Origin of the sequence: Haemophilus sp. HMSC066A11 (assembly GCF_001811665.1) — a bacterium.
Classification (GTDB): Bacteria; Pseudomonadota; Gammaproteobacteria; order Enterobacterales; family Pasteurellaceae; genus Haemophilus; species Haemophilus influenzae.
The window spans coordinates 433,229-488,955 of record NZ_KV805866.1; the positions used below are offsets into that span (position 1 = coordinate 433,229).

At 37.8% G+C, this 55,727-nt stretch carries 69 protein-coding genes and 2 pseudogenes (1 of these 71 cut by a window edge); 25 read left to right on the forward strand and 46 right to left on the reverse strand.

The features are described 5' to 3' along the window. Positions 1–246 (forward strand): annotated as a pseudogene (locus HMPREF2813_RS05060) (molybdenum cofactor guanylyltransferase MobA); the annotation flags it as partial. A gap of 138 nt (positions 247–384) precedes the next feature. Here HMPREF2813_RS05060 and HMPREF2813_RS05065 read toward each other — a convergent pair. The 3 genes from HMPREF2813_RS05065 to HMPREF2813_RS05075 form a co-directional block, all read right to left on the reverse strand. Beyond that, positions 385–1,377 (reverse strand): amidohydrolase family protein, encoded by a 993-nt coding sequence (locus HMPREF2813_RS05065; RefSeq protein ID WP_005631292.1) that lies wholly within the window; start codon positions 1,375–1,377, stop codon positions 385–387. A gap of 197 nt (positions 1,378–1,574) precedes the next feature. Then, positions 1,575–3,323: a DUF3413 domain-containing protein gene (locus HMPREF2813_RS05070; protein ID WP_014551049.1), complete on the reverse strand. Its 1,749-nt coding sequence runs from the start codon at positions 3,321–3,323 to the stop codon at positions 1,575–1,577. A gap of 1 nt (position 3,324) precedes the next feature. After that, positions 3,325–3,543, reverse strand: coding sequence for a YejL family protein (locus HMPREF2813_RS05075; RefSeq protein WP_005625990.1), 219 nt, complete (start codon positions 3,541–3,543; stop codon positions 3,325–3,327). 125 nt (positions 3,544–3,668) lie between these two features. Here HMPREF2813_RS05075 and yejK point away from each other — a divergent pair, with 125 nt between their 5' ends. From yejK to HMPREF2813_RS09570, 4 genes and pseudogenes are all read left to right on the forward strand, one after another. Then, a complete protein-coding gene (gene yejK, locus HMPREF2813_RS05080; RefSeq protein ID WP_014551050.1) occupies positions 3,669–4,685 on the forward strand; it encodes a nucleoid-associated protein YejK in 1,017 nt (338 codons plus the stop codon). Between the two features lie 65 nt (positions 4,686–4,750). Then, complete coding sequence (bamE, locus tag HMPREF2813_RS05085) at positions 4,751–5,164, forward strand: outer membrane protein assembly factor BamE (RefSeq protein ID WP_005655664.1); 414 nt, start codon at positions 4,751–4,753, stop codon at positions 5,162–5,164. A gap of 53 nt (positions 5,165–5,217) precedes the next feature. Continuing rightward, entirely contained in the window at positions 5,218–5,901 is a 684-nt protein-coding gene (locus tag HMPREF2813_RS05090) for a response regulator (RefSeq protein WP_005652455.1), read from the forward strand. 151 nt (positions 5,902–6,052) lie between these two features. Then, positions 6,053–6,341 (forward strand): annotated as a pseudogene (locus tag HMPREF2813_RS09570) (ATP-binding protein); the annotation flags it as partial. 36 nt (positions 6,342–6,377) lie between these two features. On the opposite strand, the gene epmA reads toward HMPREF2813_RS09570, so the two are convergent. Beyond that, a complete protein-coding gene (epmA, locus tag HMPREF2813_RS05095; protein ID WP_032826703.1) occupies positions 6,378–7,349 on the reverse strand; it encodes an elongation factor P--(R)-beta-lysine ligase in 972 nt (323 codons plus the stop codon). 210 nt (positions 7,350–7,559) lie between these two features. Here epmA and frdA point away from each other — a divergent pair, with 210 nt between their 5' ends. The 4 genes from frdA to frdD are packed head-to-tail and all read left to right on the forward strand — an operon-like array spanning position 7,560 to position 10,900. Then, positions 7,560–9,359 carry a fumarate reductase (quinol) flavoprotein subunit gene (gene frdA / locus HMPREF2813_RS05100; protein WP_005663061.1) on the forward strand — a complete coding sequence of 600 codons (1,800 nt, stop codon included), beginning with the start codon at positions 7,560–7,562 and terminating at the stop codon, positions 9,357–9,359. Further along, positions 9,352–10,122, forward strand: a complete 771-nt coding sequence (locus HMPREF2813_RS05105; RefSeq protein WP_014551051.1) for a succinate dehydrogenase/fumarate reductase iron-sulfur subunit — start codon at positions 9,352–9,354, stop codon at positions 10,120–10,122. Before frdA ends, HMPREF2813_RS05105 begins: the two co-directional genes overlap by 8 nt. Positions 10,123–10,132: 10 nt before the next feature. Beyond that, complete coding sequence (gene frdC, locus HMPREF2813_RS05110) at positions 10,133–10,543, forward strand: fumarate reductase subunit FrdC (protein ID WP_014551052.1); 411 nt, start codon at positions 10,133–10,135, stop codon at positions 10,541–10,543. A gap of 12 nt (positions 10,544–10,555) precedes the next feature. After that, positions 10,556–10,900, forward strand: a complete 345-nt coding sequence (gene frdD / locus HMPREF2813_RS05115) for a fumarate reductase subunit FrdD (RefSeq protein WP_005690445.1) — start codon at positions 10,556–10,558, stop codon at positions 10,898–10,900. A gap of 104 nt (positions 10,901–11,004) precedes the next feature. Here the strand turns inward: frdD and mtgA are convergent, their stop codons facing one another. The 11 genes from mtgA to HMPREF2813_RS05170 form a co-directional block, all read right to left on the reverse strand. Further along, the gene (gene mtgA, locus HMPREF2813_RS05120) at positions 11,005–11,754 is read right to left on the reverse strand and encodes a monofunctional biosynthetic peptidoglycan transglycosylase (RefSeq protein WP_370684012.1); all 750 of its coding nucleotides are present in this window, start codon (positions 11,752–11,754) and stop codon (positions 11,005–11,007) included. Beyond that, positions 11,732–12,037 carry a trp operon repressor gene (trpR, locus tag HMPREF2813_RS05125; RefSeq protein ID WP_005629736.1) on the reverse strand — a complete coding sequence of 102 codons (306 nt, stop codon included), beginning with the start codon at positions 12,035–12,037 and terminating at the stop codon, positions 11,732–11,734. Before trpR ends, mtgA begins: the two co-directional genes overlap by 23 nt. A 37-nt stretch (positions 12,038–12,074) precedes the next feature. After that, positions 12,075–13,856, reverse strand: coding sequence for a transglycosylase SLT domain-containing protein (locus HMPREF2813_RS05130; RefSeq protein WP_070646995.1), 1,782 nt, complete (start codon positions 13,854–13,856; stop codon positions 12,075–12,077). A gap of 15 nt (positions 13,857–13,871) precedes the next feature. After that, complete coding sequence (locus HMPREF2813_RS05135) at positions 13,872–14,168, reverse strand: YciI family protein (RefSeq protein WP_014551055.1); 297 nt, start codon at positions 14,166–14,168, stop codon at positions 13,872–13,874. A gap of 16 nt (positions 14,169–14,184) precedes the next feature. Beyond that, positions 14,185–14,649 (reverse strand): acyl-CoA thioester hydrolase YciA, encoded by a 465-nt coding sequence (gene yciA, locus HMPREF2813_RS05140; RefSeq protein ID WP_005686035.1) that lies wholly within the window; start codon positions 14,647–14,649, stop codon positions 14,185–14,187. Further along, entirely contained in the window at positions 14,649–15,206 is a 558-nt protein-coding gene (locus HMPREF2813_RS05145) for a septation protein A (protein ID WP_005690438.1), read from the reverse strand. Before HMPREF2813_RS05145 ends, yciA begins: the two co-directional genes overlap by 1 nt. 5 nt (positions 15,207–15,211) lie before the next feature. Continuing rightward, complete coding sequence (locus HMPREF2813_RS05150) at positions 15,212–15,946, reverse strand: hypothetical protein (protein ID WP_014551056.1); 735 nt, start codon at positions 15,944–15,946, stop codon at positions 15,212–15,214. A 145-nt stretch (positions 15,947–16,091) separates the two neighbouring features. Next, positions 16,092–17,102, reverse strand: a complete 1,011-nt coding sequence (gene mglC / locus HMPREF2813_RS05155; RefSeq protein WP_005686030.1) for a galactose/methyl galactoside ABC transporter permease MglC — start codon at positions 17,100–17,102, stop codon at positions 16,092–16,094. A gap of 16 nt (positions 17,103–17,118) precedes the next feature. Beyond that, entirely contained in the window at positions 17,119–18,639 is a 1,521-nt protein-coding gene (mglA, locus tag HMPREF2813_RS05160) for a galactose/methyl galactoside ABC transporter ATP-binding protein MglA (protein ID WP_005652432.1), read from the reverse strand. Positions 18,640–18,704: 65 nt separating this feature from the next. Then, a complete protein-coding gene (gene mglB, locus HMPREF2813_RS05165; RefSeq protein WP_010869062.1) occupies positions 18,705–19,700 on the reverse strand; it encodes a galactose/glucose ABC transporter substrate-binding protein MglB in 996 nt (331 codons plus the stop codon). Between the two features lie 144 nt (positions 19,701–19,844). Continuing rightward, positions 19,845–20,843 carry a substrate-binding domain-containing protein gene (locus HMPREF2813_RS05170; RefSeq protein WP_005652428.1) on the reverse strand — a complete coding sequence of 333 codons (999 nt, stop codon included), beginning with the start codon at positions 20,841–20,843 and terminating at the stop codon, positions 19,845–19,847. A gap of 207 nt (positions 20,844–21,050) precedes the next feature. On the opposite strand from HMPREF2813_RS05170, the gene galT reads away from it, so the two are divergent. The 14 genes from galT (at position 21,051) to ispC (ending at position 37,250) form a co-directional block, all read left to right on the forward strand. Further along, positions 21,051–22,100: a galactose-1-phosphate uridylyltransferase gene (gene galT / locus HMPREF2813_RS05175; protein WP_005666161.1), complete on the forward strand. Its 1,050-nt coding sequence runs from the start codon at positions 21,051–21,053 to the stop codon at positions 22,098–22,100. A gap of 76 nt (positions 22,101–22,176) precedes the next feature. Continuing rightward, complete coding sequence (gene galK, locus HMPREF2813_RS05180; protein ID WP_005686025.1) at positions 22,177–23,331, forward strand: galactokinase; 1,155 nt, start codon at positions 22,177–22,179, stop codon at positions 23,329–23,331. 9 nt (positions 23,332–23,340) lie between these two features. Beyond that, a complete protein-coding gene (gene galM, locus HMPREF2813_RS05185) occupies positions 23,341–24,363 on the forward strand; it encodes a galactose-1-epimerase (RefSeq protein ID WP_005686023.1) in 1,023 nt (340 codons plus the stop codon). A 170-nt stretch (positions 24,364–24,533) separates the two neighbouring features. Continuing rightward, on the forward strand, positions 24,534–25,082 hold the full coding sequence (locus HMPREF2813_RS05190; protein ID WP_005686021.1) for a YecA/YgfB family protein: 549 nt from the start codon (positions 24,534–24,536) through the stop codon (positions 25,080–25,082). A gap of 11 nt (positions 25,083–25,093) precedes the next feature. Further along, positions 25,094–26,386: a Xaa-Pro aminopeptidase gene (pepP, locus tag HMPREF2813_RS05195; protein ID WP_070646997.1), complete on the forward strand. Its 1,293-nt coding sequence runs from the start codon at positions 25,094–25,096 to the stop codon at positions 26,384–26,386. A 101-nt stretch (positions 26,387–26,487) separates the two neighbouring features. Continuing rightward, positions 26,488–26,913 carry a universal stress protein UspA gene (uspA, locus tag HMPREF2813_RS05200; RefSeq protein ID WP_005648375.1) on the forward strand — a complete coding sequence of 142 codons (426 nt, stop codon included), beginning with the start codon at positions 26,488–26,490 and terminating at the stop codon, positions 26,911–26,913. A 199-nt stretch (positions 26,914–27,112) separates the two neighbouring features. Further along, positions 27,113–29,737 carry an alanine--tRNA ligase gene (alaS, locus tag HMPREF2813_RS05205; RefSeq protein WP_014551064.1) on the forward strand — a complete coding sequence of 875 codons (2,625 nt, stop codon included), beginning with the start codon at positions 27,113–27,115 and terminating at the stop codon, positions 29,735–29,737. Between the two features lie 77 nt (positions 29,738–29,814). Continuing rightward, positions 29,815–30,006, forward strand: coding sequence for a carbon storage regulator CsrA (gene csrA, locus HMPREF2813_RS05210; protein WP_005632782.1), 192 nt, complete (start codon positions 29,815–29,817; stop codon positions 30,004–30,006). A gap of 21 nt (positions 30,007–30,027) precedes the next feature. Beyond that, positions 30,028–30,915, forward strand: coding sequence for a UTP--glucose-1-phosphate uridylyltransferase GalU (galU, locus tag HMPREF2813_RS05215; RefSeq protein ID WP_014551065.1), 888 nt, complete (start codon positions 30,028–30,030; stop codon positions 30,913–30,915). Positions 30,916–31,049: 134 nt separating this feature from the next. Further along, positions 31,050–32,423 carry an argininosuccinate lyase gene (gene argH / locus HMPREF2813_RS05220; RefSeq protein ID WP_014551066.1) on the forward strand — a complete coding sequence of 458 codons (1,374 nt, stop codon included), beginning with the start codon at positions 31,050–31,052 and terminating at the stop codon, positions 32,421–32,423. Between the two features lie 144 nt (positions 32,424–32,567). Beyond that, the gene (gene hslO, locus HMPREF2813_RS05225) at positions 32,568–33,449 is read left to right on the forward strand and encodes an Hsp33 family molecular chaperone HslO (protein ID WP_014551067.1); all 882 of its coding nucleotides are present in this window, start codon (positions 32,568–32,570) and stop codon (positions 33,447–33,449) included. Positions 33,450–33,622: 173 nt separating this feature from the next. Next, a complete protein-coding gene (pckA, locus tag HMPREF2813_RS05230) occupies positions 33,623–35,239 on the forward strand; it encodes a phosphoenolpyruvate carboxykinase (ATP) (protein ID WP_005648384.1) in 1,617 nt (538 codons plus the stop codon). 151 nt (positions 35,240–35,390) lie between these two features. After that, complete coding sequence (frr, locus tag HMPREF2813_RS05235; RefSeq protein ID WP_005652401.1) at positions 35,391–35,948, forward strand: ribosome recycling factor; 558 nt, start codon at positions 35,391–35,393, stop codon at positions 35,946–35,948. A 108-nt stretch (positions 35,949–36,056) separates the two neighbouring features. Continuing rightward, positions 36,057–37,250: a 1-deoxy-D-xylulose-5-phosphate reductoisomerase gene (gene ispC / locus HMPREF2813_RS05240; protein WP_048946820.1), complete on the forward strand. Its 1,194-nt coding sequence runs from the start codon at positions 36,057–36,059 to the stop codon at positions 37,248–37,250. A gap of 31 nt (positions 37,251–37,281) precedes the next feature. Here the strand turns inward: ispC and HMPREF2813_RS05245 are convergent, their stop codons facing one another. Continuing rightward, positions 37,282–38,091, reverse strand: coding sequence for a sulfite exporter TauE/SafE family protein (locus tag HMPREF2813_RS05245; protein WP_005685998.1), 810 nt, complete (start codon positions 38,089–38,091; stop codon positions 37,282–37,284). A gap of 133 nt (positions 38,092–38,224) precedes the next feature. On the opposite strand from HMPREF2813_RS05245, the gene HMPREF2813_RS05250 reads away from it, so the two are divergent. Next, on the forward strand, positions 38,225–39,286 hold the full coding sequence (locus HMPREF2813_RS05250) for an anaerobic sulfatase maturase (RefSeq protein WP_048946819.1): 1,062 nt from the start codon (positions 38,225–38,227) through the stop codon (positions 39,284–39,286). A 123-nt stretch (positions 39,287–39,409) separates the two neighbouring features. Then, the gene (locus HMPREF2813_RS05255) at positions 39,410–40,006 is read left to right on the forward strand and encodes a Crp/Fnr family transcriptional regulator (RefSeq protein ID WP_005670086.1); all 597 of its coding nucleotides are present in this window, start codon (positions 39,410–39,412) and stop codon (positions 40,004–40,006) included. Between the two features lie 127 nt (positions 40,007–40,133). Here HMPREF2813_RS05255 and rplQ read toward each other — a convergent pair whose 3' ends face one another. The 30 genes from rplQ to ftsX all read right to left on the reverse strand — a co-directional run. Further along, positions 40,134–40,520, reverse strand: coding sequence for a 50S ribosomal protein L17 (gene rplQ / locus HMPREF2813_RS05260; protein ID WP_005648400.1), 387 nt, complete (start codon positions 40,518–40,520; stop codon positions 40,134–40,136). A gap of 40 nt (positions 40,521–40,560) precedes the next feature. After that, positions 40,561–41,547: a DNA-directed RNA polymerase subunit alpha gene (locus HMPREF2813_RS05265; protein WP_005655595.1), complete on the reverse strand. Its 987-nt coding sequence runs from the start codon at positions 41,545–41,547 to the stop codon at positions 40,561–40,563. Positions 41,548–41,578: 31 nt separating this feature from the next. Continuing rightward, positions 41,579–42,199, reverse strand: a complete 621-nt coding sequence (rpsD, locus tag HMPREF2813_RS05270) for a 30S ribosomal protein S4 (RefSeq protein WP_005648404.1) — start codon at positions 42,197–42,199, stop codon at positions 41,579–41,581. Between the two features lie 27 nt (positions 42,200–42,226). Next, positions 42,227–42,616 (reverse strand): 30S ribosomal protein S11, encoded by a 390-nt coding sequence (gene rpsK / locus HMPREF2813_RS05275; RefSeq protein ID WP_005543603.1) that lies wholly within the window; start codon positions 42,614–42,616, stop codon positions 42,227–42,229. A gap of 15 nt (positions 42,617–42,631) precedes the next feature. Further along, positions 42,632–42,988 carry a 30S ribosomal protein S13 gene (gene rpsM / locus HMPREF2813_RS05280; RefSeq protein ID WP_005648406.1) on the reverse strand — a complete coding sequence of 119 codons (357 nt, stop codon included), beginning with the start codon at positions 42,986–42,988 and terminating at the stop codon, positions 42,632–42,634. Between the two features lie 139 nt (positions 42,989–43,127). After that, positions 43,128–43,241 (reverse strand): 50S ribosomal protein L36, encoded by a 114-nt coding sequence (gene rpmJ / locus HMPREF2813_RS05285; protein ID WP_005625868.1) that lies wholly within the window; start codon positions 43,239–43,241, stop codon positions 43,128–43,130. Between the two features lie 28 nt (positions 43,242–43,269). Continuing rightward, the gene (gene secY / locus HMPREF2813_RS05290; protein ID WP_005652382.1) at positions 43,270–44,595 is read right to left on the reverse strand and encodes a preprotein translocase subunit SecY; all 1,326 of its coding nucleotides are present in this window, start codon (positions 44,593–44,595) and stop codon (positions 43,270–43,272) included. 7 nt (positions 44,596–44,602) lie between these two features. Next, entirely contained in the window at positions 44,603–45,037 is a 435-nt protein-coding gene (rplO, locus tag HMPREF2813_RS05295; protein WP_005648410.1) for a 50S ribosomal protein L15, read from the reverse strand. Between the two features lie 3 nt (positions 45,038–45,040). Continuing rightward, positions 45,041–45,220 (reverse strand): 50S ribosomal protein L30, encoded by a 180-nt coding sequence (gene rpmD / locus HMPREF2813_RS05300; RefSeq protein WP_005543631.1) that lies wholly within the window; start codon positions 45,218–45,220, stop codon positions 45,041–45,043. Between the two features lie 6 nt (positions 45,221–45,226). Further along, positions 45,227–45,727 carry a 30S ribosomal protein S5 gene (gene rpsE, locus HMPREF2813_RS05305; RefSeq protein ID WP_005625871.1) on the reverse strand — a complete coding sequence of 167 codons (501 nt, stop codon included), beginning with the start codon at positions 45,725–45,727 and terminating at the stop codon, positions 45,227–45,229. Between the two features lie 14 nt (positions 45,728–45,741). Then, complete coding sequence (rplR, locus tag HMPREF2813_RS05310; protein WP_005625873.1) at positions 45,742–46,095, reverse strand: 50S ribosomal protein L18; 354 nt, start codon at positions 46,093–46,095, stop codon at positions 45,742–45,744. A gap of 13 nt (positions 46,096–46,108) precedes the next feature. After that, on the reverse strand, positions 46,109–46,642 hold the full coding sequence (gene rplF, locus HMPREF2813_RS05315) for a 50S ribosomal protein L6 (RefSeq protein WP_005655593.1): 534 nt from the start codon (positions 46,640–46,642) through the stop codon (positions 46,109–46,111). A 15-nt stretch (positions 46,643–46,657) separates the two neighbouring features. Next, on the reverse strand, positions 46,658–47,050 hold the full coding sequence (rpsH, locus tag HMPREF2813_RS05320) for a 30S ribosomal protein S8 (protein ID WP_005625877.1): 393 nt from the start codon (positions 47,048–47,050) through the stop codon (positions 46,658–46,660). 36 nt (positions 47,051–47,086) lie between these two features. After that, positions 47,087–47,392: a 30S ribosomal protein S14 gene (rpsN, locus tag HMPREF2813_RS05325; protein ID WP_005625879.1), complete on the reverse strand. Its 306-nt coding sequence runs from the start codon at positions 47,390–47,392 to the stop codon at positions 47,087–47,089. Positions 47,393–47,403: 11 nt separating this feature from the next. After that, on the reverse strand, positions 47,404–47,943 hold the full coding sequence (gene rplE, locus HMPREF2813_RS05330; protein WP_005625881.1) for a 50S ribosomal protein L5: 540 nt from the start codon (positions 47,941–47,943) through the stop codon (positions 47,404–47,406). 17 nt (positions 47,944–47,960) lie between these two features. Next, complete coding sequence (rplX, locus tag HMPREF2813_RS05335) at positions 47,961–48,272, reverse strand: 50S ribosomal protein L24 (protein ID WP_005635734.1); 312 nt, start codon at positions 48,270–48,272, stop codon at positions 47,961–47,963. 10 nt (positions 48,273–48,282) lie between these two features. Next, positions 48,283–48,654 carry a 50S ribosomal protein L14 gene (gene rplN, locus HMPREF2813_RS05340; RefSeq protein ID WP_005548786.1) on the reverse strand — a complete coding sequence of 124 codons (372 nt, stop codon included), beginning with the start codon at positions 48,652–48,654 and terminating at the stop codon, positions 48,283–48,285. Positions 48,655–48,935: 281 nt separating this feature from the next. Further along, positions 48,936–49,559, reverse strand: coding sequence for a hypothetical protein (locus HMPREF2813_RS05345; RefSeq protein WP_014551070.1), 624 nt, complete (start codon positions 49,557–49,559; stop codon positions 48,936–48,938). Between the two features lie 389 nt (positions 49,560–49,948). Further along, positions 49,949–50,206: a 30S ribosomal protein S17 gene (gene rpsQ, locus HMPREF2813_RS05350; RefSeq protein ID WP_005625886.1), complete on the reverse strand. Its 258-nt coding sequence runs from the start codon at positions 50,204–50,206 to the stop codon at positions 49,949–49,951. Then, a complete protein-coding gene (gene rpmC / locus HMPREF2813_RS05355) occupies positions 50,206–50,397 on the reverse strand; it encodes a 50S ribosomal protein L29 (RefSeq protein WP_005625888.1) in 192 nt (63 codons plus the stop codon). Before rpmC ends, rpsQ begins: the two co-directional genes overlap by 1 nt. Further along, complete coding sequence (gene rplP / locus HMPREF2813_RS05360; RefSeq protein WP_005648425.1) at positions 50,397–50,807, reverse strand: 50S ribosomal protein L16; 411 nt, start codon at positions 50,805–50,807, stop codon at positions 50,397–50,399. Before rplP ends, rpmC begins: the two co-directional genes overlap by 1 nt. 13 nt (positions 50,808–50,820) lie before the next feature. After that, positions 50,821–51,528, reverse strand: coding sequence for a 30S ribosomal protein S3 (rpsC, locus tag HMPREF2813_RS05365; protein WP_005625894.1), 708 nt, complete (start codon positions 51,526–51,528; stop codon positions 50,821–50,823). A gap of 17 nt (positions 51,529–51,545) precedes the next feature. Continuing rightward, entirely contained in the window at positions 51,546–51,878 is a 333-nt protein-coding gene (rplV, locus tag HMPREF2813_RS05370; RefSeq protein ID WP_005625897.1) for a 50S ribosomal protein L22, read from the reverse strand. A gap of 11 nt (positions 51,879–51,889) precedes the next feature. Then, positions 51,890–52,165: a 30S ribosomal protein S19 gene (gene rpsS / locus HMPREF2813_RS05375; protein ID WP_005539416.1), complete on the reverse strand. Its 276-nt coding sequence runs from the start codon at positions 52,163–52,165 to the stop codon at positions 51,890–51,892. Between the two features lie 25 nt (positions 52,166–52,190). After that, positions 52,191–53,012: a 50S ribosomal protein L2 gene (gene rplB / locus HMPREF2813_RS05380; RefSeq protein WP_005652371.1), complete on the reverse strand. Its 822-nt coding sequence runs from the start codon at positions 53,010–53,012 to the stop codon at positions 52,191–52,193. A gap of 17 nt (positions 53,013–53,029) precedes the next feature. Continuing rightward, the gene (gene rplW, locus HMPREF2813_RS05385) at positions 53,030–53,329 is read right to left on the reverse strand and encodes a 50S ribosomal protein L23 (RefSeq protein WP_005632756.1); all 300 of its coding nucleotides are present in this window, start codon (positions 53,327–53,329) and stop codon (positions 53,030–53,032) included. Beyond that, on the reverse strand, positions 53,326–53,928 hold the full coding sequence (rplD, locus tag HMPREF2813_RS05390; protein WP_014551071.1) for a 50S ribosomal protein L4: 603 nt from the start codon (positions 53,926–53,928) through the stop codon (positions 53,326–53,328). The genes rplW and rplD overlap by 4 nt, the downstream gene beginning before the upstream one ends. 15 nt (positions 53,929–53,943) lie before the next feature. Next, positions 53,944–54,570 (reverse strand): 50S ribosomal protein L3, encoded by a 627-nt coding sequence (rplC, locus tag HMPREF2813_RS05395; protein ID WP_005632753.1) that lies wholly within the window; start codon positions 54,568–54,570, stop codon positions 53,944–53,946. A 16-nt stretch (positions 54,571–54,586) separates the two neighbouring features. Continuing rightward, positions 54,587–54,898, reverse strand: coding sequence for a 30S ribosomal protein S10 (gene rpsJ, locus HMPREF2813_RS05400; RefSeq protein ID WP_001181005.1), 312 nt, complete (start codon positions 54,896–54,898; stop codon positions 54,587–54,589). A gap of 319 nt (positions 54,899–55,217) precedes the next feature. Further along, a protein-coding gene (ftsX, locus tag HMPREF2813_RS05405; protein WP_014551072.1) for a permease-like cell division protein FtsX crosses the window boundary here: on the reverse strand, positions 55,218–55,727 show its 3' portion. Its footprint extends 423 nt past the window's final position; the window shows 510 of its 933 coding nt (coding positions 424–933); its start codon lies beyond the right edge, outside the window — the gene reads right to left on this strand; the stop codon is at positions 55,218–55,220.

Below are 55,727 nucleotides of genomic sequence, written 5' to 3' on the forward strand. Positions count from 1 at the left end.
AAAAGTGCGGTTAAAAATGACCGCACTTTAATTGCGTATGCTTGCGATGAAGAACGTGAACATCCCGTTTTTTGTTTAATGTCCGTTCAGCTAAAGGAAAAATTGCGACACTATTTAGCATCGGGTGAACGACGCCTTTTACAATTTATGAAAGAAAATGGCGGGATTTCAGTAAAATTCACGCAAGAAGAAGGCAACTTCGAGAATTTTAATACGCTGGATGATTTAAAGAAAACAGTCATCTAACCGAACACTAACAAAAGTGCGGTTTATTTTTATTATTTACGAGCACCAAATATCGCAATCAATTCTTTCACTTTTACGCGTTTTTCTGGGTTTTAAAATAGTTATGGTAACTAGCTGGCTTAAACCCACCATACGCAACTAAATTGGCTCTAGTCCTAACACTTTACGGCCGTTAATACTTGCGATATTGACCATTTCATCTAAGTGAGGGAAACGGCAACCCGCAGCTAATAGGCTTAATTCTTGCCATAAATCGCCTTCACATAGAGGAACCATGTAATCACAAATATTATCTGTGCCTAGGGCAACAGTGATACCTTCGGGGATCATTTCATCTGCTGGCGTGAGCGCATTATGGAATGGCATAAGATCTTCTTTGCGATTACTGTCAATCCATGCCATCGGACAGGCTATCATCATCATTTTGGCTTTACGCATTTTTTCGTAAAGTTTGTAGCGATATTCTTTTGAATGTGAGCCAATGGAAATACCATGGATACCTACAACTCGCCCCTCCATTCCGTGTTCAATGGTTTTGTCGCAAAGTTGCTCGGTTTCTTTTTCACTTGGATTGTTGAATTGGTCTACATGTACATGACACATAATTCCAAGAGATTTGGCCTTATCTAACAAGATATCCATCGCCTCTAGGCCACGTCCATAATCCAATTCATCACGATATGGTAAGCCGCCAATCATATCTACCATTTCTGCACCAATATCAAACCATTTACGCGCAGTGGGTTCGATTACCCCTTTTAAAGTTTGATTGGCAAATTTCAAAATAATGTCATGTTTATACACTTCGCGGGCTTTGTGTGCGGCAATAATTGCACGATCTTCACAAATTGGGTCTATATCGACAAAAGTACCAAATGCGGTTACACCTTGGGATATCATTAATTCAATAGATTGGCAAAAACGTGCGTAATAATCATCAACACTGGAAGTGCGTTTTACTTCATCCACTAAATCCCATTTTTGTTGCAAATTACTACTATGATAAATCCCAATTTTCTCTGGCGTCATCGTAAAAGCGCGGTCAGCATGAGCATGGGCATTTACCCACCCGCCTTTTTTGATAATTTCATCGCGAATATAGGTTTTAAAACTACGAACATGGCTTTTCATACAAACTCCGTAAAAAAGAAAGGATAAAAAGACGAGAATGTATATTAATTGAAAGGTACAGTAAGTACGGCGAGAAGCATTATGATAATGTTATGAAAAACTCACGGATTTTCATTAATAACATTTTTCAGTCTTAAACTGAGGCGTAAGTATAAAGACTTAAGGGCAAAAAATCCATTCTTTTATGCCCTTATAGATTATTTTTCAAAGAAGAAATTTTGTAATTGGAAGGCTTCTAAGAAGATTCCAAGTGGCGGTCTGTCTGAAGATTGCTCGATATAATCTTTATCGAATTTTTTGTAATTACCTTTGCGATCAATGTGATATTGTGTTCCATCAGGTTGAATCACCACATTCCAGTGGAAATTAGAGGCAAGTACCCAGTCATCTCCTTTAAGATCAAAGAGATTGCGTCCCTGACTATAATCCATCAACGGGTTTTCTACACGGAATACTGTCTGCATTAATGCAGAGAAAATATCCGCATGATTACTTAATCCATTTTGTTTACCCACTGGTAAATCTTTCCAATATACAAGCAATGGCACTTGAATTTCATCACGCCCAAAGTAGTTTTCTCGCTCTTTTTCATTAAAGGTTAAACCATGCTCTGACGTGATGATGACTAATGTATTTTCAAGCGGTGTACTTTCTAACGCTTTTGCTAAAAGAGAATCAATGTCTTGCAAAGTGCGGTCATAATCTGATGGATTTTTAGCCTTCAAGGCTAAATCCAAATAAGCAAACCAAGGTGAGTCAGTTTTTTGTGCTTTAATAAAATCATTGAGATTTTTTACCGCACTTTCATTATTTGGTTTGTTGGTTTTATTCGATGAAAGTTTTATTTCACGAAATAATGCTTGGCGGAAGATGCTATCTTTGAAATTCGTAGCAGAAAATAAACCCAATTGATAATTTTCAGCACGTAATTTTTCGATTAAAACAGATTGGGTATGATTGCTTAAAATGCTATCGGTGTAATTTGCATTTAGCCCGTAAAATAACCCAATTAAGCCTGCGTTATTACTATTGCCTGTGCTGTAATGATTAGTAAATTCCGTTGAGCTTGTTGCAAATTTAGCAAGTTTTGGCATCTTTTCATTAGAAATCGCATCATGGCGTAAACCCGAAACCGTTACGAGCAGAATATTAGGTTTGTGCGTAATTGGTGCGTAAGTGAGTTCTTTTTTCGGATAATCAATTTTTAAAGCATCTAAACGACCTTCTTGCGCCAATTTTTGCGTATATTCTTCCCCATCCAAGAAACCGTGTTTTTCTAAAAAAGAACGAGCTGTCATTGGATAAGATAAAGGGAAATTAGAGCGTTGCATAGTGATCGGACGATACAAATAAGCATCTGCCCAAGCATAAATTAAATGTGTCGCAATGAACGTTGTGGTTAAGAATATACCAGTGCCTTTTAGCCATTTTTGGCGTTCAAGACTACGTAACTTTTCCCAACTCCAGCGAGAAAATAACATTTGTGCCAGTAAAATTATTGGCATAGGTGCAAAGAAAATTTGCCAATCGCGCGACATTTCACCATTTTCTGGATTGACCAGCAAATTCCATACAACAGAGGATAAATGCAGATTAAAACGATTGAAAACGGCGGTATCAAATAATAATAAGGTTGTACAAATTGTGGAAAAAATCACGGTTAATCCGCGAAAAGTGCGGTGATTTTTAACAATGAAACTCAGAGGAAAGACCACGAGTAAGTACAACGCAAAAACGTTGAAACTGAAATGCCCGAGCAAACTCACAAAGAAATAAAGTTTTCCTGCGAGAGTATCTGGCCAGTCAATGATAAAGGCATAACGTGCGCCAATAAAAATAGCAACAATAATATTAAAAAAGGCAAACCAATGGCCCCACGAAATTTTTCGTGAAACGTCATCGCGGTATTGTTTGCCGCTGAAGGTGCCTTTTTTAATCCATTTCATATTAACGTGTTTTTACCGCATTAATTAAGGAATTCGAAAACGCTTGAGCTAATGCCTCACGTTGAGTTTGTGGAACGCTGGTGGTTAATAAATTACTTGCCATGTTCCCCAGTGCGATTAACGAAAGATCTACAGGGGCTTTATGCTTTTCTAACACTGCTATCATATCGTTTACAATCGCACTTAATTGAGCATCAGAATATTTAGAATGTTGAGCCATAATGTTAAAAATAAAAAAAATTTGGCTTATGATACCCGATTATTTGGTAGAACCTAAATAATTTCTTTTTTCTTGCTGAAAAAGTGCGGTTATAATTTGCGGCAAATTTTTCAAAGGTGACAAAAATGAGTATTACCGTTAATCAAATTGTTTTGCATCAGTTAGTCAAAAATGTGGATGGCGACAGTATAAAAATGGAAAGCGTATTACGCGACGAGTTGCTGTCCATTACACCAGAAATAGAACAAATGATGTTGCAATTGCATCAAGGCTATCAAAATAAAGCGAAGGCTTTTGGCGTGTTTCAGGAAAAGTCTATATTTGCACAACATTTAAATCGTTTATTAGAGCAAGAAATTGAGTTTTTGGGTTTTAGTCAATATTCAACAAAATTGCTTGCAGATGAGCTAGGTAAATATAACTTTGCGGAAAGTGGCACCTTAATTTTATGTCAATATAATTTCTTAGCGACAGATTATTTGTTTATTGCATTGCTTGATAGTCGTCATAGTATGCTGGTCGATGAGCATTTAGATATTCGCCGTACAGAATATTTGGATATTACTCAGTTTGATATTGCGGCACGGATAAATTTGACGGATTTGCAAGTAAACGCGAACTCTAATCGTTATTTAACCTTTATAAAAGGCCGTGTTGGTCGCAAAATTAGTGATTTTTTTATGGATTTTTTAGGTGCCGAAGAAGGATTAAATCCACAAGTTCAAAATCAATGTTTATTGCAAGCTGTGAGTGATTACTGCGATCAAGGCGAACTCAACAAAGAGCAAACTCAAGCGGTAAAAAAACAAGTGTTTGAATATTGTAAAGGTCAGCTTTCAAATGGTAACAATATTGAATTAAGGGAACTTTCTGATTCATTACCCACTCTAAACGAACAGCCTTTTGTCGTCTTTACGGAAGAACAGAATTATGGTTTGGAAGAGAGTATTCCACCAATACGTTCAACATTGAAATCGCTAACAAAATTCTCTGGGTCAGGAAAGGGCGTTACCCTAAGTTTTGATGCGGAATTATTGAATACACGTATTCAATGGGATCCTATGACAGATACCCTAACCATCAAAGGCTTACCACCAAATTTAAAAGATCAATTACAAAAGGCTTTAAAATCAGAGAATTAATTTGGAAATACACCCAATTTTGGATATTATTTGACAGAACTTTTGCACAAATTAAGGTAAAGAAAATGCAAGTTAAAACACTTTTAGGCGCAACCTTTTTAGCATTAAGCCTCGCTTCTTGTTCCACCGTTGAAAAAGTTGTATATCGAATTGATGTACCGCAAGGCAATTATTTAGAGGCGACTACCGTTGCACAAGTTAAAGAAGGCATGACTGCTCAACAAGTACAATATTTGTTGGGTACGCCAGTATTAGTCGATCCTTATAATAGTCAGACTTGGTACTATGTGTTCTTACAACAACGTGCCTATGAAACGCCAGTTCAACATACGCTAACCGTAAAATTCGATCCGCACGGTATCGTGACAGAAACCCATCTTGATAAACCTTTACCACAGGTTTCACAACAAGGCGAAAATAACACCATTATTGAAACAGGTGAGAAACCAAAATCAAGCTGGTGGAAATTCTGGAAATAATCTTTTTATTTTCACCGCACTACAATAAGAATAATTGGTAAAAGGAATCTCCAATGTCAAAACTCTTACTCGTTGATGATGATATTGAATTAACTGAACTACTTTCTACACTTTTAGAACTTGAGGGTTTTGACGTTGAAACTGCAAATAATGGATTAGAAGCATTACAAAAACTCAATGAAAGCTATAAACTGGTTTTACTTGATGTAATGATGCCAAAGTTAAATGGTATCGAAACATTAAAAGAAATTCGTAAAGTCTCTAACGTGCCAGTGATGATGCTAACAGCAAGAGGCGAAGACATTGATCGCGTATTAGGCTTAGAATTGGGAGCGGATGATTGTTTACCCAAGCCTTTTAACGATCGTGAGCTTATTGCAAGAATTAAGGCGATTTTGCGTCGTAGTGCATCTCCTTCAAATAATATATCAAATGTAGAAATCCTTTCTTTTGACGGAATTACTCTCCACTTTTCTCACGGAATTGCAACCTATAATGAAGAAAATCTAAATTTAACTGATTATGAATTTAAGATTCTTTGTTTATTGCTTAAATCTAAGGGAAATGTGGTAAGTCGAGAAGAATTAAGTTTAGAAGTAATGGAAAAACCGCTCACTCCATTTGACCGTTCTCTTGATATGCACATCTCTAATTTAAGACGCAAATTACCAGAACGAAAAAACAAGCCCTCTTGGTTTAAAACTTTACGCGGAAAAGGATACGCTTTAGTTACCTAATTTTTATGAAATTAGGTTATTTTTTCAATTTAAATCAACTCACTATCCAAACATTTCTTATGTTTTGGTTTTCTTTTTTTCATAATGATGAGCCTTGTGATCACTGTACCTAATTTCGATCTCAGAATTTATTCCCCCATTAAAAGAAGCGAATATTGTTAATTATCAAAAAGAAATTCTTCATATTTTTATCCAAAAAGAAGAAAAAGAAGAATTCCTCAGGATCTGCATCAATGACAACGGATCTGGGGTAAATTCGAATGAATTTGAAAAAATTTTCACTCCGTTTTATCGCGTAGATGAAGCGCGAACTAGAGCGACTGGAGGCACAGGATTAGGGCTTGCAATTGTTTCTCATGTAATAAAGTGTTTGGGCTGAAAAAAGCCCATTAGGCGGGCTATCAATGAATATAAAATTGCCATTATGGATCACCCATTAAATAAAAATGATGACAATTTTTACCGCACTTTTACCTTTAAGCATTGTCCACAGCAAAAGAAATAACGTCATTAATTTTTTCACAATCTAAAGCGATCATCATTAAACGATCTATTCCTAATGCGACACCTGAAGCATCTGGCATACCCGCTTCTAAGGCCGCAAGAAAGCGTTCATCAATTTCTCGAGTAGGCAATTCACATTTTTGTCTTTGTTGATTATCTAATTCAAAGCGATGACGTTGTTCTTGCGCATCGGCAAGTTCGTGAAAACCATTGGCTAATTCTAAACCTTTATAATAGAACTCAAAGCGTTCTGCTACCCGCTGATCTTCTGGGCTTACTTGTGCTAGAGCTGCTTGTGTTGAAGGGAAATGATACACGGCAATAGGTCGTTCTTTTCCAATTTGAGGCTCAACGACTTCACTAAATAAAAACTGTAATAACGTATCGCGATCTTCATTATCTTCAGCCATAAAATTATGTTTACGTGCTGCTTCAATTAATTCTGAACGTTCTGCTGACAAGGGATCTAAGCCTACATATTCTTGGAAAACAAATTGGTAGCTTAAACTTTCTGCTGGTGGGCAATCTAAAATTTGTTGGAGTAAATCATCCACTTCATTAATTAAACGATGCATATGAAAGTGTGGTCGATACCATTCCAGCATAGTAAATTCTGGATTATGACGATTTCCAGCCTCTTCATTGCGAAACACTTTGCTGATTTGGAAAATAGGCCCACTGCCAGCAGCAAGCAAGCGTTTCATATGATATTCAGGGCTTGTAGAAAGCCAAAGTGTTTTGGATTGATTATCAAAAGGCGCAAGAAATTCTGTGCTAAAGGTGGAGAGATGCAAATCAGTGACGCCAAATTCACTTAGAACAGGGGTCTCAACTTCAAGCAAGCCTCGTTCGGTAAAAAATTGACGAATTTCAGCAATAATTTTTGCCCGTTTAAGAAGATTTTTTATATCAGCAGAAGGTTGCCAATGATTAAGTGCGGTCATTTTTAATCCTGTTTTAAAAATTTTGCACATTGTAAACGAGAGCTACTCTCAACTCAATCTTAGCTTTTTTGAGGTAGATCACAAAATACGATCTTTTCCATCTTTAGACATAAAAAACGTTATTAATTTGTAACAAAAAATGGCACAATGCCCACGCAATATTACCCTTTTAGGGGATTTATTTTTACTTTCTATTGATTGGAGGATATCGTGCAAACAGTTAATGTCGATATTGCGATTGTTGGTGCTGGTGGCGGTGGTTTACGTGCAGCGATTGCCGCAGCAGAAGCAAATCCTAACTTAAAAATTGCATTAGTTTCTAAAGTATACCCGATGCGTAGCCATACCGTGGCAGCAGAAGGTGGCGCAGCGGCAGTTATCAAAGAAGAAGATTCTTACGATAAACACTTTCAAGATACTGTTGCTGGTGGGGACTGGCTTTGTGAGCAAGATGTAGTGGAATATTTCGTGCAACATTCCCCTGTAGAAATGACTCAATTAGAACGTTGGGGATGTCCTTGGAGCCGTAAAGCAGATGGCGATGTAAACGTACGTCGTTTTGGTGGAATGAAAATTGAACGTACTTGGTTCGCTGCAGATAAAACAGGTTTCCATTTACTACACACACTTTTCCAAACTTCTATTCAATATCCACAAATTCAACGTTTTGATGAACATTTCGTATTAGATATTCTTGTTGATGATGGCCATGCTCGTGGTATGGTTGCCATGAATATGATGGAAGGCTCACTTGTTCAAATTAATGCAAATGCGGTTGTGATCGCAACTGGTGGCGGTTGTCGTGCATTTAAATTCAATACCAACGGCGGTATTGTAACGGGTGACGGCTTGTCTATGGCGTATCGTCACGGTGTACCACTTCGTGATATGGAGTTTGTTCAATATCATCCAACAGGCTTACCTAATACGGGTATTTTAATGACCGAAGGTTGTCGTGGCGAAGGCGGTATCTTAGTAAATAAAGATGGCTATCGCTATCTTCAAGATTACGGTCTAGGACCTGAAACGCCAATTGGTAAACCTCAAAATAAATATATGGAACTTGGTCCTCGCGATAAAGTTTCTCAAGCATTCTGGCAAGAATGGAAAAAAGGTAATACCTTAAAAACCGCGAAAGGCGTAGATGTGGTGCATTTAGATTTACGTCATCTTGGCGAAAAATATCTACACGAACGTCTGCCATTCATTTGTGAATTAGCAAGTGCTTATGAAGGTGTAAATCCAGTCAATGAGCCAATCCCTGTTCGTCCAGTTGTTCACTATACAATGGGCGGTATTGAGGTTGATTTTAACAGCGAAACTCGTATCAAAGGTTTATTTGCTGTAGGAGAATGTGCATCTTCAGGTCTACATGGTGCAAATCGTTTAGGATCTAACTCTTTAGCTGAACTTGTTGTGTTAGGTCGTGTTGCTGGGGAATATGCAGCACAACGTGCTGTTGAGGCTCAATCGGTAAATCAAAGTGCGGTTGATGCTCAAGCAAAAGATGTTGTTGCTCGCCTAGAAGCACTTCATAAACAAGAAGGTAATGAATCTTGGTCTGAAATCCGTGATGAAATGGGTACCGTGATGGAAGAAGGTTGTGGTATTTACCGTGACCAAGCAAGTATGCAAAAAGCAGTAGATAAAATTGCAGAATTAAAAGAACGTTACAAACGTATTCGCGTATCAGATAATTCAAGCGTGTTCAATACAGATGTACTTTATACAGTTGAGTTGGGTTACATTCTAGATGTTGCACAATCTATTGCAAATTCAGCGATTGAACGTAAAGAATCTCGTGGTGCCCATCAACGCTTAGATTACACTGAACGTGATGATGTAAATTATTTAAAACACACACTTGCTTTCTACAATGAAAATGGCGCACCGCGCATTGAATATAGCCCAGTGAAAATTACCAAATCTCAACCTGCAAAACGTGTTTACGGTGCGGAAGCAGAAGCTCAAGAAGCAGCTGCGAAAGCTAAGGAGCAAGCAAATGGCTAATTCACCAGTAATGAATATTGAAGTATTACGCTACAATCCTGAAATCGATCAAGAGCCGCATCTAAGTACGTATCAAGTACCTTATGATAATCAAACTTCATTGCTTGATGCGTTAGGATATATTAAGGATAAACTTGAACCCTCTCTTTCTTATCGTTGGTCTTGCCGTATGGCGATCTGCGGTTCTTGCGGTATGATGGTAAATAACAAACCGAAATTGGCTTGTAAAACGTTCTTACGTGATTACAGCGGCCATATGCGTATTGAGCCGTTAGCAAACTTCCCAATTGAACGCGACTTAGTGGTTGATTTAAGCCACTTTATCGAAAGTTTAGAGGCAATTAAACCTTACATTATTGGTAACGAAGCACCAGCTTTAGATGGTAAACCACATCCATCAAAAGAATTGCAAGTTAGCCGTACTAAACAAACGCCAGCACAGCTTGAGAAATATCGTCAATTCTCTATGTGTATTAACTGTGGTTTGTGCTATGCCGCTTGCCCTCAATTTGGTTTAAATCCTGAATTCTTAGGCCCTGCAGCTATTACTATGGCTCATCGTTACAATCTTGATAACCGTGACCATGGTAAAGCAAAACGTATGCCATTATTAAATAGTAAAAACGGGGTTTGGAGTTGTACTTTCGTTGGCTATTGCTCAGAAGTTTGTCCAAAACATGTGGATCCTGCTTCTGCTATTAACCAAGGAAAAGTGGAAAGTGCCAAAGATTATGTTATCTCTATGCTAAAACCAAAAAGCTAAGGGGGAAGGAATGTCAGTAACAGTAAGTAAACGCAAAAAATATGTTCGTCCAATGACAGCGACTTGGTGGCAAAAATTGGACTTCTACAAAGCTTATATGCTACGTGAAGCGACTTCAATTTTTGCTGTATGGTTTTGTATTGTATTGCTTTATGGTGTTCTTTGCCTTGCAAGCAATCCAATACCAGGCTTAGGCATTTTGAGCTTTATTGAGTTTTTAAGAAACCCAATTGTGGTTTTCTTAAATATTGTTACGCTTATCGCAACGCTTTATCATACGGTAACATATTTCTTAATGACACCAAAAGTGATGAATATCATTGTGAAAAATGAACGCCTACCACATACTGTGGTAAGAAATGCACTTTGGGCGGTAACAGCATTAGTTAGCGTGATTGCGTTAGTTTTAGTTTATATCTAAGGGAGAGAAAAAATGGTTGATCAAAATCCAAAACGCTCCGGCGAACCGCCAGTATGGTTAATGTTCGGTGCAGGCGGCACAGTGAGTGCAATTTTCCTTCCTGTCGTTATTCTAATCATCGGTTTGTTATTACCATTTGGTTTAGTCGATGCGCATAATTTAATTACTTTTGCTTATTCTTGGATTGGTAAATTAGTTATTTTAGTGCTTACTATTTTTCCAATGTGGTGTGGTTTACACCGTATTCATCACGGTATGCACGATCTTAAAGTACACGTGCCAGCTGGTGGATTTATCTTTTATGGTTTAGCCACAATTTATACTGTTTGGGTGTTATTTGCGGTAATAAACCTGTAATAAAAATGCTATAAATAAAAAACGAGTCTAAGACTCGTTTTTTATTTTATGTATCAAGTAAATATTTTTTAGTTTGTTTTACTTTATAAATTTGATTGAATTTTTTATAAATGGCTTAAGTATTCAGTACCTAAATTTCCCATTTGTCTCAAAATCCAAGCGTGTTTTTTACGAACTAATAAGCTTGGCTTATTTACTTTATAAATGATTGGATTGGGTAACACAGCAGCTAAAAGTGCGGCTTCATTTTGCGATAAATTTTTAGCAGATTTTTTAAAGTAATAGCGACTTGCCGCCTCCACACCAAAAATGCCGTTCCCAAATTCTGCAATATTTAAATACACTTCTAAAATACGTTTTTTTGACCAAGTCAGCTCGAGCAACATCGTTGCTGGAACTTCTAAACCTTTTCTTAGCCAATTTTGTCCATGCCAAAGCATTAAGTTTTTAGCGGTTTGCTGGGAAATGGTTGATGCTCCTCGGATTCCTTTTTTAGATTTTTCGTTATACCGAATTGCTCGTTGGATAGCCTCAAAATCAAAGCCTAAATGTTCAGGAAAACGCTGATCTTCTGATGCAATCACGGCTAGCTGAATATTGGGAGAAATATTTTCTAGACTGACCCAGTCATATTGAATTTGGTATCGAAAATCGCCTTGTAAAAGATTAGCGACTTTTTGTTGTACCATATAAGCGGAAAATGGAATAGGTACAAAGCGAAAAATCAGTAACAAAGCAAAAACGGCGAACAAAAAACGAAAGACAACTCGCTGCCAGTTTCTTTTCCACCATTTAGGACTAAATAAGTGAGAAAGTGCGGTAAAAATTCCCTTAGTTTTTTTCAATGAGATCAAGATGTTGTTTCATCCATTGCATAAAATCAGGATCCATCGTTTTAATCATATTAGAACCTCGAGTGATTGTGGCGGCACTTGTATTCAGATTTTGTTGAATTTCACGCTGAGGCATATTTTTATCAATCAGCTGAGAGACGATCTGCAAACGCAATCCTACTGCATCCCGTTCGTCTGCAGTTAATAATAAGGTTAGAAACTCCTGTGCTTTGTTTTCTTCAAAGGCGATTTTTAGCATTTGAAGAAAGGCATTCCATTGTTCTAAATTGCGGCTGATATACATAATTACGCTCCCATTCCACACTATTAAACTAGTGCGGTTAGTATAGCCGATTCAATTCTTCTTGGCTAAAGATTTGTGGGTTTTCTTTATTTTGTAAAATTTGATAGTAAAAGTCATAAGCGACTACATTTTGCACATAACCACGAGTTTCATAAAAAGGAATAGATGCTACAAATTCGTCTAATGCTAATTTTCCATTAGATCGTGCTAACCATTTTTCTACTCGATTTGCCCCTGCATTGTAAGCGGCTGCAATCAATATTCGATTATTAGGATATTTTCCATTGAGTTCATTCAGATGTGCTGTGCCGAGCGAAATATTATTTAATGGTTTAAATAAATCTTGTTCGCCTTGATAGGGTAGTTGATTATTCTCTGCAGTCAATTTTGCCGTGCTTGGCAGAAGTTGCATTAAGCCCCGCGCATTTGCTGAAGATTGTGCCATTGGATTCCAAGCACTTTCTTGACGAGCGATTGCCATTGCAAAAGTTTTGCTGATATTCAAATTTTGCAATGCCGCATTGAAGTATTCAGGATAAGCATTTGGCAGACGAAGGGACAGATAATCCCACGCTTTTGCCACAATCGAAGCATCAACAGCTAATTCAAACCATTGCTGATTTTTGGCATATTGTGCAAGTTTTAGCTGAGTTGTGAAATCAGCATTATCCAGCATAATTCGCCAGCGTTGTTTTGCTAAACCATTTCGTCCAAGTTCTCTTAATTCTGTAATCATTGCAAAAACTTGCTTAAAAGGAAGTTGTTCAGCTTGAGTAAAACTTTGCGCGACAGGGACATTCAGTTGATATATTTGTTTTAATTGTATTGCCGCTAACATTGGATAAAAGCCACGCTCTTTGGAAAGTGCGGTCAGTTTTTCTGTATTTTTTGATATATCTTGTTTCGCTTCCCAGTAACGCCATTCTTGCTTACTTTTTGATTCAGCAGAAAGCAAATTCAGCCAAGAGGTTAATTCAGTTTTTTGCCAAATTGCCATTCGTAAACGGCGTTCGGTTAGATTATCAGTTTTTAATTGTTGGATTTGTTCATCACGCCATTTTTGAAAATCAGCGTTTTCATTATCAAAAAAACGATTTAAAAAAGCGACTTTCCACTGTTTAATTTCATCCTCTGAAAGCTGCCAAGTATTCGCCCATTTTTGATAAGATTCAAAATTTGGGTTATTCGTTTGTTCAGGTAACGTTTTAAGATAACGTGGGAAAGCATCAATTAATACGGTTTTATCTAAAGTGTTAGGATCGTTTTTTCTTACAATTTCAGCAAGTTGTTTAGGATTTTCTACTGGATTTTGTTCTTTTTGATTCGTGTTATTTTCTTTGGCATTATCCGACGTTGCTGATGTTTGTTGTTCGTTTAATGTGGATAGTTTTTGTAATAAGGCTTGAAATGCTGGCGTTACAAAAGGGTAATTTTGTTGCACTAATAAGTTAAGTTCATTTATTGCTTGTTGTTTGCCTTGAATGTCATCACTTTTTAAAAAGGCGATTTTGGTTTCCCAAAAGCGTGCTAGTAAATCGTATTGCAAAGGATAACCTTGCAATAAATCTATTAAGTTTTTTGTGATATTTTGAGTCGCTTCAGAAAATTGTTGGTTTTTTACCGCACTTTTTAGCATTCCTTCAACTTGCAAGAAGATTTCACGTTGCTTTAAACGTTTTAAATAGTCTTGATGCTGTGCTGTCGCCCAGTTTTGTTTTTCTTGCTCAAGATTGATGGATGCTGTTGCCGTGTTAGGTAAATCGGCAAAAGCAGAAAGTGCGGTCAAAATACAGAGAGAAATTAAAGCGACTTTTTTCATATTACGTTATTTAAATTAAAAGACTTTTTTAAACGGCTTTACAATAACATCCGCATATACACCAGCTTCTACATAAGGATCTTGTGCCGCCCAGTCTTTTGCCTCTTGTAGATTTTCAAATTGAGCAATAACGGTTGAGCCTGTAAACCCAGCTTCACTCGGATTTTCATCATCAATTGCAGGATTTGGGCCTGCTGTCAGTAAGCGATTTTCCGCTTGAAGTTGTTTTAAACGAGCCAAGTGTTGCTCGCGTACGGCAAGACGCTTTTCTAACGTATTGGGAATATCTTGGGCAAAAATAACATAGTACATAATGATTTCCTTTTATTTACAAGGGTTGTTCTGAAATTAAGGTTAATGCTTTTTCTAACTCTTGGTTATTTTCACGGGGAATCGTGCGAGAGCGACCATTATTATCAACTGCAACAAAAGTAAATACCGCATCGGTGACACAATAACGTTCGCCAATTGGCTCACTCGCCACTTTTTTTACCCATACTTCTACTTTAATTTTAATGGAAGAACGCCCAACTTTGAGACATTGACCGTAGCAACAAACCACATCGCCCACAGAGATTGGTTTGATAAAATTCATACTTTCAACGGCGACAGTAACCACGCGTCCGTGTGCGATTTCTTTCGCTAAAATCGCGCCGCCCATATCCATTTGAGACATAATCCAGCCACCAAAAATATCTCCGTTAGCATTGGTGTCAGAAGGCATCGCCAAAGTTCGTAGTAAAAGAACTCCTTTTGATTGGCGACCATTTTTATCAGTAAAATTGGCAGACATTATTTCTCTCCGTCTTTTGAATTTGAGCCATCTTTAGGCAAATAACGATAAATATAAACTCCCGAAATAATGGTTGCAATCACTGTCATACCAATAATTCCGAAAGATTTGAAATCAACCCAAGCCTCTTCCGACATATTATGGCTGATATAAATATTTACCAACATACAAATAATAAAGAATATTGCCCAACCAAAATTCAATGTATTCCAAGCCTTTTCGGGCAATTGTAGCTCTTTACCAAGTAACTTTTTGATTAATGGGGTTTTAAATTGAAATTGTGCGACGAGCAAAACAATAGCAAATAAGCCATTGATAATTGTCACTTTCCATTGCAAATAGCGGATTTCATTAAAGTAAGCGGTTAAAAGTCCAAAAAAAACGACCGCACTTGCCATAATTTTTTGTTGTTTTTCAACTATTCCGTATTTCCATTTTAAAATCACGATCTGCAAAATTGTTGCAACCACTAATACGATGGCTGCTTCACGTACACCACCGAGTTTGTAAGTGATAAAAAATAAAATTAAAGGGATAAAGTCAAGGAGTTGTTTCATATTGATTAATCCTTCATAAATAAGCTGTAGAAACGATAAGTCACTACTAGCATGAAAATATTAAGTAATGCGGTGAAAATGCCTATTACCATATCAAATACAGCATTATTGGAAAATGCGCTTAATTGGAAAATAAGAATTGGCACGAGAAAATAAACCAGTAGGGTGTAAATAAACAATACGCCTTTTCGAGTATTTCCTCGCATCCAAATTTTTCGGATAGTTTGCGAAAGTGCCTCTTGAGTAGAAAGATAATGTACTACCGTTAAATTTAAACGGACAAAGAACCAAACGCCAACAAGCATCGCGATAAGTGACATAATAGAGGGCGATTTTTTTGTGAGTAATGCAGCAAAGGCTTCACCAAGCCCAAGTAACATTGGTGCAACCATTAATAGATCTAACAGAATTACGCCTGCAAAACGACGCAAGGTAAGTGAGAAGGTTTCACCTAAAGTGCGGTAATTTTGTAGGCTAATTTTATGGATTGAGGTTAATCCCCAAGCTGCAATAAAGCTCGTTAAAATTTGAGTGATTGCAACTGAAAAGATAAAATTTGTGATATCTGTATTGGCGAGATTTAATACATCATTTTTATTTTCATCATTAACTGAAAAACTTAAAAGTGCACTCGCACTTTGCACAATAAATAAAATTGCGACAAATTGCAGCATAATTTTTTTCTGATTACGGAAGAAATTCCAACTGTCTTGCAATACTTGTGTAAAGTTAATTAGCATTTTTTTCTCTCTATGAAAATGGTGGCGCAATTATACAGGGTTTGCCGATTATTGCATAAATATCCTTAATTCAGAATTGAATAGATAAAACAAAAGTGGACAAATTTGCCCACTTTTCATTCATTTTATTAAGATTGCGTCAGCTTTATTTTTTCTTCGCATATTTTAACGAGTCAATGGCTACCGCTAGAATGATAATGCTACCTTTAATGATGTATTGCCAGTAAGGGTTTACACCGATGTAAGTTAAACCGTAGTTGATAACAGTAAAGATAATAACCCCAGTGATAACACCAATTACGGTACCTACCCCACCAGCGAAAGATACACCACCTACCACGCAAGCAGCGATAGCATCTAATTCATACATAAAACCCAAGTTGTTAGTTGCAGAACCGATACGACCAGCTTCTAGCATACCACCAAAGGCATAGAACATACCTGCAATCATATAGATTACAACTAAATTACGTGCAACATTTACACCAGATACTTTTGCAGCTTCAGGATTTCCCCCAATGGCAAAGACATTTTTACCAAAACGCGTTTTATTCCACATAATCCATACTAATAATGCAGCTATCGTGGCATAGATAGTGATGTAAGAGAGTTTAAAGCTGCCGACTCGGAAGAATCCTTGAGCAAATGTTGAGAAATTTTCACTAAAACCTGCGATTGGCGAACCACCTACAGCATCATAGTATAGTGAGTTGAAACCATATACGATAATCATCGTACCCATTGTCGCAATAAATGGCGTCACATTTAAATAAGCAATAACTAAACCATTAATCAAACCGATTAGCGCACCTACGGCACATACTGCGAGAATAACCACTGGAATTGGGATTTGTCCCATTTCAGGGAACACACGGTTTATATTATCCATTGATTGCAACATTGTTGCAGAGATAACTGCAGCCAAACCAACTTGACGACCAGCAGATAAGTCTGTCCCTTGTGTAATCAATAAACCCGCAACCCCTAAAGCAATAATTAAACGTACAGAAGATTGGGTTAAGATGTTACTGAAATTGACTAAATTTAAGAATGTCGGATCTTGTGCAATGATGATGCCGAGCAAAATCAATAACACAAAATAAATCGCATTTTGTTTTAAGAGATCAAAGGATTTGTTTTTTTCTAAGGCACTCATAATTCATTCCTTATGTTTATAAATATTTTGCCGCGAGTTGCAAAATTTCTTCTTGCGATGTTTTTGCGCTTTCAACGATACCTGCTAATTTACCGTTACTCATTACTAAAATGCGATCAGTCACACCCAGTAATTCTGGCATTTCTGATGAAATCATAATAATGCCTTTATCTTTTTTAGCGAGTTCTTGAATAAGTTGGTAAATTTCAAATTTTGCCCCAATATCGATACCACGAGTCGGCTCATCTAGCATCAAAATTTCAGGTTGAGTTAAAAGCCAACGACCAATAATGACTTTTTGTTGGTTACCACCAGAAAGAGAACCAATTGTAGTTCTGTGTGATGGTGTTTTAACATTCATTGAATCAATTACCCACTGAGTATCACTTTTCATCTTCTTCGTGCTAAGTAATTTCCACGGAGTGAGATAAGATTTCATATTTGAAATCAGTGAATTAAACTCAATACTTAAATTAGAATAAATCCCCGTTGAACGACGCTCTTCAGTAACCAATGCAAAGCCATTATTAATCGCTTCAAGTGCGGTATGATTTTTCACAGTTTTTCCGTGTAACTTAATCGTTCCTTCGATTAATTCACGTACGCCAAAAATAGCTTCAACGATATCGGTACGTTTAGCCCCCACAAGTCCTGCAATACCGAGAATTTCACCTTTGCGTAATTCAAAAGATACGTCCTGAATGGATGGTTGATTTTTAGCGGTAAGATTTTCCACCTGCAAAATAACTTCTTTTGGCACGTTGGTTTTTTCAGGGAAACGCTGTGTTAATTCACGCCCTACCATCATTCCAACAATTTGTTCCATTGTGGATTCTTTCACGTTTACCGTGTTGATCCATTTACCGTCGCGTAAAATAGTAATTTCATCACAGATTTTGAAGATTTCATCCATTTTGTGAGAAATATAAATAATGCCGCAACCGCGTTGTTTTAATTTGTCGATAATTTTAAACAGATGCTCAACTTCTTTTTCAGAAAGCGAGGATGTTGGTTCATCCATGATTACGATTTTAGCGTTATACGAGAACGCCTTCGCAATTTCGATCATCTGCATTTGAGAAACTGAAAGTTTGGCGACTTTTTCTTTCGGATCTACATCAATATCCAATTCATCAAAAATCGCTTTAGTATCACGGTACATTTTGGCGTGATCAACAAAAGGACCTTTAAGTGGATAGCGTCCAAGCCATAAATTATCCATTACGCTAGTTTGACGCACGAGGTTGAGTTCTTGGTGCACCATTGAAATACCATTTTCAAGGGCTTCTTTAGATGTTTTGAAATTGACGGGTTCGCCTAAGAAAAGAATTTCGCCTTCATCTTTGGCATAAATACCGAATAAACATTTTAGTAATGTAGATTTGCCCGCGCCGTTCTCGCCCATTAAGGCATGAACAGAATGTGATCGAACCGTTAAGTTGGCGTTATCTAAGGCTTTTACGCCCGGAAAGGACTTGCAGACATTGGTCATTGTGAGCAGCACTTGGCTGTCTTGACATTGAGTTTGAGCTGTCATATCCAACCTCTTTAAAAAGGGGAAGATCCACTTCCCCTTAGATTACAACAAAAATTGATGGGAAATTATTTTAAGAAGTCACCTAAGTTGTCTTTATCCACACCAACATAAGGAATGCGTACAACACGATCTTTTAATTCCCATTTTGTGCCTTCAGTTGCAGATTTACCTTGTGCTAAATTGTTAGATAATTGAACAACTGCTTTACCTTGGTTTACACTATCGTTTAATACTGTACCCGCAAGTTCGCCTTTACTAATCAATTGTAATGCTTCTGGTAACGCATCCACACCAAAGATAGGTAATTTTTTACCGTGTGCTTTTGTTGCTTCTAACGCACCTAATGCCATACCATCGTTGTTAGAAATAATGACTTCAATGTCGTTCGCTTTAGAGCTAGATAACCAAGCATCTACTTTATCTTTCGCCATTGCAGCATCCCACATACCAGTATCAATAAATAATTGTTCAGTTTGGATACCTTTCGCATTAAGTTCTTCTATAACATATTTTGTACGCACTTCCGCATCTGGGTGACCAGGTTCGCCTTTTAATAATACAAATTGGATTTTGCCATCTTTATTTAAGTCAAGAGCTGGATTCGCTTTCCATTGTTTTGCAATTAAATCCCCTTGAATTAAGCCTGATTCTTTTGGATCAGTACCTACATAGTAAGCCTGTTCATAAGAACCGATAGCTTTTGCACCAGGGTCTTTGTTAAAGAATACGACGGGAATATTATCTGATTTTGCCTTGCCAATAATAGTTGGAGCTGCTGCTGGATCCACCAAGTTAATCGCAAGTGCTTTCACGCCTTTAGAGAGTAAGATATCAACTTGGTCATTTTGAATAGATTGTGCATTTTGAGAGTCATTCATTAAGAGTTTAATGCCACCGACTACTTTAGCTTCTTTATCAATTTCTTTGCGCATTAAAGACATAAAGTTATCATCATATTTATAAATCGTTACCCCAATACGATTATCTGCAGCAAAACTTGCAGATGCTGAACCTAATGCAATAGCGAAAGCGACGGTACTTAACACGGCTGTTTTTTTCATAATAACACTCCTATTTGGAAGGTTGATGTGGATAGATAAGGTTGTGTACATCATAAATAAATTATCGTAATTAATCTATGAGCAAATTTGCAAAAATGAAAATGATTACATAAAAAATTATGAATTTGTGATCCATGTCACAAATTAGCGCGATTCCACCGAAAAACGGCGTACCAAAGTAGGGTTAAATTGAACTACTGGAGGTGTAATTATTTTCTCGTCAGTTAGACTTAATGCTAATTTAGCCGCATAAGTTGCCATTAAATCAATAGGATAGCGAATTGTGGTTAGTTTTGGGATCAAATAACGGGCAATCGGCATATCATCAAAACCAATAATTGAAAATTGGCTTGGTACGCTGATATTGTTTTCATTGAGAACTGAAATGGCTCCCGCCGCCATTGAATCGTTATAAGCAACGACAGCCGTAAGATTTTTGTTATAACTAAGTAAATCAATCATTGCTTTTTCGCCGCCTTCAAAGTCTGGGCTATTGAGTGTTATCGCCTGTTCAATGATGGGATAATTGTGATCTTTTAATGCGGCAAGATAACCATTTCTTCTTTCAACTTCATCAAAAATGGCGTGATTTGAACCGATATATGCAATATGTTGATGCCCATAACGAATAAGCATTTCCGTGGCTAAATAAGTGCCTTTTTGGTTATCTAAACTGACACAACGATGTTCATAACCTTTAATAACACGGTTAATGATTACCATTCCTTGCACAGTATTTAAATAATGGCTTAATTCATCATCAGATAAGGCTTTAGAATGTACAACAAGAGAACTACAACGCTTACGTAATAAGGTATTAATTGCTTCCCGCTCTTTTTCTGCATGATGATAACCAATACCGATAAGAATCGTTTTTTGATGCGCTTCTGCTACTTTATCCACCGCTTTCACTAAAATCGCAAAAAAAGCATCCGTCACATCGGTTACCACCACGCCAATTGTATCGGTGTTTTGCACGGCAAGGGCTTGAGCATTTGCATTAGGTTGATAAGCTAACTGTGCAATAGCTTGTTCCACCGCAAGGCGTGTATTTTCACTAACAGAAAGAGAGTGATTTAATACTCGGGATACGGTAGCGACAGATACATTGGCTAATTTAGCGACATCTCGAATAGTACTCATAACTTTTCCCTTGTTATAATCTATAAATCTTATATTTTGATCATAAATAATTTACGATAAATTGAAAGCGGTTACTTTCATAAGTATGAACTAAATCATAAAAAATTTTGCTTATTTTCTTATTTTGTGACAAAGATCACGGTTTATTTACAATAATTTAGTATAAATTAATGTAATCGTTTACATTGATAAAAAACAGGAGTCAAAATGACCGCACTTTTTGAACCTACAGAACACCCACATCGTCGCTATAATCCGTTAATCGATCAATGGGTTTTAGTTTCGCCACATCGTGCCAAACGCCCGTGGCAAGGGCAACAGGAAAAAGTCAATGAAGAACAAAAACCAAGTTATGATCCAACTTGTTATCTTTGTCCGAGTAATAAGCGTATTACAGGGGAATTAAATCCAGATTATCGTAAACCTTATGTATTTAAAAATGATTTTTCCGCGCTTTTAGAAGATACGCCAGCCCCTGAAAAATCCTCCGATCCTCTTTTCCAAAGTTCTCAAGCTCGTGGGGAAAGTCGAGTCATTTGTTTCTCTCCCGATCATAGTAAAACATTGCCATTATTGACCGCACTTGAGATTGAAGAAGTGATTAAAGTATGGCAGGAACAACTTCGTGAGCTTGGTGCGAAATACCAATGGGTGCAAATTTTTGAAAACAAAGGGGCAGCAATGGGGTGTTCGAACCCACATCCACATGGTCAAATTTGGGCGAATAGTTTCTTGCCAAATGAAGTTGCTCGTGAAGATCGTACACAACGTGATTATTTGCTAAAACATGGCTCAGTAATGTTGGTTGATTATGTGAAACGAGAACTGGCGTTGAAAGAACGTATTGTCGTTGAAACTGAACATTGGGTCGCTTTAGTACCTTATTGGGCTATTTGGCCATTTGAAACATTGCTTCTACCAAAAACTCATGTAAAACGTTTAACTGAATTAAGTGATGAACAATCAAAAGATCTTGCGGTTATTTTGAAAAAATTGACGACCAAATACGACAATCTCTTTGAAACCTCTTTCCCATATTCAATGGGATTTCATGCGGCACCGTTTAATGGCGAAGATAACGAACATTGGCAGCTACATGCTCATTTTTACCCTCCTCTTTTACGCTCAGCAACTGTGCGTAAATTTATGGTGGGATATGAAATGTTAGGCGAAAACCAACGCGATTTAACGGCGGAACAGGCAGCAGAGCGATTACGAGCCTTGAGTGAAGTTCATTATAAAGAAAGAACTAAATAATATAGTCAGTTCCCCTCTTTAGCTTTAGCAAAGAGTGGTGCAGATCGAGTATAGATTTAATATAAAGGATAGAAATATGACCCCAATCCAAAATGCTCAACAAATTTTCAATAGACAGCATAAAAATTTGCCAGAAATTACCGTCTATGCCCCTGGTCGAGTAAATATCATCGGCGAACATACCGATTACAACGACGGCTTTGTTATGCCTTGCGCAATTAATTTTGGTACGGCCATTTCTGGTGCAATACGAGATGATCATATTTGGAATGTTTATGCTGCAGATCTTGATGAAACTGATGAATTTTCTCTCAATGTTGAAATTCCTAAGAGTGAACACAAATGGGCCAATTACGTGCGTGGGGTGGTAAAATTTATCCAAGAACGTTACCCGCACTTTCAACAAGGTGCAAATTTAGTGATTTCTGGTAATGTGCCGCTTTCTTCAGGATTAAGTTCATCTGCAGCGTTAGAAGTTGCGGTGGGTAAATTCTGCCAACAACTTGGCGATTTACCGCTTTCTCACACGGATATTGCATTGAATGGGCAAAAGGCTGAAAACCAATTTGTTGGAGCAAATTGTGGCAATATGGATCAGTTAATTTCTGCGCTTGGGCAGGAAAATCACTTACTGATGATCGATTGTCGTAGTCTTGAAACCACGCCAACACCAGTGCCACAAGATGTCGCCGTGATTATTGTGAATTCAAACGTACCGCACGATTTAGTAACAGGCGAATACAATACTCGCCGTCAGCAATGTGAAGAGGCAGCAAAATTTTTTGGCGTGAAAGCATTACGAGATGTTTCAGTTGAGCAATTCCAAAAAAGAGAAGCAGAATTGACCGCACTTTCTCCGTTAGCAGCAAAACGTGCTCGTCATGTCGTAACAGAAAATCAACGAGTACTTGATGCGGTAGAAGCATTGAAGAACAATGATTTGACTTGTTTAGGTAAACTAATGGAAGCATCTCACGATTCAATGCGTGATGATTTTGAAATCACCGTACCACAAATTGATTATTTAGTTGAATTGGTTCAACTTGTTATTGGCAAAAGTGGCGGTGCACGTATGACGGGCGGCGGTTTTGGTGGCTGTATTGTCGCACTTGCACCGCATGATAAAGTCGATGCAGTTCGTAAAATTATTGCGGATAATTACGAGAAAACGACTGGTTTAAAAGAAACTTTTTATGTGTGTACCGCATCACAAGGTGTGCGAGTGATTTAAGAGAAAATAATGTTAGAACAAACCACTTTTAATGCGCCTGATGGTGCACCTTATCAGCTTATAACCCTACAAAATGAAAATGGGATGCGTGTTCAATTTCTGGATTGGGGCGCAACTTGGCTTTCTTGTAAAGTGCCAGTAAATGACACATTACGCGAGGTTTTATTGGGTTGTAAGGTAGAGAATTATCCCACTCATCAAAGCTATTTAGGCGCAAGCGTAGGGCGTTATGCAAATCGTATTGCAAATGCACAATTTGAATTGAATGGCGAACTTATTAAATTAAGTAGTAATCAAGGAAAGCACCAGCTTCATGGTGGAGAGGGTTTTGATAAACGCCGTTGGACAATCCAAAAGTGCGGTAAAAATTTTGTGTGTTTTTCATTACATTCAGAGCATGGCGATCAGGGTTTTCCTGGTAATGTGGATGTGTCTGTAACCTATACGCTAACAGATGATAATAGCGTAAAAATTGAATATGCAGGGATTTGTGATAAGGATACTGCATTGAACCTAACGAATCATGCTTATTTCAATTTAGAAAATGCAGCGCAAGGCAGTGACGTGCGTGAACATACATTACGTTTAAATGCTGATTTTTATCTGCCTGTAGATAATGAGGGGATTCCTAATTCTCCATTAAAGCACGTGGTGAATACAAGTTTTGACTTCCGTATTGCTAAACCCATCAAGCAAGATTTTTTACAAGGGGATCAGCAAGCAACAAAAGGTTACGATCATTCCTTTATTGTCAATAAAGCTTGGCAAAAGCCTTGTGTGTTACTAACCTCTCCAACTGGCGATTTAAGTTTGGAAGTAAGAACCTCGCAAGCTGCATTGCAGGTTTATACGGGTAATTATCTTGCAGGTACACCAACGAGAAATGGCGAATTATATGCCGATTTTTCTGGCATAGCACTAGAAACCCAATGTTTACCAGATACGCCTAATCATCCTGAATGGCAAAATTACGGCGGAATTCAAAAAGCAAGCGAGCAATATTATCAATGGACAGAGTTTAAATTTAAATAAACCATTATTTATAATAAAAATGTCATTACAAGATCTATAAATTAGGTTCATTTCTAGCGTTAAAAGCAGTGACACACCACCAGCCTCTTAATCTAATTTAATTGGTCAAGCGATGGCTTTTTTATTTACAAAGGTTTACACTAACTTCACATTTACTCAGGAAATCTATTATGCTCATTTCTCATTCTGACCTTAACCAACAACTTAAATCTGCTGGAATCGGCTTTAATGCAACAGAACTACACGGCTTTTTAAGCGGTTTACTTTGTGGTGGATTAAAAGATCAAAGTTGGCTACCGCTCTTATATCAATTCAGCAATGATAATCACGCTTACCCAACAGCATTAGTTCAACCCGTTACAGAACTTTATGAAAAAATTAGTCAAACCTTATCAGATGTTGAAGGATTTACCTTTGGACTTGGTTTAACCGAAGATGAAAATGTCTTTGCACAAGCGGATAGCCTATCTGACTGGGCAAACCAATTCTTACTTGGTCTTGGCTTAGCACAACCTGAATTAGCAAAAGAAAAAGGTGAAATTGGCGAAGCGGTAGATGATTTACAAGATATTTGCCAACTTGGTTATAATGAAGATGATAATGAAGAAGAGCTTGCGGAAGCACTAGAAGAAATCATTGAATATGTTCGCACCATTGCAATGTTATTCTATTCTCATTTCAACGAAGGAGAAATTGAGAGCAAACCTGTATTACATTAAGGAGATCTAGGATGGAATTGACTTATATGGCTAAATTGCCTAAAGAAGAATTTGAGGAACGTCGCACACGAGTATTCGCTCAAATGCAACCTAATTCAGCATTATTGCTTTTTTCTGAAATCGAAAAACGCCGTAATAATGATTGTACCTATCCTTTCCGTCAAGATAGCTATTTTTGGTATTTAACAGGCTTTAATGAACCGAATGCAGCACTGTTATTACTGAAAACAGAACAAGTAGAAAAAGCCATTATTTTTCTTCGTCCATGCGATCCGTTACTTGAAACGTGGAATGGTCGCCGATTAGGTGTTGAGCGTGCACCACAGCAACTTAATGTAAATGAAGCCTATTCTATTGAAGAATTCGCTACCGTACTGCCAAAAATACTGAAAAATTTGACCGCACTTTACCATGTGCCAGAAATTCATACTTGGGGTGATACATTGGTGTCAGAAAGTGCGGTGAATTTTAGCGAGATTTTAGATTGGCGACCAATGCTCAGCGAAATGCGCCTTATAAAATCGCCGAATGAAATCCGCTTAATACAACAAGCGGGACAAATTACGGCACTTGGGCATATTAAAGCGATGCAAACAACACGCCCAAATCGCTTTGAATATGAAATTGAAAGCGATATTTTGCATGAATTTAATCGCCATTGCGCAAGATTTCCTTCTTACAATTCCATTGTTGCAGGAGGAAATAACGCCTGTATTTTGCACTACACAGAAAATGATCGCCCATTAAATGATGGGGATTTAGTACTGATTGACGCTGGCTGTGAATTTGCTATGTATGCAGGCGATATTACCCGCACTTTTCCTGTAAATGGAAAATTTAGCCAGCCTCAACGTGAAATTTACGAGTTAGTTTTAAAAGCACAAAAACGTGCGATTGAGTTACTTATACCGGGCAATTCCATTAAGCAAGCCAATGATGAAGTTATTCGTATTAAAACCCAAGGATTAGTGGATTTAGGCATCTTGAAAGGAGATGTGGATACACTTATTGAACAACAAGCTTATCTCCAATTTTATATGCACGGATTAGGTCACTGGCTAGGGCTAGATGTGCATGATGTAGGTAGTTATGGACAAGATAAGCAACGGATACTCGAAATCGGCATGGTGATTACCGTTGAGCCTGGTATTTATATTTCAGAAGATGCAGATGTGCCAGAGCAATACAAAGGCATTGGCGTGCGCATTGAGGATAATTTACTGATGACTGAATATGGTAATAAAATCCTAACCGCTGCTGTCCCTAAAGAAATTGCAGACATTGAAAATTTAATGAATTTTTAATAAAAATGTTTAAATTGTGATCTAGTACACAGTTTTTTATTGCTCAAAATGTTAGCATTGGAGCCAGTTAAAAACCGAACCAATCAGTTAAGGAGTCGATTATGTACAAACACATTTTAGTGGCAGTAGATCTTTCTGAAGAAAGTCCAATTTTACTTAAAAAAGCAGTTGGGATTGCTAAACGCCACGACGCAAAACTTTCTATCATCCACGTTGATGTGAACTTTTCGGATCTTTATACTGGATTGATTGATGTGAATATGTCTTCAATGCAAGACAGGATTTCCACGGAAACACAAAAAGCCTTATTAGATTTAGCTGAAAGTGTGGATTATCCAATTTCAGAAAAATTGAGTGGCAGCGGCGATTTAGGACAAGTTTTAAGTGATGCCATCGAACAATATGATGTGGATTTATTAGTGACGGGACATCATCAGGATTTTTGGAGTAAGTTAATGTCTTCAACACGTCAAGTGATGAATACGATTAAAATTGATATGTTGGTTGTTCCACTTAGAGATGAATAATTAACAAAAAATTGTTTTTTGAATAATCTGAAATAACTTAAATTTTAACCGCACTTCTCAAATAGCGTCGTGAAGTGCGGTTTTATTTTGGAGTTTTGGCAAAAAGCCTTTTTATAAATTTCAAAAATATGCAAAAATAGGGCGATTTAGTTTTTATTTTTATTATGGGTAACAATATGGGTAACAAGGATTCTTTTTAATGAAAACAACAGCAGAAATAAGACAATCATTCCTTGATTTTTTCCATAGCAAAGGTCACCAAGTAGTTGAGAGTAGCTCACTTGTGCCGGAAAATGATCCGACTTTGCTTTTCACGAACGCTGGGATGAACCAATTTAAGGATGTATTCCTTGGAATGGATAAACGCCCTTATTCTCGAGCCACCACCGCGCAACGTTGCGTACGTGCTGGTGGTAAACATAACGACTTAGAAAATGTTGGTTATACCGCACGCCATCATACTTTCTTTGAAATGCTCGGTAACTTCAGTTTTGGTGATTACTTTAAACACGATGCCATTAATTTTGCTTGGGAATATTTAACTTCTCCACAATGGCTTGGTTTACCTAAAGAAAAACTATGGGTAACCGTATATGAAACCGACGACGAAGCCTACGATATCTGGAATAAAGAAGTCGGTGTTCCTGCTGAACGCATTATTCGCATTGGTGACAATAAAGGCTCACCTTACGCATCAGACAACTTCTGGGCAATGGGCGACACAGGTCCTTGCGGTCCTTGTACTGAAATTTTCTACGATCACGGCGATCATATTTGGGGCGGACCTCCAGGCTCACTAGAAGAAGATGGCGACCGTTATATTGAAATCTGGAACGTTGTGTTTATGCAGTTCAACCGTTTAGCAGATGGCACAATGGAAAAATTACCTCGTCCGTCTGTTGATACAGGTATGGGTTTAGAGCGTATTTCTGCTGTGTTGCAACATGTGAACTCAAACTACGAGATTGATATTTTCAAAACATTAATCGCTAAAACGGCTGAAGTTGTAGGTACAAAAGATTTAAGTAATAAATCATTACATGTTATTGCTGACCATATTCGTTCTTGTGCATATTTAATCGCCGATGGCGTTATTCCATCAAACGAAGGTCGTGGTTATGTATTACGTCGTATTATTCGTCGTGCAGTTCGTCACGGTCACTTATTAGGTGCTAAAGAAGCCTTTTTCTATAAACTCGTGCCAACTCTAATTGAAGTAATGGCTGAAGCTGGAAAAGATGTAAAAGCCAAACAAGCAAATGTTGAAAAACTATTACGTTTAGAAGAAGAACAATTTGCTCGCACTCTAGAACGTGGATTGAGCTTATTAGATGAAGCCCTTACTCAAGTGAAAAACAGCGTTCTTTCAGGAGAAGTTGCATTCAAACTTTATGACACCTACGGTTTCCCATTGGATTTAACAGCTGATGTATGTCGTGAACGCAATATCACTATTGATGAACAAGCGTTTGATCGTGAAATGGAAGCGCAACGCACTCGTGCTCAAGCCGCTAGCCAGTTTGGTGTGGACTACAACAGCGTTATTCGCGTAGATGGCGAAACTAAGTTTGAAGGCTATACTGAAGTAGAATCTCAGGCAAAAATTACCGCACTTTTCTATGATGGTAAATCAGTAGAAAGTATCGAAGCGGGTCAAAGTGCAGTCGTTATTTTAGAAAATACGCCGTTTTATGCAGAATCAGGTGGTCAGATTGGCGATAGCGGATATTTAAGCACACAAGGTGTAACCTTTAATGTGAAAGATACCCAAAAATATGGGCAAGTATTTGGACACATTGGGGAATTAACGCAAGGAAGTTTGAAAGTTGGACAATCAGTGAATGCGATTGTGGATGCTAAACGTCGCCACAACACATCACTCAATCACTCAGCAACACACTTATTGCACGCAGCCTTACGTCAAATTCTAGGTTTACACGTTGTACAAAAAGGCTCGCTTGTTTCAGATAAAGTCTTACGTTTTGACTTTGCACAACCAGAAGCCATTACCAAAGAGCAATTGAGTGAAATTGAAACATTAGTAAACCAAAAAATCCGCGCTAACTTCCCTGTTCAAACAGATATTATGGATATTGATTCCGCAAAAGCAAAAGGAGCAATGGCGCTCTTTGGCGAAAAATATGGCGATAAGGTTCGTGTATTAACGATGGGCGATTTCTCAATTGAGCTTTGTGGTGGGATTCACGCAAAACGCACTGGGGATATAGGTCTATTTAAAATTATTACTGAAAACGCAGTGGCTGCAGGCGTTCGTCGTATTGAAGCTGTGACTGGTGAAAATGCGATTGAATGGTTACATAATCAACAACGTATTCTGACCCAAAGTGCGGACTTATTAAAATCAGATGTAAATACTTTAGCGGAAAAAATCCAACAACTTCAAGAAAAAGCGAAGAAAGTGGAAAAAGAATTACAAGGTCTAAAAGAAAAAGCAGCAATGCAAGCTGGTTCTGATTTTGTAAAAAGTGCGGTCAAAATCAACGGTGTTTCTGTTATTGCACAACAATTAGATAGCATAGAAACAAAATCATTACGCGTAATGGTCGATGATTTAAAAAATCAGCTCGGATCAGGCGTAATTGCATTTGCATCAATATTAGATAAAAAAGTTAATCTCGTCGTTGGAGTAACAAATGATTTAACCGCCAAAATAAAAGCTGGAGAACTTGTTAATTTAATGGCTCAACAAGTTGGAGGAAAAGGCGGTGGTCGTCCAGATATGGCAATGGCAGGAGGTTCCCAACCAGAAAATGTGGCACAAGCTGTTAAAGTGGCACAAGACTGGTTAAACAAAAATCTGTAGTACGAGCTGGTTGGTGGGATGCCAACCGTTCCTTGATTGATAGGATATCTAATAAAGGCAAACTAAGGAGATAAAAGATGTTAATCTTAACTCGAAAAGTTGGCGAAAGTGTACTTATTGGAGATGATATTTCTATCACGGTTTTGAGTGTACGTGGAAACCAAGTTAAACTCGGTGTTGAAGCGCCTAAAGAAGTATCCGTTCACCGAGAAGAAATTTACCAACGAATTAAACAAACGAAAGATGAACCCTATTTAGGTTCCTCTTAGTTAAACAATGGATATGATAATATGAAAGCAATTATTCCTGTCGCCGGTCTTGGCACACGTATGTTGCCCGCCACGAAGGCGATTCCGAAGGAAATGCTCACTTTGGTGGATAAACCGTTAATTCAATACGTGGTAAATGAATGTGTAGCTGCTGGTATAAAAGAAATTGTGCTGGTAACACATTCATCAAAAAATGCTATCGAAAACCATTTTGATACATCTTTTGAGTTAGAAACTATGCTCGAAAAACGAGTGAAGCGTCAGCTTCTAGAAGAAGTTCGTTCTATCTGTCCAAAAAATGTAACGATTATGCACGTTCGTCAAGGTAATGCGAAAGGCTTAGGTCACGCCGTGTTATGCGGTCGTCCTTTAGTAGGAAATGAATCTTTTGCCGTTATGTTACCAGATGTATTATTAGCTGAATTTAGTGCAGATCAGAAAAAAGAAAATCTTGCTGCAATGATTCAACGTTTTAATGAAACTGGTGCAAGCCAAATTATGGTAACCCCAGTTCCGCAAGAAAATGTGAGTAGCTATGGTGTTGCAGATTGTGGTGGCATTGAGCTTAATGGCGGCGAAAGTGCAAAAATTAATAGTATTGTTGAAAAACCTTCTATTGAAGGCGCACCATCAAATCTTGCTGTGGTTGGGCGTTATGTTTTTTCAGCAGCAATTTGGGATTTGTTAGAAAAAACACCAATTGGTGTTGGCGATGAAATCCAATTAACCGATGCTATTGATATGCTAATTGAAAAAGAAACCGTTGAAGCATTTCATATGACAGGGGAAACTTTTGATTGTGGCGATAAAATTGGTTATATGGAAGCTTTCGTAGAATATGGTATTCGTCACGAAAAATTAGGTAAAGAATTTAAATCCTTTATCAAAAATTTGGCAAAAACGCTATAAATAGCACCAATATAGATAAAATGGGCAAAATGAAAAATTTTGTCCATTTTTGTTTTATTATTAATATAGAATATTGATTTATGAATAAATATGCACAATAATAGAATAATTAATTAAAACAAAAAGGAAAAATTATGGCACTTTGGGGTGGGCGTTTTACACAAGCCGCAGATAAACGTTTTAAAGATTTTAATGATTCATTACGGTTTGATTACCGTTTGGCAGAGCAGGATATTCAAGGCTCAATTGGCTGGTCCAAGGCCTTAGTAAAAGTGAATGTATTAACTGTTGAAGAACAGCATCAACTTGAGCAAGCACTAAATGAATTACTTGTTAAAGTGCGGTCAAATCCGCAAGCAATTTTACAAGATGATGCTGAAGATATTCATAGTTGGGTTGAAAGTAAGTTAATCGATAAAGTAGGCAACCTTGGTAAAAAATTACATACTGGTCGTAGCCGTAACGATCAAGTGGCAGTCGATATAAAACTGTGGTGCAAACAACGTGTGGTTGAGTTACAAGAATCAGTACGTAATTTGCAACGCCACTTAGTTCAAACCGCAGAAAACACACAACAAGCAGTAATGCCGGGCTATACCCATTTACAACGAGCTCAACCAATCACTTTTGCTCATTGGTGTATGGCATATGTGGAAATGTTCGACCGCGACTATTCACGTTTAACAGATGCATATAATCGTATGAATACTTGTCCACTTGGTAGTGGTGCGCTGGCTGGTACGGCCTATGCTGTAGATCGTGATTCACTTGCGCACGATCTTGGTTTTGCTTTCGCAACTAGAAATAGCTTAGATAGCGTCTCTGATCGCGATCATATCGTAGAATTACTTTCCATCGCCTCCCTCAGTATGGCACATCTTTCCCGCTTTGCTGAAGATATGATTATCTTTAACAGCGGAGAAGCAAATTTCGTGGAACTATCCGATCGTGTGACTTCTGGCTCATCATTAATGCCACAAAAGAAAAATCCTGATGCTTGTGAGTTAATTCGAGGCAAAACGGGTAGAGTAATTGGTTCATTAACATCTATGTTAATCACATTAAAAGGCTTGCCACTTGCGTATAATAAAGATATGCAAGAAGACAAAGAGGGTATTTTTGATGCCTTAGATACTTGGCAAAACTGTGTAGATATGGCAACGTTCGTCTTAGATGAATTGAAAGTAAATGTTGAACGTACTCGTGAAGCTGCGTTAAAAGGCTATTCAAACGCAACGGAATTAGCAGATTATTTAGTCTCGAAAGGTGTGCCTTTCCGAGATTCCCATCATATCGTAGGCGAAACAGTGGTTTATGCAATCGAAAAAGGCAAAGGGTTAGAAGATCTGACTATCCCTGAATTCCGCCAATTTAGTGAAGCAGTGGGAGATGATGTTTACGAGATTCTTTCTCTCCAATCTTGCTTAGACAAACGTTGTGCAAAAGGTGGCGTATCGCCATTGCGTGTTGCCGAAGCTATTGCAGAAGCCAAAACAAGATTTGCTTAATTAATATTATAACTTAGAGATCACATTGGATTTTACAAGCCTCTAAGTGCCACCTATTTATAAGCAAAAACACTTAAATAAAACGATCAAGACAAAAAGTGCGGAAAAAACCACCGCACTTTTTATCTCAATTAGGAATAATCAATGATCAATCAACAAGACTATACTCAAGACAATGACAAACTTTACCGTTATCTTTTCCAACATCGTACGGTTCGTGGGGAATGGGTTCGCTTAAATAAAACATTTACTGATACATTAAATACCCATCAGTATCCTAAAGCAGTACAGGATTTATTGGGAGAAATGATGGTAGCGACTAATTTACTCACTGCCACACTAAAATTTGACGGCAATATTACCGTACAAATTCAAGGCGATGGCCCATTACGCTTAGCATTAGTAAATGGTAATGATCAACAACAAATCCGCGCCCTTGCTCGAGTGGATGGCAACATCACTGAAAATATGAGCCTGCATAATATGATTGGTAAAGGCGTATTGGTCATCACTATTGCACCAAAAGAAGGCGAACGCTATCAAGGTGTAATTAGCTTGGATAAACCCACGATCACGGAATGCTTAGAAGATTATTTTGTACGCTCAGAACAGCTTCAAACTCAATTAATTATTCGTACTGGAAAATATGAAGGCAAGCCAGTGGCAGCAGGTATGTTATTACAAATTATGCCTGATGGTTCTAGTACACCAGAAGATTTTGAGCATTTAACTACGCTCGCAGCAACAGTAAAAGATGAAGAATTATTTGGTCTCCCTGCAGAAGAGTTACTCTATCGTTTATATCACGAAGAAACCGTCAATCTTTATCCAGCACAAGATGTACAATTTTTCTGTGGCTGCTCTGCTGAGCGTTCTAGTTCTGCATTACTGCTCATCTCTGATGAAGAAATTGACGAAATATTAGCCGAACATAAAGGCAGTATTGATATGCAATGTGAGTGTTGTGGCACACACTACTTTTTTAATAAAGAAGCGATTGAAAAATTAAAATCAACAAGAGTTTAAAAACAATCCCGACACAATGTCGGGATTTTTGCTCTATATCACAATATCACTAAAAAGAGGTAAAGCTCTTAAAAAAAATGTTTAAAAATGAGATCTACTTAACATTTTTTTATATTGACATCCATTATAATAAGCCACAGCTAAATTTTAATCTTACATATTAGAGGTGACCTATGACAGACTTAAATAAAGTGGTAAAAGAACTTGAAGCTCTTGGTATTTATGACGTAAAAGAAGTTGTTTACAATCCAAGCTACGAGCAATTGTTCGAAGAAGAAACTAAACCAGGTTTAGAAGGCTTTGAAAAAGGTACTTTAACTACGACTGGTGCAGTGGCAGTAGATACAGGTATCTTCACAGGTCGTTCTCCAAAAGATAAATATATCGTGTTAGATGAAAAAACCAAAGATACTGTTTGGTGGACATCTGAAACAGCAAAAAACGACAACAAGCCAATGAACCAAGCTACATGGCAAAGCTTAAAAGACTTGGTAACCAACCAACTTTCTCGTAAACGCTTATTTGTAGTTGATGGTTTCTGTGGTGCGAGCGAACACGACCGTATTGCAGTACGTATTGTCACTGAAGTAGCGTGGCAAGCACATTTTGTAAAAAATATGTTTATTCGCCCAACTGAAGAACAACTCAAAAATTTTGAACCAGATTTCGTTGTAATGAATGGTTCTAAAGTAACCAATCCAAACTGGAAAGAACAAGGTTTAAATTCAGAAAACTTTGTTGCTTTCAACTTGACTGAACGCATTCAATTAATCGGCGGTACTTGGTACGGCGGCGAAATGAAAAAAGGTATGTTCTCAATGATGAACTACTTCCTACCTCTCAAAGGTGTTGGTGCAATGCACTGCTCAGCTAACGTTGGTAAAGATGGCGATGTAGCAATCTTCTTCGGCTTATCTGGCACAGGTAAAACAACCCTTTCAACGGATCCAAAACGTGAATTAATCGGAGATGATGAACACGGTTGGGATGATGTTGGTATCTTTAACTTTGAAGGTGGTTGCTATGCGAAAACCATTCATCTTTCAGAAGAAAATGAACCAGATATTTACCGCGCTATCCGTCGCGACGCATTATTAGAAAACGTGGTTGTTCGTTCAGATGGTTCTGTTGATTTCGATGATGGTTCAAAAACAGAAAATACTCGCGTGTCTTACCCAATTTATCACATCGATAACATTGTAAAACCAGTTTCTCGTGCAGGTCACGCAACTAAAGTTATTTTCTTAACTGCAGATGCATTTGGCGTATTACCACCAGTATCTAAATTGACACCAGAACAAACTAAATACTACTTCTTATCTGGTTTCACAGCGAAATTAGCAGGTACTGAACGTGGTATTACTGAACCAACTCCAACTTTCTCAGCATGTTTCGGTGCTGCGTTCTTAACCCTTCACCCAACTCAATATGCTGAAGTGTTAGTAAAACGTATGCAAGCAGCGGGTGCTGAAGCTTACTTAGTGAATACTGGTTGGAATGGCACAGGCAAACGTATCTCAATCAAAGATACTCGCGGAATCATTGATGCAATCTTAGATGGCTCAATTGAAAAAGCTGAAATGGGCGAATTGCCAATCTTCAACTTAGCAATTCCTAAAGCATTACCAGGTGTAGATTCTGCAATCTTAGATCCTCGCGATACTTACGCAGATAAAGCACAATGGCAATCAAAAGCTGAAGACTTAGCAGGTCGTTTTGTGAAAAACTTTGTTAAATATGCAACTAACGAAGAAGGCAAAGCCTTAATTGCAGCTGGTCCTAAAGCTTAATTAAAAATACTAAAAATATTAACCGCACTTTGGGTAACTGAAGTGCGGTCATTTTTTATCTGTTTTCAAGCTGATAAATGTATTCAAAAATTTAAAAAAATCCAGTAAAATCACGGCGTTCTAACTTTCATCAATTAAAAAGGACAATGCAATGCTTAACCAAATTAAAAAAGATGCTCAAGATCGTATGGAAAAAAGCCTTGAAGCATTAAAAGGTCATATTTCAAAAATTCGTACTGGTCGTGCGCAACCGAGTTTACTTGATGCAATTCAAGTCGAATATTACGGTGCAGCAACGCCACTTCGCCAATTAGCAAACGTAGTGGCAGAAGATGCGCGTACATTAGCTGTAACTGTTTTTGATCGTTCTTTAATCTCTGCGGTAGAAAAAGCCATTTTAACCTCAGATTTAGGTTTAAACCCATCTTCAGCGGGTACTACAATCCGTGTTCCGCTTCCGCCATTAACAGAAGAACGTCGTCGCGATTTAATCAAGATCGTAAAAGGCGAAGGTGAACAAGGTAAAGTTGCGATTCGCAACGTACGTCGTGATGCGAATGATAAAATCAAAGCATTATTAAAAGACAAAGAAATCAGCGAAAACGAACAACATAAAGCAGAAGAAGAAATCCAAAAAATCACAGATATTTACATTAAAAAAGTAGATGAAGTATTAGCGGATAAAGAAAAAGAATTAATGGATTTCTAATCATAAAAAATGCGAAAGGCAGACAGTTTTGTCTGCCTTTATTTTATTAGGTATGCAAATTTAGACGTACCAATGAAAATATAATCAACAAAGTGCGGTAAAGATTCTATGCAAAAACAAAACATTGTCATTCTTGGTTCAACAGGATCAATCGGTAAGAGTACCCTTTCTGTTATTGAAAATAATCCTGAAAAATATCATGCATTTGCACTCGTCGGCGGAAAAAATGTAGAAACAATGTTTGAACAATGCATAAAATTCCGACCGCACTTTGTGGCTCTTGATGATGTAAATGCTGCTAGAATTTTACGTGAAAAATTAATTGCACATCATATTCCAACGGAAGTATTAGCAGGACAACGAGCTATTTGCGAACTCGCAGCACACCCAGATGCCGACCAGATAATGGCGTCGATTGTTGGTGCCGCAGGATTGTTACCGACTCTTTCAGCGGTTAAAGCGGGTAAACGGGTATTACTGGCAAATAAAGAATCACTGGTAACCTGCGGACAGCTTTTTATTGATGCCGTAAAAAACTATGGAGCGAAGCTTTTACCAGTAGATAGTGAACATAATGCTATCTTTCAATCATTACCGCCAGAAGCACAAGAAAAAATCGGTTTTTGCCCACTTTCTGAATTAGGTGTAAGTAAAATTATACTCACTGGTTCTGGCGGGCCATTCCGTTACACGCCACTTGAACAATTCACCAACATAACACCAGAACAAGCGGTTGCGCACCCTAATTGGTCTATGGGTAAAAAAATTTCTGTCGATTCAGCAACAATGATGAATAAAGGCTTAGAATACATTGAAGCTCGCTGGCTTTTCAACGCAAGCGCGGAAGAAATGGAAGTCATTATTCATCCACAATCGATTATTCATTCTATGGTGCGTTATGTTGATGGCTCAGTCATAGCTCAAATGGGAAATCCAGATATGCGTACACCAATTGCAGAAACTATGGCATATCCTCACCGCACTTTTGCTGGAGTAGAACCACTCGATTTCTTTAAAATCAAAGAGCTGACTGTTATTGAACCTGATTTTAATCGTTATCCAAATTTAAAACTGGCTATTGATGCCTTTTCTGCGGGTCAATATGCGACAACAGCAATGAATGCAGCTAATGAAATTGCCGTACAAGCATTTTTAGATCGTCAAATTAGTTTTATGGATATTGCAAAAATTAATTTGAAAACAATTGAGAAAATTTCGCCTTATACCATTCAAAATATTGATGATGTACTCGAAATTGATGCACAAGCAAGAGAGATTGCGAAAACACTAATTAGAGAATAGACCTAGAATAACTAGGTCTAGTTTATTCGATTTAATGGAATACAAATTCCAAAATGCACATATAGGCTGCAATACAAAATAAAATAATCGCCAATAATTTTCTTGTTAAAGCCGGATTCATTAATCCACGCAATTTCATTGAGAAGAAACTCATTCCAAATGAACCCAAGGTAACGACACCAACTACAAAAAAATTTACATACCCTAATTGACCACTTAGGCTGATATCATAGGGAAAAGCTCTAGTGAGATAGCCGTATAGATTACCAATACCGCCAATAATCATCATATAGTTCGTATAAACGGCAATTTGTTGCGTTTTTACCCCCTTTAATTGCCCGACAAGGGGCGCAAGAATAGAACCGCCTCCAATACCTGTAATACCCGCAATTAAGCCTCCTCCACAAAAACTAATACTACCTTTAGCTCGTTCTATAGGAGACATATTAAACACTTCTATTTGTATTCTCGATCTGTTCAAAAATGTTTTAATCGCTAGTGCACTTAAACTAACCGTAAAAATTAAACTAATTATCGCTGTAGAAAAATAAAAACTTAATTCAAAACCAATTTGCACCCCAATCACCATAGCAATAGACCATAAAATCATATTGATATAATCAATTTTGATTTTTTGCTTATAGAAAAATAATAAATTAATCAATGCGGTACACATCACAATAGTGAGTGACGTAGCTGAAATAACTTGAATCGGCAATTCGGGAAATAACGTACGTAAAATTGGCACCATCAATACCCCACCGCCAATACCAAAAATAGCAGAAACCATATTGGTACAAATACCGCAAATCAGTAAGATAAAAATTGTACTAAACGCCATCTTAGATCCTATTTAAAAATTCATTTAATCATACTTCATTTTGACGTAAGAGCATATGCGCAACTTATGATCGCTATCATATACAGTTAAAATTATTCTGCTATGATAAAAAGAATAAGGAGGATACGTAGATATGAATTCATTTCAATTAATGGCAAAACCTACTGGCTCAATTTGTAATTTAGATTGTAAATATTGCTTTTACTTGGAAAAACCTCACTTAAAGCAACGGGCTATGACTAATGAAGTATTAGAAGCCTATATCAAATCCTATATTGAAACAACGCCTCAACAACAAGTTACTTTCCTATGGCAAGGCGGCGAGCCAACCCTAGCAGGTCTTGATTTCTACAAAAGAGCGGTCAATTTTCAGCATAAATATGCTAATGGCAAACAAATTGAAAATTCTCTACAAACGAATGGGGTATTACTTAATGCCGATTGGTGCCGTTTTCTTCACGATCATCACTTCCTTGTAGGACTTTCTATAGATGGGCCTAAGCACTTACACGATACCTATCGTTTAACTAAAAATGGCAAAGGCTCATTTCAACAAGTAATGAATGCTCTCGATTTACTCTATAATTACCAAGTTTCTTTTAATACGCTAACTGTAGTACATAATCTTAATGTTCAATATGCTAAAGAAATCTACCATTTTTTGAAAAGAATAGGTTCATCTTATATGCAATTTATTCCACTAATGGGCGATTACAAACAACAAGCTACAGCAAAAGACTACGGTCAATTTTTAATTAATATTTTTGATGAATGGTATGCCAATGATGTCGGCAAAATTGGTATTCAATTTATTGAACAATGGTTTATGGCCTATCTTGGATTACAACCTGATTTATGTATTTTTCGTGAAACCTGCGATGATCAATTGGTTATTGAACAAAATGGCGATATTTATAGTTGCGATCATTATGTTTATCCTGAATATAAACTCGGAAATCTTATTGAAACCCCTCTAATACAGCTCCTTAATAATACGAAACAAAAGAATTTTGGTGCAGCGAAATCTTTTCTTTCCGAACAGTGTAAAATCTGTAAGTTTCGCTTTGCATGTCACGGAGGATGTCCAAAACATCGTACAATTCAAGGATTTAGTAAAGCACATAATCAACTTTGTGAGGCATATTATTCTGCACTTTCTCATATGGATCCATATTTAAAGTCATTTGCAAAATAAAATAATATTTATCTAGCTCAAAATTTTGTTAAACACTTCACATTTTTATAATTTGCTTATAGCAGAAAAATATAGAAATTTGTATAGTAATCTAAAGTTATTTATATATTAAAAGACGCCTTTATGTTTACATTGTCCTATTATCTACCACAAAACTTAAATAAATGTATTATTTCTGAGAGTAAAACTCTAGAAAAAAACAGCTTAATTTATGCACAAGGCGAGAAGCCTAAAGAATTTTATTTTTTAAAACAAGGGCTAGTTGGTCTGTATCATAGTCTGGAAAATGGCAAAGAAACATTGACTCGACTTTATCACGCTAATGAATATTTTGGTTTTCGTACTATTTTTAGTGAAACATCTTATCATTGCAGTGCAAAAGTATTAATGGAAGCCGATATAGTTAGAATATTTCCTGGTAATCACGCAAATTTTATTGCAAATAACCCTGATTTTTCTTGTTATCTTATGAAACAACTTTCCAATGAATTATATGATGCAGAACACCGAATAAGTAATACAGCTTATAAGCGTAGTTACGAACGTATTATTGATGCCATTGAAAATTTAACTGAAAGTTATCCCGATTATCCTTGGACCTACCGAGAAGTAGCGGAATTTTGTGGATGTGAAACTGAAACCGCAATTCGTATTAGTAGAGAGCTTAAAAAACAAGGAATTTTAGATAAAAATACACGACATCTACGAATATGCTCTTAAAATTTACCACTGCTCGCTGATTGTAAATAATATATCTAAGTAATGATTAAATCAGATAAAGATTTTTTTTAATATATAAAATAAAAAAGCCCACTATATAAAGTGAGCTTCTTTTTAGAATTAATTTTTATTCCTCAGTTGTTGCCTCAGCAACTTCTGGACGATCAACTAACTCAATGTATGCCATTGGTGCATTATCGCCTGCACGGAAACCACATTTCAAAATGCGAGTGTAACCACCTGCACGTTGAGCAAAACGTGGACCTAATTCATTAAATAATTTTGCAACAGTTTCAACGTTGCGAGTACGAGCGAATGCTAAACGACGGTTAGCAACGCTATCTACTTTTGCTAATGTAATTAACGGTTCAACTACACGGCGTAATTCTTTAGCTTTAGGCAAAGTAGTCTTAATGATTTCATGACTAACTAAAGCACTTGCTAAGTTACGGAACATCGCTTGACGATGACTACTATTACGGTTTAGTTGACGACCACTCTTACGATGGCGCATGATCTTATCCTTCTCAGAAAAATCTTAACCTATGACCAAACTAGTCTTCAGCAATACTTGCTGGCGGCCAATTTTCAAGGCGCATACCAAGTGACAAGCCACGAGAAGCAAGAACATCCTTAATTTCAGTAAGAGATTTCTTACCAAGATTAGGGGTTTTTAATAATTCTACTTCAGTACGTTGCACTAAATCACCGATATAATGAATTGTTTCTGCTTTCAAACAGTTAGCAGAACGAACTGTCAGCTCTAAATCATCTACAGGACGTAATAAAATCGGATCAAATTCCGGTTTTTCTTCCTTAATTTCAGGCTGACGAACATCACGTAAATCAACAAATGCATCAAGTTGCTCCGCCAAGATTGTTGCTGCACGACGAATTGCTTCTTCTGGCTCAAGTGCACCATTAGTTTCTAACTCAATAACGAGCTTATCCAAATCTGTACGCTGCTCAACACGAGCTGCCTCTACATTATACGCAATTCGTTCAACCGGACTATAACAAGCATCAACAAGCAAACGACCAATTGGACGTTCTTCTTGCGTATGTGTACGAGATGAAGCAGGAACATATCCTCTACCACGCTGAACACGTATACGCATACTAATTGAAGCGTTTTCATCAGTTAAATGACAAATCACATGATCTGGATTTACAATTTCAACATTACCATCATGGGTAATGTCCGCTGCAACAACAGGGCCAATTCCAGATTTATTTAATGTCAGAATAACGTCATCTTTATTCTGTACTTTAACCGCTAGACCTTTAAGGTTCAAAAGTACTTCAAGAATATCTTCTTGAACACCTTCCTTACTACTATATTCATGCAATACGCCATCAATTTCTACTTCAGTTACAGCACAACCTGGCATTGAAGACAGAAGGATACGACGCAATGCATTACCTAGAGTATGACCAAAACCACGCTCTAACGGTTCTAAGATCACTTTAGCATGTGTTGAACTAATTTGTTCAATATCTACTAAACGTGGTTTTAAAAATTCTGTAACAGAACCCTGCATTTTATCCTCTCTTTGGTTTTAAGCTTAACTATTATTTAGAGTAAAGCTCAACGATCAGATGTTCGTTAATGTCTGCTGATAAATCAGAACGTTCAGGAACACGTTTGAATACACCTTCCATTTTTGCAGAATCAACTTCTAACCATGTTGGTTTTTCTCTTTGCTCTGCTAATTCTAATGATGCTTTAATACGAGCTTGTTTTTTCGATTTTTCACGAATAGCAACTACATCATTTACAGAAACTTGGAAAGATGGAATATTAACAACACGACCATTCACAACAATTGCTTTATGACTCACTAATTGACGAGCCTCTGCACGAGTTGCAGCAAATCCCATGCGATAAACAACGTTATCCAATCTACCTTCTAATAACACTAATAAATTTTCACCAGTGTTACCTTTCAAACGGTTTGCTTCTTTATAGTAGTTACGGAATTGACGTTCTAAAATACCATAGATACGACGAACTTTTTGTTTTTCACGTAACTGACTACCATAGTCAGACAAACGCGGTTTACGAGCACCGTGCTGACCCGGTGCTGTATCAATTTTACATTTTGAATCAATCGCACGCACGCCTGATTTAAGGAATAAATCAGTGCCTTCACGACGGCTGAGCTTGAGTTTAGGACCCAAATATCTTGCCATTTTCTTTCTCCAACTATCCTATACGTCTTAAACACGACGTTTTTTCGGTGGACGACAACCGTTATGAGGAATCGGAGTCACATCAGTAATATTCGTGATACGGAAACCCGCTGCGTTTAACGCGCGAATTGTAGATTCACGACCTGGACCCGGACCTTTAACCATAACTTCCAAGTTCTTTAAGCCAAATTCTTTAACGATTTCAGCACAACGCTCTGCCGCAACTTGCGCTGCGAACGGAGTTGATTTACGAGAACCACGGAAACCTGAACCACCTGCAGTTGCCCAAGCTAGAGCATTACCTTGACGGTCAGTAATAGTAACGATTGTATTATTGAAAGATGCGTGAATATGTGCTACGCCATCTACAACTTGTTTTTTTACACGTTTACGTGCACGAACTGGTGTTTTAGCCATTCTTATTTACCCCGACTATTTTTTGATCGGCTTACGTGGACCCTTACGAGTACGCGCATTAGTTTTAGTACGTTGACCACGTACTGGTAAACTACGACGATGACGTAAACCACGATAGCATCCTAAGTCTAAAAGACGTTTGATGTTTAGTGTTACTTCACGACGTAAGTCACCTTCAACGGTAAATTTACCAACTTCGTCACGCAGTTTGTCAATCTGCTCTTCAGACAATTCTCTGATCTTAACATCTTCAGCAATACCCGCTGCTGCACAAATAGCTTGTGAACGAGTTTTACCAATACCGTAAATGGCAGTTAAAGCGATTACAGCGTGTTTATGATCAGGAATGTTAATGCCTGCAATACGGGCCACTATGCACTCCTATATTTTAATTAATTTGATATTCTGATCTTGAAAAGCCCGTTTTCAGGATACTCAAACAGAATATCAAGGACATAAATGAGTTGAGCAGTATAACTACTCAACTGGTTCTTGGCAAGAAAAATGTTAATTAACCTTGACGTTGTTTGTGTTTAGGGTCGCTACACAATACGCGTACAACACCCTCACGTTTAACAATCTTACAGTTACGACACATTTTCTTTACGGAAGCACGAACTTTCATTGCTTATCCTTTTACTTTAAATGAACAATTATTGTCCAAAACCCTTAAGGTTTGCTTTTTTCAACGCAGATTCATATTGAGAAGACATTAAATGACTTTGAACCTGAACGATGAAATCCATAATTACAACGACTACAATTAAAAGAGATGTTCCACCGAAGTAAAATTTAACATCCCAAGCCGATGTCATAATATAAGGAACTAAACATACAAACGTTACATAGAGACCGCCAATTAATGTAAGACGAGTCATCACTTTATCAATATAACGTGATGTTTGTTCACCGGGTCTAATTCCTGGAATAAATGCACCAGATTTTTTTAGATTATCTGCTGTATCACGAGGATTATATTGCATTGCTGTATAGAAAAAACTGAAGAAAATAATTGCAACAGCATAAACAAGCAAATAAAGTGGTTGACCAGGATTCAATAACATTGATAAATTATTTAACCATTCAAATTTATCATTTTGCCCAAACCATTGTGTTAATGTAGCTGGGAATAAAATAATACTTGAAGCAAAAATTGCTGGCATTACATTTGCCATATTCACTTTCAATGGTAAATGTGTTGAATGACCACCTAAAATTTGACGACCTTGCTGACGCTTCGCATATTCAACGCGAATTCTACGTTGTCCTCTTTCAACAAAAACAACAAAATAAGTTACTGCAAATACAATAGCTGCGATCAGAAGAAGAACTAATGGATGCATCTGTCCTTGACGAGCCTGCTCAATAGTTTGAAGAATAGCCGATGGTAAACCAGCTACAATACCGCCAAAAACAAGAATTGAAATACCGTTACCAATACCTCTTTCAGTTATTTGCTCACCCAACCACATAAGGAACATTGTCCCAGTGACTAAACTAACAACTGAAGTGAAGTAAAAACTAAATCCAACATTTGGCACTAAGCCAGACAACATATTTGGTAAGCCTGTTGAAATAGCTACTGCCTGAATCGTTGCAAAAACAACTGTCGCATAACGAGTATATTTAGAAATTTTACGCTGACCAGCAGCACCTTCTTTCTTTAATTCTGCTAAAGCAGGAGAAACCGTTGCAAGCAATTGAATTACAATAGATGCCGATATATATGGCATGATTCCTAATGCTAAAATGGATGCACGGCTTAGAGCACCACCAGAGAACATGTTAAACATGTCAATGATAGTGCCTTTTTGTTGTTCAACTAATTGAGCTAGAACAGCCGCATCAATACCAGGAACCGGAATGAATGAACCAATTCGATAAACGATAAGTGCACCTAAAACGAAAAGTAATCGGCTTTTTAATTCACCTTTACCGCTATTAGTACTTCTTGCTTGATAACCTGGTTGTTTAGCCATTTGCTAATTATTCCTCAATTGAACCGCCAGCAGCTTCAATTGCTGCTTTTGCACCTTTAGTTACACGTAAACCGCGTACCGTTACTGCAGATTTCACTTCTCCTGCTAAAATTACTTTAGCGAATTGGATATCTTTAGTTAAGATATTTGCTGCTTTTAATGTTTCTAAAGTTACTACATTACCTTCAACTTTGGTTAATTCATTTAAACGAACTTCTGCAGTCACTGCAGATTTCATTGAAGTAAAACCAAATTTTGGTAAACGACGGTATAACGGCATTTGACCACCTTCGAAACCGCGACGAACACCGCCACCAGTACGAGATTTTTGACCTTTATGACCGCGGCCACCAGTCTTGCCTAAACCTGAACCAATACCACGACCGAGGCGTTTAGCACTATGCTTTGCACCTTCAGCCGGAGATAGAGTATTTAAACGCATCTCTTACTCCTCCACTTTAACCATGTATGAAACTTGGTTAATCATACCACGTACTGCAGGCGTATCAATTAACTCAACAGTGTGGTGCATATGGCGAAGACCAAGACCACGCAAGGTAGCTTTATGCTTCGGTAAACGAGCAATTGAGCTACGAACTTGTGTTACTTTAATAGTTTTAGCCATTATTCATTACCCCAAGATTTCATCAACAGTTTTACCGCGTTTTGCAGCAACCATTTCTGGTGATTTCATATTTGCTAATGCATCAATAGTTGCACGAACAACGTTAATTGGGTTGGTAGAACCATACGCTTTAGAAAGAACGTTACGTACACCTGCAACTTCCAATACCGCACGCATTGCACCACCAGCGATGATACCTGTACCTTCACTTGCTGGCTGCATAAATACACGTGAACCAGTATGAACACCTTTAACTGGATGTTGTAATGTACCTTCATTTAAAGCGACATTAATCATATTGCGACGTGCTTTTTCCATCGCTTTTTGGATCGCTGCTGGAACTTCGCGAGCTTTACCATAACCAAAACCTACTCGGCCATTACCATCGCCCACCACAGTTAATGCAGTGAAACTCATAATACGACCACCTTTTACAGTTTTTGATACACGGTTTACTGCGATTAGCTTCTCTTGCAGTTCACCAACTTGTTTTTCGATGTTTGACATCTCAATTTACCTCATTAGAACTGTAGACCAGCTTCACGTGCAGCGTCCGCTAAAGTTTGGACACGACCATGATATTTAAAACCGGAACGATCAAAAGCAACAGCTTGAACGCCTTTTGCTAATGCACGTTCTGCAACAGCTTTACCTACTGCTGCAGCAGCATCTTTATTACCGGTGTATTTTACTTGCTCACGAATTGCTTTCTCAACAGTTGAAGCAGCGGCAAGCACTTCTGAACCGTTTGGTGCAATAACTTGTGCATAAATATGACGTGGAGTGCGGTGAATAACTAAACGAGTTACACCTTGCTCTCTCATCATATGACGTGCACGAGCTGCACGACGGATACGAGCTGATTTCTTATCCATAGTGTTACCTTAATTATTTCTTCTTAGCCTCTTTGATACGTACCACTTCATCAGCGTAACGTACCCCTTTACCTTTATAAGGCTCAGGACGGCGATAAGCACGAATATCTGCTGCAACTTGACCGATCAACTGTTTGTCTGCACCTTTCAACACGATTTCGGTTTGAGATGGACATTCTGCAGTAATACCTACCGGCAAAGTGTGCTCTACTGGGTGAGAATAGCCTAAACTTAATGCAATTGCGTTACCTTTAAGTTGAGCTCTGTAACCTACACCCACCAATACTAATTTTTTAGTGAAACCTTCAGTAACACCGATAACCATTGCATTAACTAATGCACGTGCAGTACCCGATTGAGCATTTGCTTCAACAAAACCTTCACGTGGAGTGAACGTAAATTGTCCGTTATCTTGTTTTACTTCAACTGATTCATGAATTTTGCGAGATAACTCGCCATTTTTACCTTTTACTGTTAATAGCTGACCGTCGAGTTTAACTTCAACGCCGGCAGGAATATTAACAGGTGCCTTTGCAACACGAGACATTTTCCTACCCCTCTATTAAGCTACATAACAGATGATCTCACCGCCTAAACCTGCTTGACGAGCAGCACGGTCAGTCATAACACCTTTAGATGTAGAAATAACTGCAACACCTAAACCGCCCATAACTTTTGGTAATTCATCTTTACGTTTGTAAATACGAAGACCAGGACGACTTACACGTTGGATGCTTTCTACAACTGGTTTGCCTTGGAAATATTTTAAAGTAATTTCCAATTCAGGTTTAGCACCTTCTAAAACTTTTACGCTTTCGATATAACCTTCAGCAGCTAATACGTTGGCAATTGCCACTTTTAGCTTGGAAGAAGGCATATTGATTGCAACTTTGTTCGCAGCTTGACCGTTACGAATACGGGTCAGCATATCTGCGATTGGATCTTGCATACTCATTGTACTTTTTCTCCGATTCCAAAATAAAGTGGTATATTACCAGCTCGCTTTTTTAAGGCCTGGGATTTCACCGCGCATTGCAGCTTCACGAACCTTAATTCGGCTTAAACCAAACTTACGTAAAACGCCATGAGGACGTCCAGTTTGGCGGCAACGGTTACGTTGACGAGATGGGCTAGAATCACGTGGTAAAGTTTGTAACTTTAACACTGCATCCCAACGATCTTCATCAGAGGCATTGACATCAGAAATGATTTTCTTTAATTCAACACGTTTTGCGTAGAATTTTTCAGCCAATTTAACGCGTTTTACATCGCGTGCTTTCATTGATTGTTTAGCCATTATAACCTGCCTTATTTACGGAATGGGAAATTAAAGGCAGCAAGTAGTGCTTGACCTTCTTCATCATTCTTAGCAGTAGTTGTGATAGTGATATCTAAACCACGTACACGATCTACTTTATCGTAATCGATTTCAGGGAAGATGATTTGTTCACGCACACCCATGCTATAGTTACCACGACCATCGAATGATTTCGCACTTAAGCCGCGGAAGTCACGAATACGTGGAACAGCAATTGTAATCAAACGTTCAAAGAACTCCCACATACGCTCACCGCGTAGTGTTACTTTACAACCGATTGGATATCCCTGACGGATTTTAAAGCCAGCAACAGATTTACGAGCTTTAGTTACTAAAGGTTTTTGACCGCTGATTGCTGCTAAGTCCGCTACTGCGTTGTCTAGCAATTTTTTGTCGGTCAATGCTTCACCCACACCCATATTCAGGGTAATCTTTTCGATTCGTGGGACTTGCATGACAGATTTGTAGCCGAATTTATTTTTTAATTCGCTTACTACTTGATCTCTGTAGTAATCATGCAGTTTCGCCATCGCATTACTCCAGTTTGTTAGATAATTTCATTGTTAGATTTGAAGAAACGTACTTTTTTGCCGTCTTCGAATCTAAAACCTACACGGTCAGCTTTATTTGTTTTAGGATTGAAAATCGCAACATTTGAAGCGTCAATTGCAGCTTCTTTTTTCACTAAACCACCAGCTTTTCCTAATGCAGGAACTGGTTTTTCATGTTTAGTAATGATGTTGATACCTTCAACAAACACTTTACCGTTTGGTAACACTTTAGTTACCTTACCACGCTTGCCCTTATCTTTACCAGTAAGAACAATTACTTCATCATTTTGACGGATTTTAGCAGCCATTACATTCCCCTTACAGTACTTCTGGAGCTAAAGAAATGATCTTCATGAATTTCTCAGAACGAAGTTCACGAGTCACTGGTCCAAAAATACGAGTACCGATTGGTTGCTCAGTGTTATTATTTAAAATTACACAAGCGTTACCATCGAAACGAATAACTGAGCCATCTGGGCGACGAACACCCTTCTTGGTGCGCACAACAACTGCTTTTAATACATCACCTTTTTTTACTTTACCGCGTGGAATTGCTTCTTTTACAGTAATTTTGATGATGTCACCAATCGCAGCATAACGACGGTGCGATCCACCTAGAACCTTGATACACATTACGCTGCGAGCGCCTGAATTATCAGCAACATCCAGCATAGTCTGTTCTTGGATCATATTAGTGCTCCGTTAAGATTAAAAAAACACCCTTTCGGGACGAACCCATCCACACTATTCAGATAGAATGGCAGATAGGCGGCGGATTTTATCAAAAGAAAAAGAGAAAGGCAATGATAATTTAGCTTCCTCTTATTGATCTATTTACTAATATAATCCAGTTAAAATTTACCGCACTTTTGGAATTATAAAAATATCCTCATCCTCTCAAAAATTTATCGAATGAAAAATAAACTGCAGAAAAAATGAAATGCTCTCTTCTCTTACCTTAGATAAATTCATCAGTTTTTAGATTTTGGGAAAATTTCCTTGCCTAAAAGCCAAAGATACCGATCGAGTTCTTTTAAATTAAATCTGTCTAATTTATAAAATCTTTGAAAATCTATCAAAACCTCTTTAAATTTTCTGTAATTTTTTAAATCTTTCCTTTTAAAGGCTGAAAATTTATCTACTTTATTAAAATAGAGGAGAACTTGCTCCACATAGCTATCATAAATTGGGAAAGCAATTGGATTATGATGACTACAATATTTAGTTGCAAAAGAGTAAAAATACTTCTCCTTACCACCAATTGTTACTTCTCCTAATTCACGAACTAATTCAATATCACCAGATTTTAAACGTTTATCTAGATCTTTAATACCCAAAATATGCTTTGCAACATAATGAATAGCAAATATATTTGTACTATAAACATTGTTAGGAATATTTATATTATCAAGCACTGGCTCTATAAAAGTATCATCTAACAAATATAATCCTGCTACATATTCTCCTAATAAGATTCCAAAAGTCTCTCGATCATATATATCTGCTTCTGTATCCAAATCATTTTCATCATAAAACTCTGTGATGCCAATCTCCTCTTCTTGATAAGGAAGATCATGTATTAATATATACTTCATTGTATCAGATAAATGGCACCACCAATCCCAATCTTCATTAGAAATATTCCCAATAGTATCTGTATCATTGATAAGTTCTTCTGGGAATTTATCCTCTGCTAATTTTATCGTTTCTTTACGGGTATCAACGCCGTTGATGAAATTAATTAATCTATGACCAAAATAACGAGTATTCCACTCATCAGAATATTCAAAACCAAGATCTTCAGAAATTTCTCTTAAGTACCATTATTAAAAATATTTTTTTCAGTATTTGTTTAGGTGTTATGTCAATAACACCTAAAAGAAAAAGTGCGGTTAAAATTCATTGAATTTTAACCGCACTTTAAAAACAAAAAAGCCAATAGATTTACACTATTGGCTTTTATTTTATTACTCTTTGTTATTAATTAAGCAATAACTGCTTTTTCAACAACACGAACTAAAGTCCAAGATTTGGTTTTTGATAGAGGGCGACATTCGCGAATCTCTACGGTATCACCAACTTTGGCTTCATTGTTCTCATCGTGTACGTGTAATTTAGTTGTACGACGGATAAATTTACCATATAAAGGGTGTTTTACCTTACGTTCAATAGCAACAACGAAAGATTTTTCCATTTTGTCGCTAACAACTTTACCTTGTACGCTACGAATTTTATCAGTCATTACTCACCCGCCTTTTCGGTTAATACAGTTTTTACACGTGCAATATCACGACGCACTTGTTTAGCCTGATGGGTTTGTTGAAGCTGACCGGTGGCTGTCTGCATACGCAACTTGAATTGTTCACCTAAAAGGTTTACTAATTCAGCATTCAGCTCTTCAACACTTTTTGTACGTAAATCTTGAGCTTTCATTACATCACCGTCTTAGTTACGAAAGTGGTCTTAACTGGCAATTTAGCAGCTGCTAATGCAAATGCGTTTCTTGCTACTTCTTCAGACACACCATCCATTTCATAAAGCACTTTACCCGGTTGGATTAAGGCTACCCAGTACTCAACGTTACCTTTACCTTTACCCATACGGACTTCTAATGGTTTTTCAGTAATTGGTTTATCTGGGAATACACGAATCCAGATTTTACCTTGACGTTTTACTGCACGTGACATTGCACGACGTGCCGCTTCGATTTGACGAGCGGTTAAACGACAACGACCAACTGCTTTTAAACCGTAAGTACCGAAACTAACTTCAGTACCGCTCGCGATACCACGGTTGCGGCCTTTGTGAACTTTACGGAATTTTGTACGTTTTGGTTGCAACATTTAGCGTTTCTCCTTACTTACGACCTTTACCGCGAGGAGCCTTTTTAGGCTTGTCGGCAGGTTGTTGTTCTGATTGCGCAACGGCAGCCATTCCACCAAGAATTTCACCTTTGAAGATCCACACTTTAACGCCGATTACGCCGTAAGTTGTGTGAGCTTCTGCAGTGTTATAATCGATGTCCGCACGAAGAGTATGTAGAGGTACGCGACCTTCACGATACCATTCTGAACGTGCGATTTCTGCACCACCTAAACGACCGCTAACCTCAACTTTGATACCTTTAGCACCTAAACGCATAGCGCTTTGTACCGCACGTTTCATTGCACGACGAAACATTACACGACGTTCTAATTGAGAAGCGATGCTATCTGCAACTAATTTCGCATCTAATTCAGGTTTTTTCACTTCAGCAATGTTGATTTGAGCAGGAACGCCAGCGATTTTAGACACTGCGTTACGTAATTTTTCAACATCTTCGCCTTTTTTACCGATTACGATACCAGGACGAGCTGTGTGAATAGTTACACGAATACTTTTAGCTGGACGCTCAATAGTAATACGTGAAACTGAAGCATTTGCTAATTCTTTATTTAAGAATTTGCGTACTTTGAAATCGCCTTCAAGATTGTCAGCGAAGTCTTGTGTATTCGCGAACCAAGTAGAGCTCCAAGGTTTAACAATACCTAGGCGAATACCATGTGGATGTACTTTTTGACCCATTGCTATTCCTCTACTTATTAACGATCTGACACAACCACAGTAATGTGGCTAGTACGTTTTAAAATACGATCTGCACGACCTTTAGCACGTGGCATAACACGTTTCATGCTAGGACCTTCATCAACGAAGATTTTAGCAACTTTAAGATCATCAATATCTGCACCGTCATTGTGCTCTGCGTTTGCAATAGCTGATTCTAAAACTTTCTTCACTAAAGCTGCTGCTTTTTTGTTAGTGAAAGTTAAAATTTCTAATGCTTGCGCAACTTTTTTACCACGAATTAAATCGGCAACTAAGCGAGCTTTTTGGGCAGAAGTGCGAGCGTAACGATGTTTTGCGATAGTTTCCATCTATTTACCTCTTATTTCTTAGCTTTCTTATCTGCCGCGTGACCGCGGTATGTACGAGTCGGTGCAAATTCACCAAGCTTATGACCGATCATTTCATCAGATACATAAACAGGAACGTGCTGACGACCATTATGGACTGCGATGGTCAATCCGATCATTGATGGAATGATCATTGAACGACGGGACCAAGTTTTAATTGGTTTTTTATCCCCGCTTTCCACCGCCTTCTCTACCTTCTTCAACAAGTGTAGGTCAAGGAAAGGACCCTTCTTGAGAGAACGTGGCATGGCTAATCCTCTTTAATTTAATCTATTATTTGCCACGACGACGTACGATATATTTATCAGTACGTTTGTTGTGACGAGTTTTCTTACCTTTAGTTTGAACGCCCCAAGGAGTTACTGGGTGTTTACCAAAGTTACGACCTTCACCACCACCGTGTGGGTGATCTACTGGGTTCATTGCAGTACCACGAACTGTAGGGCGAATACCTCTCCAGCGGTTAGCACCAGCTTTACCCAATACGCGAAGCATATGTTCTGAGTTACCAACTTCACCGATTGTAGCAACACATTCAGCTAATACTTTACGCATTTCGCCAGAACGTAAACGTAAAGTTACATAGTTGCCTTCACGTGCGATGATTTGTACATAAGCACCAGCAGAACGAGCGATTTGACCGCCTTTACCTGGTTTTAATTCAACGTTATGTACTGTTGAACCAACTGGGATATTACGCATTGGTAATGAGTTACCCACTTTAATTGGTGAGTTTATGCCAGCTTGGATTTGATCGCCTACTGACAAACCTTTAGGTGCTAAAATATAACGGCGTTCACCATCTTTATAAAGCACTAAAGCAATGTTAGCAGAACGGTTTGGATCATATTCTAAACGCTCAACAACCGCTGGAATGTCTAACTTGTTACGTTTGAAATCTATTAAACGGTAGTGTTGTTTGTGACCGCCACCAATGTGACGAGTAGTAATACGACCATAGTTGTTACGACCACCAGTTTTAGATTTAGTATCTAGAAGAGGTGCGTAAGGTTTACCCTTGTGTAATTCAGGGTTCACGATTTTAACAACGTGACGACGACCAGCGGAGGTCGGCTTACATTTAACGATAGCCATTCTCTAATTTCCTCCGATTACTCTGCACTGTCCACGAAGTCCAAGTTTTGGCCTTCGGCTAAAGTTACATAAGCTTTTTTCCAGTCGCTGCGACGACCCATTTTGTTACCACGGCGTTTAGTTTTACCTTTAACAACCACAGTACGAACTGAATCTACTTTTACTTCAAATAATTGAGCAACCGCAGCAGCAATTTCAGCTTTGTTCGCATCTAAAGCAACTTTAAGTACAACAGTGTTAGATTTTTCAGCATTGTTAGTTGCTTTTTCAGAGATGTGCGGTGCACGTAGCACACTTAGCAAACGTTCTTGACTCATGCTAGGATCTCCTCAATTTGTTTCACAGCATCAACAGTAACAATCACTTTATCGAAAGCGATTAAGCTAACTGGATCGATACCTTGAACATCACGTACATCAACTTTATATAAGTTACGTGCGGCTAAGAATAGATTTTCATCTAAACTTGCTGTGATAATTAACGCATCTTCAACGGCTAAACCTTTTAATTTTTGTACTAAAACTTTAGTTTTTGGTGCATCTAATTCAAATTTTTCCACCACAACCAAACGGTCTTGACGAACTAATTCAGAAAGAATGCTTTTGATAGCACCACGGTACATTTTCTTGTTCACTTTTTGGCTGTGATCTTGTGGTTTAGCCGCGAAGGTTGTACCACCAGAACGCCAGATTGGTGATTTAATATCACCAGCACGAGCACGACCTGTACCTTTTTGACGCCAAGGTTTTTTACCCGAACCAGACACTTCAGCACGAGTTTTTTGCGCACGAGTACCTTGACGTGCACCTGCTGCATAAGCAACAACAACTTGGTGGATCAACGCTTCGTTAAACTCACGTCCGAAGGTAGTTTCAGAAACAGTGAGTGCGTTTGCACCTACAACTTGTAATTCCATCTCTATCTCCTAGACTTATGCTTTAACTGCCGGCTTAACGATAACATCGCCATTGATAGCACCAGGTACAGAACCTTTTACTAATAGCAATTTACGCTCAGCATCTACACGAACAACTTCAAGTGATTGAACAGTTACACGTTCAGCACCTAAATGTCCTGCCATTTTTTTACCTTTAAACACACGACCCGGAGTTTGGTTTTGACCAATAGAACCAAGTACACGATGTGATAAAGAGTTACCGTGTGTAGCATCTTGAGTACGGAAGTTCCAACGTTTAACACCACCTTGGAAACCTTTACCTTTAGAAGTACCAGTAACATCTACTTTTTTAACATCTGCAAAGATGTCTACATTGATTTCTTGACCTAAAGTGAATTCTTCACCTTCAGTACGAAATTCCCATAAACCGCGACCAGCTTCAACACCTGCTTTCACGAAATGACCTGCTTCAGGTTTAGTTACACGATTCGCTTTTTTAGAACCAGTAGTAACTTGAACTGCAGTATAGCCATCGTTTTCAAGAGTTTTAACTTGAGTTACGCGGTTGGCTTCAATTTCGATAACGGTAACTGGTACTGACACGCCGTCTTCATTGAAGATACGGGTCATACCAACTTTACGACCGACTAAACCAATCATTGTAATAACCTCTTAATTAACCTAGGCTGATCTGCACGTCCACGCCGGCAGCCAAATCTAAACGCATTAATGCATCAACAGTTTTTTCTGTTGGCTCTACGATATCTACTAAACGTTTGTGAGTACGAATTTCGTATTGGTCACGTGCGTCTTTGTTTACGTGTGGAGAAATCAACACGGTGAAACGCTCTTTACGAGTTGGTAAAGGAATTGGACCACGAACTTGTGCACCAGTACGTTTAGCTGTTTCTACGATCTCCGCAGTAGATTGATCGATCAAACGGTGATCGAAAGCTTTTAAGCGGATACGGATTCTTTGGTTCTGCATTAGACCAGAGCTCCAATAAAATTTAGCTAATAAAAAAACTAACACCAATCACAATTCTAACTTCAAAATAGAAAAGGAGGTGCAAGTTACCTGTTATATAGTCTCCAAATCGGAAACATTGTTAGCCTGACATATCGTCATGCCCGTTCAATAAATGATTACATTAAACGGCTCTCATATTGAAAGCTTATGAATGCTACACAAAAGTTAAACAAATTGCAAGGAATTTATTCAAAACAAATAAAAAGTGTGGTTATTTTTCTCCATATTTCTCTTTCAAAAAATATATTGAACAATAACCGCACTTTAACACCTTCAATTAATAACGATTATCTAACACCGACAAATGCCGTTTTGCAGAAATCCACGCTCCAACATAGCCCATAATTAAACAGCACACTAATAAGAATACAAATTCGCCAACGCCTAACCCATTCAAACTGAATTGGACGGCAAAAATATCCGTTACATATTTCACCGCAGAAGTAAAATAGCTGATAATAAAGCTACTAAAAATTGCTGCAACTAACCCTCCTAACAGGGCATAAATCATCCCTGTATAAAGATAAGGACGAAGGATAAACTGATCTGTTGCACCAAGCAATTTCATCACATCAATACTTGAGCGGCTACTGTACACATCAGAGCGAATACTGTTACCAATAACTAAAAATACCGCTATCGTCATTAATACAGTGCAGAAAATTGCCACATGGGCAATCAACCATGAAAGTGCGGTTAATTTTTCCATCCAATCGTTATCTAAGCGAACTTCTTGCACGCCTTTAATTTTATTTAAATTGGTACGTAATTCGTCACGTTTTTCTGA

Excerpts from the sequence above, each read along its gene's own strand:
- mglA (WP_005652432.1), bottom strand. The coding sequence starts at position 18,639 with ATGACAGCTCAAACTCAATGTCAAGACAGCCAAGTGCTGCTCACAATG.
- rpsJ (WP_001181005.1), bottom strand. The coding sequence starts at position 54,898 with ATGCAGAACCAAAGAATCCGTATCCGCTTAAAAGCTTTCGATCACCGT.
- rplE (WP_005625881.1), bottom strand. The coding sequence starts at position 47,943 with ATGGCGAAACTGCATGATTACTACAGAGATCAAGTAGTAAGCGAATTA.
- yejK (WP_014551050.1), top strand. The coding sequence starts at position 3,669 with ATGAGTATTACCGTTAATCAAATTGTTTTGCATCAGTTAGTCAAAAAT.
- mglB (WP_010869062.1), bottom strand. The coding sequence starts at position 19,700 with ATGAAAAAAACAGCCGTGTTAAGTACCGTCGCTTTCGCTATTGCATTA.
- HMPREF2813_RS05265 (WP_005655595.1), bottom strand. The coding sequence starts at position 41,547 with ATGCAGGGTTCTGTTACAGAATTTTTAAAACCACGTTTAGTAGATATT.
- rplR (WP_005625873.1), bottom strand. The coding sequence starts at position 46,095 with ATGGATAAGAAATCAGCTCGTATCCGTCGTGCAGCTCGTGCACGTCAT.
- HMPREF2813_RS05255 (WP_005670086.1), top strand. The coding sequence starts at position 39,410 with ATGTTTACATTGTCCTATTATCTACCACAAAACTTAAATAAATGTATT.
- rplC (WP_005632753.1), bottom strand. The coding sequence starts at position 54,570 with ATGATTGGTTTAGTCGGTCGTAAAGTTGGTATGACCCGTATCTTCAAT.
- rpmJ (WP_005625868.1), bottom strand. The coding sequence starts at position 43,241 with ATGAAAGTTCGTGCTTCCGTAAAGAAAATGTGTCGTAACTGTAAGATT.
- HMPREF2813_RS05130 (WP_070646995.1), bottom strand. The coding sequence starts at position 13,856 with ATGAAAAAAGTCGCTTTAATTTCTCTCTGTATTTTGACCGCACTTTCT.
- pckA (WP_005648384.1), top strand. The coding sequence starts at position 33,623 with ATGACAGACTTAAATAAAGTGGTAAAAGAACTTGAAGCTCTTGGTATT.
- rpsE (WP_005625871.1), bottom strand. The coding sequence starts at position 45,727 with ATGTCAAACATCGAAAAACAAGTTGGTGAACTGCAAGAGAAGCTAATC.
- rplO (WP_005648410.1), bottom strand. The coding sequence starts at position 45,037 with ATGCGTTTAAATACTCTATCTCCGGCTGAAGGTGCAAAGCATAGTGCT.
- rplV (WP_005625897.1), bottom strand. The coding sequence starts at position 51,878 with ATGGAAACTATCGCAAAACATCGTTACGCTCGCACTTCTGCCCAAAAA.
- rplX (WP_005635734.1), bottom strand. The coding sequence starts at position 48,272 with ATGGCTGCTAAAATCCGTCAAAATGATGAAGTAATTGTTCTTACTGGT.
- rplD (WP_014551071.1), bottom strand. The coding sequence starts at position 53,928 with ATGGAATTACAAGTTGTAGGTGCAAACGCACTCACTGTTTCTGAAACT.
- rpsS (WP_005539416.1), bottom strand. The coding sequence starts at position 52,165 with ATGCCACGTTCTCTCAAGAAGGGTCCTTTCCTTGACCTACACTTGTTG.
- galK (WP_005686025.1), top strand. The coding sequence starts at position 22,177 with ATGACCCCAATCCAAAATGCTCAACAAATTTTCAATAGACAGCATAAA.
- rpmD (WP_005543631.1), bottom strand. The coding sequence starts at position 45,220 with ATGGCTAAAACTATTAAAGTAACACAAGTTCGTAGCTCAATTGCTCGT.
- rpsK (WP_005543603.1), bottom strand. The coding sequence starts at position 42,616 with ATGGCTAAAACACCAGTTCGTGCACGTAAACGTGTAAAAAAACAAGTT.
- csrA (WP_005632782.1), top strand. The coding sequence starts at position 29,815 with ATGTTAATCTTAACTCGAAAAGTTGGCGAAAGTGTACTTATTGGAGAT.
- alaS (WP_014551064.1), top strand. The coding sequence starts at position 27,113 with ATGAAAACAACAGCAGAAATAAGACAATCATTCCTTGATTTTTTCCAT.
- HMPREF2813_RS05090 (WP_005652455.1), top strand. The coding sequence starts at position 5,218 with ATGTCAAAACTCTTACTCGTTGATGATGATATTGAATTAACTGAACTA.
- HMPREF2813_RS05145 (WP_005690438.1), bottom strand. The coding sequence starts at position 15,206 with ATGAAACAACTCCTTGACTTTATCCCTTTAATTTTATTTTTTATCACT.
- galM (WP_005686023.1), top strand. The coding sequence starts at position 23,341 with ATGTTAGAACAAACCACTTTTAATGCGCCTGATGGTGCACCTTATCAG.
- HMPREF2813_RS05105 (WP_014551051.1), top strand. The coding sequence starts at position 9,352 with ATGGCTAATTCACCAGTAATGAATATTGAAGTATTACGCTACAATCCT.
- rplN (WP_005548786.1), bottom strand. The coding sequence starts at position 48,654 with ATGATCCAAGAACAGACTATGCTGGATGTTGCTGATAATTCAGGCGCT.
- ispC (WP_048946820.1), top strand. The coding sequence starts at position 36,057 with ATGCAAAAACAAAACATTGTCATTCTTGGTTCAACAGGATCAATCGGT.
- yciA (WP_005686035.1), bottom strand. The coding sequence starts at position 14,649 with ATGTCTGCCAATTTTACTGATAAAAATGGTCGCCAATCAAAAGGAGTT.
- rpsQ (WP_005625886.1), bottom strand. The coding sequence starts at position 50,206 with ATGACTGATAAAATTCGTAGCGTACAAGGTAAAGTTGTTAGCGACAAA.
- rpsH (WP_005625877.1), bottom strand. The coding sequence starts at position 47,050 with ATGAGTATGCAAGATCCAATCGCAGATATGCTGACCCGTATTCGTAAC.
- rplQ (WP_005648400.1), bottom strand. The coding sequence starts at position 40,520 with ATGCGCCATCGTAAGAGTGGTCGTCAACTAAACCGTAATAGTAGTCAT.
- mglC (WP_005686030.1), bottom strand. The coding sequence starts at position 17,102 with ATGAGTGCCTTAGAAAAAAACAAATCCTTTGATCTCTTAAAACAAAAT.
- HMPREF2813_RS05150 (WP_014551056.1), bottom strand. The coding sequence starts at position 15,946 with ATGCTAATTAACTTTACACAAGTATTGCAAGACAGTTGGAATTTCTTC.
- rplW (WP_005632756.1), bottom strand. The coding sequence starts at position 53,329 with ATGAGTCAAGAACGTTTGCTAAGTGTGCTACGTGCACCGCACATCTCT.
- HMPREF2813_RS05135 (WP_014551055.1), bottom strand. The coding sequence starts at position 14,168 with ATGTACTATGTTATTTTTGCCCAAGATATTCCCAATACGTTAGAAAAG.
- argH (WP_014551066.1), top strand. The coding sequence starts at position 31,050 with ATGGCACTTTGGGGTGGGCGTTTTACACAAGCCGCAGATAAACGTTTT.
- HMPREF2813_RS05170 (WP_005652428.1), bottom strand. The coding sequence starts at position 20,843 with ATGAGTACTATTCGAGATGTCGCTAAATTAGCCAATGTATCTGTCGCT.
- HMPREF2813_RS05345 (WP_014551070.1), bottom strand. The coding sequence starts at position 49,559 with ATGAAGTATATATTAATACATGATCTTCCTTATCAAGAAGAGGAGATT.
- frdD (WP_005690445.1), top strand. The coding sequence starts at position 10,556 with ATGGTTGATCAAAATCCAAAACGCTCCGGCGAACCGCCAGTATGGTTA.
- trpR (WP_005629736.1), bottom strand. The coding sequence starts at position 12,037 with ATGTATATCAGCCGCAATTTAGAACAATGGAATGCCTTTCTTCAAATG.
- rplF (WP_005655593.1), bottom strand. The coding sequence starts at position 46,642 with ATGTCTCGTGTTGCAAAGGCACCTGTTAATATTCCTGCCGGCGTTGAA.
- secY (WP_005652382.1), bottom strand. The coding sequence starts at position 44,595 with ATGGCTAAACAACCAGGTTATCAAGCAAGAAGTACTAATAGCGGTAAA.
- HMPREF2813_RS05245 (WP_005685998.1), bottom strand. The coding sequence starts at position 38,091 with ATGGCGTTTAGTACAATTTTTATCTTACTGATTTGCGGTATTTGTACC.
- frdC (WP_014551052.1), top strand. The coding sequence starts at position 10,133 with ATGTCAGTAACAGTAAGTAAACGCAAAAAATATGTTCGTCCAATGACA.
- HMPREF2813_RS05075 (WP_005625990.1), bottom strand. The coding sequence starts at position 3,543 with ATGGCTCAACATTCTAAATATTCTGATGCTCAATTAAGTGCGATTGTA.
- HMPREF2813_RS05070 (WP_014551049.1), bottom strand. The coding sequence starts at position 3,323 with ATGAAATGGATTAAAAAAGGCACCTTCAGCGGCAAACAATACCGCGAT.
- epmA (WP_032826703.1), bottom strand. The coding sequence starts at position 7,349 with ATGACCGCACTTAATCATTGGCAACCTTCTGCTGATATAAAAAATCTT.
- rpsC (WP_005625894.1), bottom strand. The coding sequence starts at position 51,528 with ATGGGTCAAAAAGTACATCCACATGGTATTCGCCTAGGTATTGTTAAA.
- HMPREF2813_RS05065 (WP_005631292.1), bottom strand. The coding sequence starts at position 1,377 with ATGAAAAGCCATGTTCGTAGTTTTAAAACCTATATTCGCGATGAAATT.
- HMPREF2813_RS05190 (WP_005686021.1), top strand. The coding sequence starts at position 24,534 with ATGCTCATTTCTCATTCTGACCTTAACCAACAACTTAAATCTGCTGGA.
- bamE (WP_005655664.1), top strand. The coding sequence starts at position 4,751 with ATGCAAGTTAAAACACTTTTAGGCGCAACCTTTTTAGCATTAAGCCTC.
- galU (WP_014551065.1), top strand. The coding sequence starts at position 30,028 with ATGAAAGCAATTATTCCTGTCGCCGGTCTTGGCACACGTATGTTGCCC.
- uspA (WP_005648375.1), top strand. The coding sequence starts at position 26,488 with ATGTACAAACACATTTTAGTGGCAGTAGATCTTTCTGAAGAAAGTCCA.
- pepP (WP_070646997.1), top strand. The coding sequence starts at position 25,094 with ATGGAATTGACTTATATGGCTAAATTGCCTAAAGAAGAATTTGAGGAA.
- rpmC (WP_005625888.1), bottom strand. The coding sequence starts at position 50,397 with ATGAAAGCTCAAGATTTACGTACAAAAAGTGTTGAAGAGCTGAATGCT.
- galT (WP_005666161.1), top strand. The coding sequence starts at position 21,051 with ATGACCGCACTTTTTGAACCTACAGAACACCCACATCGTCGCTATAAT.
- hslO (WP_014551067.1), top strand. The coding sequence starts at position 32,568 with ATGATCAATCAACAAGACTATACTCAAGACAATGACAAACTTTACCGT.
- HMPREF2813_RS05250 (WP_048946819.1), top strand. The coding sequence starts at position 38,225 with ATGAATTCATTTCAATTAATGGCAAAACCTACTGGCTCAATTTGTAAT.
- rpsD (WP_005648404.1), bottom strand. The coding sequence starts at position 42,199 with ATGGCAAGATATTTGGGTCCTAAACTCAAGCTCAGCCGTCGTGAAGGC.
- frr (WP_005652401.1), top strand. The coding sequence starts at position 35,391 with ATGCTTAACCAAATTAAAAAAGATGCTCAAGATCGTATGGAAAAAAGC.
- rplB (WP_005652371.1), bottom strand. The coding sequence starts at position 53,012 with ATGGCTATCGTTAAATGTAAGCCGACCTCCGCTGGTCGTCGTCACGTT.
- rpsN (WP_005625879.1), bottom strand. The coding sequence starts at position 47,392 with ATGGCTAAACAATCAATGAAAGCACGCGATGTAAAACGCGTTAAATTG.
- rplP (WP_005648425.1), bottom strand. The coding sequence starts at position 50,807 with ATGTTGCAACCAAAACGTACAAAATTCCGTAAAGTTCACAAAGGCCGC.